Here is a 55,501-nt window from a genome sequence, read left to right as displayed (position 1 = left end):
CGAGGTGGCGAGCTCCCAGGCGGTGGCCACCTGCGGGACGAGCGCGCGCTGCGCCTCGCGGCCGAAGCCCGGATGCGCGAGGCCCTTGGCACGCATCAGGGCGCGTACGGCCAGCAGCCCCTGGGCGGCGACCGTCATGCCCTGTCCGTACAGCGGGTTGAAGGTGGCGACGGAATCGCCGACGGCGAAGAAGCCGTCGGGCAGGTCCGCCTTCTCGAAGTAGACCCTGCGGTTGGCGGTGCCCTGGGTGACGGCGACGTCGGTGAGGGGCTTCCTGCCCTCGAGGAGCTCGCCGACGACGGGATCGCGGATGCCCTTGGCGAACGGTATGAACTGCTCGGGGTCGCCGGTCGGCTGGCCGCCCCGGGTGCCGGACAGGGTGGCCTGCCACTGGCCGTTCTCGATGGGCACGATCGTCGCCGTCCGGCCGGGTACGCACACCCGCGGATCGGACTGCACGTTGACGATAGGGAAGCCCATCTCGTGAGCTCCCGCGGGGGCTTCGAAGATCCGCGTCGCGTACACCAGACCGGAGTCGACCTGGGCCTGTCCGATCCCGCCGACCCCGAGTTCCTGCAGCCAGGCCCGGGCCCGGGAGCCGCGCCCGCTCGCGTCCACCACGAGGTCGGCGGTCAGCAGCCGGCCCGCCCCGTCGGGGGTGTCGACGCGGACGCCGGTGACGCGGGCCGCCGTACCCTCCAGGGCCTGTACGCGGCTCTGCTGGAGCGTGGTGACCCCGGGCAGGCCGGTCACCCGGGCGCGGACCACCGCGTCGAGGAGGTCGCGGCTGCACGAGATGTTGAACTGCTTCTCCCCGCAGCGCGGGATCCAGCCCTGGGCGGTCTTGGTGACCAGGTCGCCGGGCAGGCTGCGGCGGATCGCGCCCGCCGCCGTCCAGTCGTCGGTGATGCCCGGGAGTATCTTCTCGATGGCGCGGGCCCCGCCCGACCACATGACGTGGACGTGCCGCGCCTGCGGGAGTCCGCGCCGCGGCGCCGGGCTGTCGGGCAGCGTGTCGGCGTCGATGATCGTGACCGTCGCGTGCTCGGCGAGCACGGCCGCAGCGAGCAGGCCGGCCATGCTGCCGCCCACGACGACGGCGTGGCGGGGCGGGGAAGAGTGGGTCATCGTGGGGCTCTCTGTCAGGGCCGTGCGGGGGCAGCGGCACGTGAGGTGCATCGACGGGGAAGGCGGTGGTCACCGGGGCGTCATCGGTACGCCGCCGGGACGTGCACTCAACGGCCCCATCCCAGGGAGGACTTGATGCGCTCGATCGCCTCGGGGAAGCGTTCCTCGCGGGGCCCCGGCAGGTACGCCTTCAGGACCTGGCCGAGGTACAGGCCGAAGGTCTCTGCCCGGATCTCCGCCGGATCCTCCCGGTCGGCGCGGGCGGCCGCCTGCCGGACCACGCTGCCCAGTCCGGCCTCCGAGTGCAGCAGCTCGGCGAGATCGCCCCGGTGCCCCGTGAGCCGGGCCGCCACGGCCATGCCCGGGCCGTGGCTGTCACACGTGCCTTCCTCCAGGTGCCATAACTCGTGGCAGGCGATGACGAGTTGGTGCTCCGGCCGGGTGCGCTCCTCGATGACGAGCAGGTCGCGCTCTTCCATCTCCAGCCACAGCCCGCTGGCCGTGTCGGGCGGGAACCCGGCGAACCGGAACTCCACCGGCCGGCCGCCGCGCCGGCGGCCGTACGCGGCGCACAGGCTCCCGATGATCTCGGCGGCATCGGCCGGCCGCGCCAGGCGCGCATCCGCCAGCAGATCTCCGCCGAGTTTCCGCATGGTCCGTGTGGTCCTCATGGCGCTCCCCCCTCGGCAGCCTTACGGTCGTCGGGCACCGCCGCGTGGAGCGGGCGTTCTCCGCCCCCGCCCGGGCGCCCCAGCCGGCCCTCGCGGGCCAGCAGGTCGTCGAGGTGGTCGGCCAGCGACTTCCAGCCCGCCGGAGAGAGCCGTCCGGCCCGCGTGACGATGCTCCGTACATCGTGCGCCCGCAGCACGGCGAGCATCGGGCTTCCGGCATTCTGTCCGGCGGTTTTCAGCTCGTGCTCGATCTCGGAGAGTGCGCTGGTGAGCGCCTCGGTGTCGTCGGCGAGTAAGAAGCCGCCGTCGACCCCGTAGAAGCGCTGGATCCCGGCGGCCGCCGCGAGGTTGGGCAGGCCCTCACCACGCGCGAGACGGGTCAGCGACTGCCCCGAAGCGTCGAAGGAGTGGGCGATGGCCGCGAGGGAGTGGGCCTGGCCGTCCGCGCGCAGCCGGCTGCGCCGCAGGTGCTCGAACCGCTGGTGCACCTGGGCCTTCAGCGGGAGGCGGGGAGGTGCGCCGTCGAGGGTGAGCCGGATGTCGTGCGGGGGCATGCCCGTCAGGTACGAGAGGTGCTCGAGGTCGTCCGCGGCGGCCGCGCCGGTGGTGGCGAGGGCGTGTTCCACCGCGCACTGGCTGTCGGCGAGGAGGAAGCCGGCGTAGACCCCGAAGAACCGCTGCACACCCGCCGCGTGGCCCAGCCGGGGCATCCCGGTGCCGGCGTTGAGGGGGCCCAGCGAGGCGCCGGGCGCCTGGAAGTCCTCCGCGATGGCGGCGAGGGACCACTCCCGGCCGTGCTTGTCGCGGCGGGTGGCCCGCAGCCGCAGGAAGCGCCGGTGCACCCGCCGGCACAGCGGCGCTTCGGGCGCGGTCCCGGCCACGATCCGGGGGACGAGCGCGGGTTCGACCCCGCAGAGGCGGCTCAGCCGCTCCGGGGACAGCACCTCGGCCGGGTCCCGGCCGCTGCCCTCCGCCAATGCCGTGACGCGCGCCCAGGCCGAGGCCAGGTCGGGTCGGGCGGCGGCTGACACCGTGAGGTTCTCCGTATGTCGAGAGGACGTTCGAGAGCTTCAGCTCCGTGCAGCGTAGCCCGCACCCCCCCGGCGAAACAGGCGATCCCCCACCTTTCTTGCGATGTGACTCAAAGAAGGTTGGCACGACCGCCGCCGGGACCGGCATGACCCCTGAGGTAATCGACCCCGGTGCGGGCCGCGGGGGACAGTGGAGCCATCGGGTTCCGAGTCCGCGCACTCGGTCTCGGAACCCGACCCCACCAGCGCATTCGCGTGCGCGGCAGCCCGCCCGCGCCCCGCCCCTGACCCTCGACGGAGGCTGATCCGCCATGTCCGCAACCCTGCTCGGCAGCGTCGCCCGCACCACCGTCCCGCAGACGGCGCTGCGCCGCTTCCTCGCCCTCGACTCCGTGGTCACCGCCGCGAACGGCCTCGCGTACGCCGCCTTCTCCGCCCCGCTCGGCCGGCTGCTCGGCGTCGGCGAGGCCGCCCTGCTCGAACTCGGCCTGTTCCTGACCCTCTACGGGGCCGGCGTCGGCTGGCTGGCCTCGCGCCGCCGTCCTCCGGCCTTGGCGGTGAGGGGCGTCATCGAGGCCAACTGCGCCTGGGCCGCCGTCAGTCTGGTCTCCCTCTTCCTCTGGGACGCCCCCACCACGGCCGGCCTGGTGTGGATCCCGGCGCAGGCCCTGACCGTCGCAGGCTTCGCCGTCCTCCAGCAGCTGGCACTGCGGAAGACGGCCTCAGGGCCCCAGTGAGCGCAGGTACTTCACCGTCGTCGCGTCGGCCGGCAGCAGGGTCTCGATGGCCAGCTCGGCGACGGTCACGTCCATCGGCGTGTTGAACGTCGCGATCGAGGACACGAAGGACAGCAGGTGCCCGTCGTGCTCGATCACCAGCGGCAGCGCGATGTGCGGGACGGCCTCCCCGGGAGCGGCGTCGCCTACCCGGTCGGCGACCGGGTAGGCGGACACCTCCTCGTACAGCGCGCGCAGCGGCGCGGAGCGGGCCAGCGCGATCTGCCGCTCCATCTGCGTCAGCAGATGCCCGCGCCACTCCGCGAGGTTGCGGATCCTGGGGGCCAGGCCCTCCGGGTGCAGGGTGATCCGCATGGCGTTCAGCGGCGGGATCAGCAGGTGCTCCGGCAGGCCGTCCAACAGCATCGCGATGCCGCGGTTGGCTGCGACGACCCGGTACGTGGCGTCCACGACCAGCGCCGGGTACGGCTCGTAACCGGTCAGCAGCCGCTCCATGCCCTCGCGCAGCCCCTCCATGGAGGGGTCGTCCAGTGGGGTCTGCGCGTAGTGCGGGGCGTAACCCGCCGCGAGGAGCAGGGCGTTGCGCTCGCGCACCGGAACGTCGAGGCGGTCCGCGAGGCGCAGGAGCATCTCCTCGCTCGGCCGGGACCGGCCGGTCTCGATGAAGCTGATGTGGCGGGAGGAGGAGTCGGCGCGGCCGGCCAGCTCCAGCTGGCTGATGCCGCGCCGCTCCCGCCAGGTACGCAGGAGGACTCCGACGGACGGGGTGGAGGTCATGCCCACGACGGTAGCCCAGAGGGGTCAGCCCAGGTCGAAGACGTTGCGCAGGCCGAGGCGGTAGCGCCACAGGTCGTGCCGCTTGAAGGACTCCACCTCCGGAGCCCGGTACATCGGCAGGACTGCACACCGCTCGGCCTTCGAACCGTCCCTGTCCAGCAGGGCGTTGACGGCTGCGCGGGCCGAGGCGTTGGCGCCCTCCATCGTCGCCAGGTCGATGTCGACGGCCACGTAGTCCCCGCTGAGGAAGAAGTTGGGCACCCGGGTCTGCGCGCTCGGCCGGTTGTGGAAGGTGCCGGTGGGGTGGATCAGCAACTGGTCCTGGTTGGTCGGGTTCGGGGTGCCGAGTCCGTCCACCCCCGGGTCCAGGAACCAGGAGTGCAGGGTGCGGTCCGTCAGCAGCGTCTTCCCGGTGTCGTTGAGGGAGGCCTTCAGCTGCGCCCACACCTCGCGGGCGACCTCCTCGCGGGTGCACTGCTTGGCCGTCTTCCCGTACAGGATCCCCGGCTTGTCCCAGTCCGAGATGTCCACCGACAGGCAGTCCACCGCCGCCCCGTCGCCGTAGTCGGCCGGGAAGTTGCGGGCCGGCCAGTGCTCGGCCTGCTGGATCGCCGTCAACGACCAGGGTGAGTCGATGCAGTTGAGGTGCCCGTGGACGAGGGGTGCGCGCTCGGTGAGGTAGAACTGGATGCCGGTCATCCAGTCGGTCTCCAGTCGGTCGCAGCGGCCCAGCATCGGGTCCGCGGCCCGCAGCCCCGCACTCCAGGTGCGCCGGGCGTGCTCGACCGGCAGCGCGCTGACGTAGTGGTCGGCGGTGACGGTCTGCCGGGCCCCCGCCGGGTCCAGGGCGGCGACCCCGCTCACCCGGCCGTTCCCGTACTGCACCTCCTGTACCGTCCAGCCGATCCTGAACTCCACGCCGAGGGAACGCAGGTGGGCTTCCCACGGGTCGATCCACGCCTCGTTGGTCGGCAGGTTGAGGATCCGGTCCGGCGGACCGTCCGCGCCGCGCCCGAGGGCGTTGAAGACGAAGGCCTCGCCCAGGGCGCCGACGGTACGGGTGGACGCCTCCTCGGCCTTGGTCGCGACGATGTTGCGGGTGATGCCCACGGCGAGGATGCGCTGGTACTCGTTCGACATCCGGGCGGCCCGTACGAACTCCCACCAGGGGGTGTGCTCCCAGACCTCGTTGCGGCGCTCGTCGCAGCTGGTGAGGAAGACCAGCACGCGGTCGACGAAGTACGCGGTCTCGTGCGGCGGCAGCCGGACGAGTGACTGCAGGACGCCGGTCAGGACGCGGCGGATCTCGTCGGGCGTCAGCTCGGCGGGGGAGTGGCCGGGCCAGGGGATCGGCGCGCGCAGGTCCTCCCGGCCGCCGGCCCGGGCGAACATCATCTCGGGCGGGGCGACGAGGTTGTCCCACACGCCGTGGGCGTTGCCCGGGAAGGGGATGCGCCGCATGGTGTCGGGCAGGTTGTGGTAAATGCCGGGGATGAAGCGGAAGCCGTGCTCCGCGGGCAGCGGCCGGCGCCCGCCGCGGGCGCTGCCGGGGACGTCCATGCTGCGGGCCTTGCCGCCGAGCGCGCGGCGCTCGTAGACCGTGACGGCGTAGCCGCGCTCGGCGAGTTCGTGGGCCGCGGTGAGCCCGGCGACCCCGCCGCCGAGGACGGCGACGCGGCGGCCGGTGGTCTTGGGTGCGGGAGACTGGGTCTGGGTCTGGGTCTGGGCCCGGGCGGGAGGGGCCAGGGCCCCGGATGCCCCCAGCGCCCCGGCGGTGGCCGCCCCCGCACCCGCGATGAACGTGCGCCTCGAACTGCCCGTGCGCGTCATGAGGAAGCCCCTTCGGATTCGTCGGCAGGCTGTGCATTACCGGCGGTAACAGCCACGTCCGGCGCAGGAGCATAAGGGCGACACCGTGGACCCGGAAGGCGCGGAAGTACCCACACGCACTATGGCGCGAAACGTTTCCTCCGGTGGGCGCTGTGGGAACCTTGACCCCACGTCAGAAGTCCGGCCCGAACGGTGAAGGAGCATGCCGATGGCAGACGAGCCGCTTTCGCAGAAGGAGATCGAGGACCGGTTGCGGGAACTCCCCGGCTGGGCCTTCGAGGACGACCGGATCATCCGCACCTACCGGCTGGGCACCCACTTCGCGGCGAGCGCCCTCGTCGCCCACATCGCCGCGGTCCAGGACGAGTTGAACCACCACTCCGACCTCACCCTCGGCTACAACACGGTCCGGGTGTCGGTGAACACGCACAGCGCGGGCGACTCCGTCACCGGCGCCGACTTCGCGCTCGCCGAGCGGGTCGAAGCCCTGGCCCCCGCCCACGGCGCGAGCTGATACCGACGGGCGGGGGTCACGGGCGCTTGCCCGTGCCGGGGAGGACCGGCTCCAGGCGCCACCACTGCGACGGCGAATCGGTGTCCTCGCACTGGCGGGCCCGGCCCTCCTCGTCCCCCTCCAGCGGCAGCCCGCTGATACAGGCGATCAGGGACACCACACCGGGATCGTCGAGGTGCTCCTCGACGATCCACTCCTGCGCGCCGAACGCGTTCGGCCGCCACACCTGGACCCGGGTGCCGCTCTCCGTCGACGCGTTCGCGACGTCGAGCCGCTTGGCGTTGTGCACGCTGACGACGTGGACGATCCCGCCGCCGCTGTGCACGGGCGAGATCCGCCACTGCCGGGCGGCCGGGGGCGCGGCCGGATCCTCGGGCCCCATGTGCACCCGCGTGCCGCCCTCCAGCTGGAGCAGCAGACCGCTGGCGACGTTACGGATCAGGTAGACCCCGTCGGGCAGGCTCATCCGCGGCTCAGACGTCGAAGACGGCCGGGTCCGGCCCGATCCGCCCGGCCGAGGAACCGCTGCCCAGCGCGTCGAGCGCGGCGAGGTCGGCGGCGTCCAGCTCGAAGCCGAAGACGTCCAGGTTCTCCCGGATCCGCGACGGGGTCACCGACTTCGGGATCGCGATGTTCCCGAGCTGCAGGTGCCAGCGCAGTACCACCTGGGCGGGGGAGCGCCCGTGCCGGGCGGCGGCCTCGGCGACGGCCGGGAGCGTCAGCAGCTCCTTGCCCTGGCCGAGCGGGGACCAGGCCTCGGTCGCGATGCCGAGCCTGGAGTGCAGGGCGCGCAGCCCGGGCTGCGGGAAGAGCGGGTGCAGCTCGATCTGGTTCACGGCCGGAACCAGCGCACTCTCGGCGCCGAGCCGCTCCAGGTCGGCGGGACGGAAGTTCGACACGCCGACTGCGCGGGAGCGGCCGCTCTCCGCGATCTCCTCGAAGGTCTTCCAGATCGTGAGGAAGTCGTCGCGCATCGGGCGCGGCCAGTGGATCAGGTACAGGTCGAGGTGGTCGAGGCCGAGCTTGGCGAGGGAGTCGTCGAGCGCGCGCAGCACGTCGTCGCGCTTCCAGGTCCGGGAACGCCCGTTCCACAGCTTGGTGGTGACGAAGAGCTCCTCGCGCGGGACCCCGGAGGCGGCGATCGCCTCGCCGGTGCCGGCCTCGTTGCCGTAGGCGGCCGCCGTGTCGATGCTCCGGTACCCCGCCTCCAGCGCTGCCCCGACCGCCTGCGCGGCCTCGGAGTCCGGGACCTGGAAGACTCCGTACCCGAGCTGGGGCATGAGCGTGCCGTTGTTGAGCCGGATGGCGGGGACGTCGTTCACGTCTGGCTGTTCCCTCGGATCGACGGGCTGGGTACGAGGGGCGACAACCCGCCGCCCCGGCGAGCGTATTCCCGCCGAGGCGGCGCACCGGGGCCGGACACACCGTCAGGACGTTCCCAGATAGGCCTCCCGGACGAGCGGATCGGCACGGACCTCGGCGGGGGTGCCCTCGGCGAGGACCGTGCCGAGGTCCAGGACGACCACCCGGGTGCACAGTTCCATCACGAAAGCCACGTTGTGCTCCACCAGCAGCACGGCGCACCCCTCCTGCCCGGCCAGCCGCCGCACGATCGCCGCGAGCTGCTCGCGCTCGGGCGCCGACAGCCCGGACGCGGGCTCGTCCAGCAGCAGCACGCGCGGCGGATCCGCCACCGCGCGGGCCAGCTCCACCATCCGGGCCTGACCGACCGGCAGCCCGCCCGCGTACGCCGCCCCCAGCGCGCCGATCCCGCAGGAGGCGAGCACCCGCTCGCCCTGCTCGCGCCGCTCCCGCTCCCGGCGGCGCCGGCCCGGGGAGCCGAGGAGGTCGGCGGCGATCCCGCCCCCGCCCCCGCGCCACTCCTGTGCGACGAGCACGTTGTCGGCCACGGTGAGCTGCCCGAACAGCTGCTGCCGCTGAAAGGTCCGGCGGATCCCGTGCCGGGCCCGCCAGACCGGGGAGCGCCGGGTGATGTCCGCCCCGTCGAGCAGCATCCGCCCCTGGTCGGGCCGCCGGATCCCGGACAGCACGTCGAACAGCGTGGTCTTCCCGGCCCCGTTCGGCCCGATCAGCCCGCACACCTCGCCGGCCCGGACGCCGAGGTCCACCCCGGTGAGCGCCTTCACCCCGCCGAACCGGACGCTGATGCCGGCGCCCTCCAGTACGCAAGGCCCCGTCATCGCGCCATCCCCAGATAGGCCGCGGTGAGCCGGTCGGCCTCCACCTCGGCGCGCGGACCGCACCAGGACACCCGGCCCTGGGAGAGGTACGCGACGGTGTCGGCGACACCGAGGATCCCGGCGGCCTTCTCCTCGACCAGCAGCAGTGCGGTCCCGGCGCCCCGCAACTCGGTCAGCAGCGCGTACACCTCCTCCACGACGCGGGGAGCGAGCCCCAGCGAGGGCTCGTCGGCGATCAGCACCTCGGGCGGGCGCTGCAGGAGCGGCGCGAGGGCCAGCATCTGCTGCTCCCCGCCGGACAGCGCCCCGGCGGGGACGCCCCGCCGTTCCCCGAGCCGGGGGAACCGGTCGTAGACGGCGGTCCGCGCGTCCGCTTCGCGGAGGTACAGGGCGAGGTTCTCCTCGATGGTCAGCGCAGGGAAGATGCCCCGCCCTTCGGGGGCGAGCAGCACCCCGGACCGGGCGCGCCCCACGACCCCCTCGCGGGTGACGTCCCGCCCGCGTACGAGGACCGCTCCGTTCACGGCGCCGACCAAACCGGCGGCGACACGGCACGCGGTGCTCTTCCCGGCCCCGTTCGGCCCGAGCACGGCGAGGATCTCGCCCTTCCGGACGGCGAGATCGACCCCGTGCAGTACGAGGCCCCCGTCGTATCCGGCGGTGACCCCGCGCAGCTCCAGGGCGGCCGCCGCTCGCTCGGGCCCCGCGGGGCCGTCCCCCACGCCGCCCCGGACCCCGTACGTGCGCTGCGCGCCCACGGCCCCGGACGCCGGGCGGGCCGCATCAGCCTCGCCGGCCTTTGAGGCGCGTGGTCTGGGGCGGAACCCCGGCAAACGGCGAGAGCGCGGGGTGGGGGCCGGCCCCGCCGGGCCGGGGCCCGGCCCGGCGGTCGCGGCGGTCCCGGCGGCCCCGACCGCCCCCGCACCCCCGCGGGAGGCACCGGCCCGCCGCTTCGCCAACCGCACCGGAACGGCGGCGCAGTACCCGTCCGGATCGTTGGCCAAGGCCAACCCCGCCAGGCCGAACAGGATCACCGGCAGGTGCGCGGACTCCGTCACGTAGTCGGACAGCAGCCGCGGGGCCACTGCGAACACCACCCCGGCCACCACCGCGTACTGTGGCCGCCGAACCCCCGCGGCCACCACCACCGCCAGCCACACCAGCCCGGTCATCGCCGTGAAGTCCGTCGCCGTGATCCGGGTGTTGTACGACGCCACCAGCACGCCCCCGAACCCGGCCAGCCCGGCCGACAGCGTGAACAGGAGCAGCTTCGTACGCAGTACGGACACCCCCGAGGCCATCGCCGCCGCCGGCGCCGAACGCACGGCCAGCACCGCCCGCCCCGACGGCGAGTTCCGCAGCGCGCTCAGCCCGGCCGCGCACACCGCGACGACCACCACCAGCGCCACCCCCAGCGCCCGGTCGTCCCCCAGATCCACCGGTCCGAACACCGGCCGCGGGACCGACCACCCGGAGTCCCCGTTCCGCAGCCACCGCAGCTGGAACAGCACCTGGTCCGCGAGGAACGCCAGCGCCAGTGTCGCCAGGGCCAACGTCCGCCCGCCCAGTCGCAGCGCCGGCAGTGCGACCAGCGCCCCGAGCACCGCCGCCACGCACGTCCCCACCGCCAGCGCCGCCACGAACGGCCAGCCCCGGCTCATCAGCAGCCCCGCCACCAGCGCGGCCCCCGTCACGAACGTGCCCTGCGCGAGCGACACCATCGCCCCGAGCCCGGTCACCACGGTGAAGGACATGAACACCAGCCCGAGGGCCAGCCCCTGCGCGAGCAGTCCGCTCCAGAACGGGGTGGTCACCGTGGAGAAGGCCACGCACAACAGCCCCGCGGCCGCTGCCCACACCCCCCAGCGCCGTCCCCACGAGGCCCCCGCCAGATGGTCCACGGGCGCCGCGTCCACGGCCGCGGTCCCCGCCGTACGGCTCCGCCGGGTCAGTACGAGCAGCCCGCCGAACAGGATCAGGAACGGCACCGCCGTCCGGAACCCGGTGATCCCCTCGGCGAACGACGCGTACCCGGCCACCAGGTTCTGCAGCACTCCCAGCCCCAGGCCGCCCGCGAACGCGAGCGGTACGGACGCGAACCGCCCGAGCACCGCCGCCGTCGCCGAGACGAACAGGAACAGGGTGAAGTCGTGTGCCGACAGCCCCAGCAGCGGCGTCGCCAGCACCCCCGCCAGCCCCGCCAGCGCGGAGGCGATCATCCACGCCACCGACGACAGCCGGTCGGCGCTGATCCCGCGCAGCTCGGTCAGCGAGCGGTTGTCGACGGCCGCCCGCAGCTGCAGCCCCAGCCGTGTGTGCCGCATCAGCACCCACAGGGCCACCGCCACGACCGCCGTCACCACCCAGGTGATCAGCTGGTCGGAGTCGATGCCGACACCCTCCGCGAGCTGCCAGGACGTCGCCGGGCTCGGCCCCACGCCCGGCAGCCCGAACTGGTTCTCCGCGGGTTTCACGGGCGCGCCCGCATCCCCCAGCAGCTCGACGGCCCACAGCCCGGCCGCCGGCAGTGCGACCAGCAGCCCGATCGTGGCCACGATCTGCGCGGTCTCGCCGACCTGCGCCAGCCGTCGGAACATCAGCCGGTCCAGCCCCCACCCGAGCCCGGGGGCCAGCACGCACACCACCAGCAGGGCCGCCGGGACCGCCGGCCACCCCAGCCCGGAGTGCACCTCGTAGAAGGTCAGCGCGCACAGGTAGGCCGTGGCCCCGTGCGCGAAGTTGAACAGCCCGGACGCCGAGTACGACAGCACCAGCCCGGTGGCGAGCAGTGCGTACAGGGCTCCGGAGACCAGACCGCTCAGGACAAAGACGAGCAGATCTCCCATGGGACCGCGCCTACTTGAAGGGGATCGGCGCGTGACACTTGAACGGTACGGAGACCTCGTACGCCCCGTTCTTCAGCTGGACCAGTGCACCGCAGCCGAAGCTGTCCTTCTGCCCCTTGGGCTCGGCCCGGTCGCCGACGAGGGTGCCGGTGTCGGAGAAGCTCTGCGCGGCGTTCTGGAAGTGCGTGACGGTGAGGTCCTTTCCCGCCTTCTGCGCGATGGACACGAACAGGTCCGCCGACATGTACCCGGTCAGCATGTGCATGTTCAGGGGCACTTCCCGGCCACCCGAGGCGGCCTTGATGTCCGCCTTGAACCGGGCCATGGCCGGGCTCGTCGACTCGAAGGGCTCGAACTGGAGCAGGACGTGCACCCCGTCGAGGGCCTGCTTGGTGGCGTCCTTGGCGAGCAGCCCGGGGTCGTAGTCGGTGGGGTCGGAGAGCACGCCCTGGTACCCGGCGCGCTTGAGGGCGGTGAACAGGCCGATGTTGTTGGGCGTCTGCATGACCGAGACGACGGCGTCGGGCGCCTTGCCGTCGTTGCCGGCGAGGATCTCCTTCACGTACGCCGACCAGTCGCTCGGCACCGCCGTCGCGGGCACCGAGGCCTTGGCGTAGGAGACCGTGAACCCCGCGCTCGTGAAGCCCTGCTGGAAGGTGCGGATGCCGAACTTTCCGGCGTCGCTGTCGGTGGCGATGACCGCGACCGACTTGCCCTTGGCCCCGCCGAGGATCTGGGCGATGCCCTCGGGCCAGGTCTGGTTCAGAGTGCCGCCGGGGGAGGGGACCAGGCAGCCGTTGAACCCGTAGATGTACTTGGGACCGCAGAAGGAGGGCAGGGTGCCCCAGCCGAAGGTGGGGACCTTCTCCTGCTCCAGGAAGTCGGCGCCGGAGAAGGTGACCGAGCTCATCGGGGAGATCGCGAAGACCTTGTCCTGCTGGACGAGCTTGCGGGCGGCGGCCATGTTCTTGGCGGGGTCCTGGCCGTCGTCCTGCGCGCCCAGGTACTCGATCGTGCGCCCGTTGATCCCGCCCTCGGCGTTGGCCCTCAGGTACCGGGCCCTGGCCCCGAGGTCGGTGTCCTTCTTGCTGTAGCCGCTGGCGCTGGTCATGGAGACGATGCCGCCGACCTTGATCGACCGGTCGGTCACGCCGCGGAAGTTGGCGGCCGCGCCCGCGTCGGGCTTGCCGGGGGAGCTGCTGTCGGAGGCGGAGTTGCAGGCGGAGACGAGCGCGAGCGCCGCCGCCGCGGCGGCCAGGGTGCGGATCGGTCGCAACATGTGTGGGATCCCCTCCGGTCGGAATCCCCGCATTCTGTGGGCGACCTGACGGATCGTCAATATTGCTGGCGAAGTGAAGTGACGCATCGTCAGTCAGCTGCCGCCGGGTCCGTCAGGGCTGGTAGAGGGCCGCCACCTCCATCGCGTACGCCTTCTCGATCGCCCGCCGCTTCAGCTTCAACGAGGGCGTCAGCAGACCCTGTTCCTCCGTGAACTGCTCCGCCAGCACCCGGAAGGTGCGGATCGCCTCGGCCTGCGAGACCAGCGTGTTCGCGGCCACCACCGCCCGCCTGACCTCCGCCGTCAGATCCGGGTCGTGGACCAGCTGCGCCGCGGGCATCTGCGGGCGGCCGCGCATCGACAGCCAGTGCGCGATCCCCTCCATGTCCAGCGTGAGCAGGGCGGCCACGTACGGCCGGTCGTTGCCCACCAGCACGCACTGCGCGACCAGCGGATGCGAACGCACCCGCTCCTCGAGCGCGGTCGGCGAGACGCTCTTGCCGTTGGAGGTCACCAGGATCTCCTTCTTGCGCCCGGTGATGGTGAGGTACCCGTCCTCGTCCAGCCGCCCCAGGTCGCCCGTGGCCAGCCAGCCGCCGCGGAGCACCTCCTCCGTCGAGCGCGGGTCATTGAGGTACCCGCTGAAGATGTGGCCGCCGTGCAGCCAGACCTCCCCGTCGTCGGCGATGTGCACCGTGCTGCCCGGGATCGGCCGGCCCACCGTGCCGTACTTGGTCGCGCCCGGGGGGTTCGCGGTCGCCGCCGCACAGGACTCGGTCAGCCCGTAGCCCTCGAACACCGTGATCCCGGCCCCGTCGAAGAACAGCCCGAGCCGTCGCGACATCGCCGACCCGCCCGACATGGCGTGCCGCACGCGGCCGCCCATCGCCTCGCGGACCTTCCCGTACACCAGCTTCTCGAAGAGCTGGTGCTCCATGCGCAGCGCCGCCGAGGGACCCGGCCCCGTGCCGAACGCCTTCTGCTCGCGCGCCTCCGCGTACCGTACGGCCGCCTCGACCGCCCGGTCGAAGGGGCCCGTACGCCCCTCCGCCTCCGCCTTGCGGCGGGCCGCCGCGAAGACCTTCTCGAAGACGTACGGCACCCCCAGCACGAACGTCGGCCGGAACGCGGCGAGGTCCGGCAGCAACTCGGCCGCCGCCAGCACCGGCTGGTGCCCGAGCTTCACCCGCGCCCGGACGGCCGCCACCTCCACCATCCGCCCGAAGACGTGGGCGAGCGGCAGGAACAGCAGCGTGGAGGGCTGCTCACCCGGCCCGGCCCGGAAGACCGACTCCCAGCGGGCCACCATCGTGTCGGCCTCGTACATGAAATTGCCGTGGGTGAGCACACAGCCCTTGGGGCGCCCCGTGGTCCCCGAGGTGTAGATCACCGTGGCGACGGCATCGGGCGTGACCGCGGCGCGGTGCCGGTGCACCAGGTCCTCGGCGACCCCGCGGCCGTCCGCGACGAGCGCCTCGACGGCCCCGGCGTCGAGCTGCCACAGCCGCCGCAGGTGCGGGAGCCGCTCGATGACGGACCCGACCGTCATGGCCTGGTCCTCGTCCTCGACGACGCAGGCGGTGCAGTCGGAGTCCTGCAGGATCCAGTGCACCTGCTCGACGGAGGAGGTCGGATAGACGGGGACCGGCTGGGCGCCGATCGCCCACAGGGCGAAGTCGAACAGGGTCCACTCGTACCGGGTCCGGGACATGACGGCGACCCGCTCCCCGAACCGGACCCCCTGGGCCAGCAACCCCTTCGCCAGCGCGAGCACCTCGGCGGCGAACTCCGCGGACGTCACGTCCCGCCAGACCCCGTCGCTCTTGCGCCCGAGTACCACCCGGCCGGGATCCTCAAGGGCGTGCCGGAAGACGGCGTCGGCGAGCCCGCCGACGGGCGCCGCAACAACGACTGGTGGGACGGTGATCTCGCGCATGCCCCGCTCCTCTCCGCGCAGCGCGGCGACGCTACCCCACGCCTCCCCACGGTTGATCACCGTGTGAAGACCTCCACAAGACCTCCCCAGGGAGGTGGGGACGGGCCGGCCGGAGGTGCGGAAGGGGCGTCCGGGGAGACACTCCCCGCGGCGACGGCCCGGAAACGCGCAGCGCCCCGCCGATCGTGCGCCGGACGGGAGAGGGCCGGACGGGAGGCGGCGGACAGGAGGCAGCGGGGCGGTCCTCAGCGGTTCTCGGCTGCCGGCCCGCCCGGGACGAAGGAGTCCAGCGTCGCGTCGAAGTGGCTCCGCGCTTCTGCGAGCCGGCCGACGGGCGCGGACACCCACACGTCGTACATGCGCCCGTTCTCGTCCCAGCAGACGTCGAAGGTGTGCCGGGCGCCTTCGGCAGCGGTGAACCCGTTCCAGGTGAACTCCCAGAGCGCGGCGGGCAGTCCGTTGTGGGTGGTCGGGACGACCGTGCCGTCGCGGTAGCCGGGGTTGGTGGCCGGGCCGCTCGCGTGGGAGAGCCGCATGACGGCGACCGGCCCCTCGGACACCGCCGGTTTCACCTTGACGCCGATCCGGAAGGCCCCGTCCGGCGACACGTAGAAGACCCGCTCGGCGTCGGTGGAGCGCTGGAAGCCCTCGGGCACGGCGAGGCCGAAGCCCGCAGGGTCGGACACCGACCGGTACCCGGCGGGCGCGGGCTTGGCGTCCGCAGGCACCGACGGGGGCGCGGTACGGGCGGGGGCCGCCGTCGGCGAGAGGGTCTGCGCGGGCTTGGCGCCGGCGGCGCCCGCGGAGGCCCGGCTCCATCCCGAGGCGGTGGCGGCGGGCGCCGCCTCCCGTGCGCCGTCCGCCGACCGTCCGCCGAGCTGCGAGGTGACGGCCACGGCGCCGGCGACCGCCACGGCGAACAGCGCGGCGATCAGCGCCGCCCGGAGAGCGGGCCGGGCCCGCCGGGCCGGGGCGGCCGGCTGCGGGACGTGCTCGGTCGGCGAGTAGCCGACCGCGCCGCCCCCGCCGGGTGCGCGCCCGGTCGGCGGCTCGGTCACCGGACCCGGTGCCGGTACCCGGTCGGCGACGACGGGGACCTTGCCCGTGCTCACGTACGCCGACAGCAGCCGCTCGGCCTCCGCCGCCCCCATCCGCCGCTCCGGGAGGCGTTCCAGCAGACCGCGGATGACCGGAACCAGCGGCCCCGCCTGCGCCGGCGGCCGGATCTCGTCGTACACGACGGCGTGCAGGACCCCGCCGAGCGAATCGCGGTGGAAGGGCGACCGACCGGTCAGCGCCGCGCACAACAGGACGCCGAGCGACCACAGGTCGGACTCGGGTCCCGCGGCGGCTCCCTGCATGCGCTCGGGCGAGGTGTACTCGGGCGAGCCGACGAACGCGCCGGTCTCGCTGATGGTGGTGGACCCGGCGAGCCGTGCGATGCCGAAGTCGGTGAGCACCACCCGCCCGGTCCCGGCCTCCATGAGGACGTTGGCAGGCTTGACGTCCCGGTGGAGCACCCCGCGCGCGTGCGCCGCGGTCAGGGCGCCGAGCAGGGCCAGGCCGGTCCGCGCGGTCTCGGCGGGGTCCAGCGGCCCTTCGGTGCCGAGCCGGTCGGCCAGCGAACCGCCGTCGACGAGCTCCATGACGATGTGGGGGCGCCCCTCGTGCTCCACGACGTCGTGCACGACGACGACGTGCGGATGCCTGACCTGCGCGACGGTCCGGGCCTCCCGCAGGGCGGCCCTGGCGTCCGCGCCCCCGTCGACGTGGAGCTCCTTGACGGCGACGGGACGCCCGAGGAGCTCGTCGGAGGCCCGCCAGACGGTCCCCATGCCGCCTCTGCCCAACCGCTTCTCCAGGCGGTACCGCCCGGCGATCACGATGCTGCTGTCCGGTCCGTCGTGCGACACGTTGCTTCCCCTCCGACCCCGTGGCGCCCCATGATGCCGCACCACCGGATCCGCCCCCGCCGCCCGAGCCGCACAACGTGGAGCCACCGCACCCCCAACGCAAAAAAACCCCACCGAAGTGGGGTTCTTGCTCTGTGTCCGAGGGGGGACTTGAACCCCCACGCCCGATAAAGGGCACTAGCACCTCAAGCTAGCGCGTCTGCCATTCCGCCACCCGGACCGGTGGTCGGCCCCGGTTTCCCGCGGCGACAAGGACAACAATAGCAAAGGATCGGGGTGCTTCCGACCAGGTATTCGGGCCCGGGCCGCTCGCTGACCTGCACGCATGTCGCCGAGGGGGTGGCGAGACTCCGCGTCTCGCGGGTCAGCGGGCCGCCGCGGTGCCCTCGGCCCTCAGCCAGTCGTCGTTGTGCTGCCACGCGTAGAGGGTGGTGCCGTCCATGTAGGCGTAGTACAGACCGCAGCGCGCGGTGGCCTTCCCCCGGGCGTCCTTCGGGAACCAGTCCTGCGCGAGCGGGACCTCCTGCGCGTGCGGCCGCGGCTCCGTCGTGCACGCGGTCGGGAGCCGGTCGTCCGGCAGGGCCGCCGTCAGCAGGCGGTCGCCGCCCGTCGTCTTCATCGCGTACTGCACCGACGTCGCGTCGTCCGGCAGCCAGCGCGGGACCGAGGCCCGTGCCGTCTTCGCCTCGGTGCCCGTCGCGTACGTGCCCGTCTCCTGGTGGCGGTTCCCGTACCAGTCGGCCGCGGCCGGGAGGGCGACCACGGTCGCGAGCCCCACGGCCGAGACGACTGCGGCGGTGGTCAGGACGACGGACCTGCGGATCATGCGGCGTTCGCTTCCCTCGGCGGCGGATGGCGTGCGTGCCTTCATCCTCCGGCCCGGCCCCGGGCCGGCGCGTCCCTCCACCGGGCGGGATCCGCGTACATCTCAGGTCGTACGGGCCCCGGCGCGCCCGGATGCCGATACAGGCTGGACACCACGGGTACCGAGGCGGTCGGATGAGCGCCGCACGTCTGCATCCAGGGGGGTCACGCATGGAAACACCGCACCGCGTCAGCACGTTGGAGCTCTTCTTCGATCTGGTCTTCGTCTTCACCATCACCCAGCTGACGGTGCTGCTGGCGGACGACATCAGCTTCCGGGGCGCCGGCCAGGTGCTGGTGATCTTCACCGTGCTGTTCTGGATGTACGGGGGCTACGCGCACCTGACCAACCAGGTGCCGCCCGACCGCACCGTGCGCAAGGTCCTGCTGATGCTGGCCATGGGGGCGTTCCTGGTGTGCGCGCTGGCGGTGCCGACCGCGTTCGGGGCCGGCGGGGTCGCGTTCGGCCTGGGGTACGTGTTCGTCGTCCTCGTGCACAGCGCCCTGTACACGCAGGCCCACGGCTCCGGCGTGCTCTGGTTCGCGTTGCCGAACCTGCTGTGTGCGCTGTCGGTGCTGACCGCCGGGTTCTTCGACGGGCCGCCCGCCTGGGGTCTGTGGGTGCTCGCCCTGCTGATCCAGTTCGCCGTGCCGCAGCTCGTGCAGAGGGTGGCGGCGAGCGGGGCGGAGCCCGCCGAGGCCGCGCCCGCCGTGACGACGGTCAGCGACCAGCTGGGCGGCATGAGCGCGGAGCACCTCGTGGAGCGGCACGGGCTGCTGCTGATCATCGTCTTCGGGGAGTCCGTGATCGCGATCGGCATCGGGACCGGCTCGCTGCCCCTGTCCGTGGGCATCGCCGGGGGTGCCTTCCTCGCGCTCGCCGTCGCGTCGGCGCTGTGGTGGATGTACTTCGTCCGTGACGAGGGCCGGGCCGAGGAGGTCTTCGCCGAGACGGCCCCGGAGAAGCGCTTCAAGCTGGCGATGCTCGCGTACTACTACGCCTTCCTGCCCATGCTGCTCGGGGTCGCCGCCTTCGCGGCCGGCGTCAAAAAGACCATCGGGCACCTGGGCGAGCACCTGCACACCGGCCCGGCGCTCGCCCTGGCCGGCGGGATCGCCCTCTACCTGGCCGGGGACCTGGCCTTCCGGGCCGTGCTCGGGATCGGCCCGGCCCGGTTCCGGGCGGCGGCGCTGGTGCTCGTCCTGGCCACCGTCCCGGTCGGCACGGCCACCGCCGGGCTCTGGCAGCTGCTCGCCCTGGTCGTCGTACTCCTGGCAGCGCTGGGAGCCGAGGTCCGCTGGACCCCGGGCTGCCCGGCGGCGGCCGGACGGCCTACGGGCAGCGGATGACCTGGCCCGCGTACGAGAGGTTGCCGCCGAAGCCGAAGAGGAGGACCGGGGCGCCCGTGGGGATCTCGCCGCGCTGGACCAGCTTCGAGAGGGCCATCGGGATGCTGGCGGCCGAGGTGTTGCCGGAGTCCACGACATCGCGGGCGACGACCGCGTTGACGGCGCCGATCTTCGCGGCGAGCGGCTCGATGATCCGCAGGTTCGCCTGGTGCAGGACGACGGCGGCCAGCTCCTCGGGGGCCACCCCGGCCTTCTCGCACACCTTGCGGGCCAGCGGCGGGAGCGAGCTGGTGGTCCAGCGGTAGACGGACTGGCCCTCCTGGGCGAACACCGGCGGCGAGCCCTCGATGCGCACCGCGTGGCCCATCTCCGGGACCGAACCCCACAGGACCGGGCCGATGCCGGGCTCCTCGCAGGCCTCGACCACGGCCGCGCCCGCGCCGTCGCCGGTCAGCACGCAGGTGGTGCGGTCGCTCCAGTCGGTGATCTCGGTCATCTTGTCGGCGCCGATGACCAGGGCCCGGGTGGCCGAACCGGCCCGGATCGCGTGGTCGGCGGTGGCCAGGGCGTGCGTGAACCCCGAACAGACCACGTTGAGGTCCATGACGGCCGGGCTGCCGCCCATGCCGAGCTTGGCGGCGACGCGGGCGGCCATGTTGGGCGAACGGTCGATCGCGGTGGAGGTGGCCACCAGGACGAGGTCGATCTCGTCGGGGGACAGACCGGCGCCGGCGAGGGCCTTGCCCGCGGCCTGGAAGGCCAGCTCGTCGACCGGTTCGTCGGGGCCCGCCATGTGCCGGGTCTTGATGCCGACCCGGGAGCGGATCCACTCGTCGTTGGTGTCGACCATCGCCGCGAGGTCCTCGTTGGTGATCACTTTCGCGGGCTGGTAGTGCCCTAGCGCCACCACGCGTGAACCGGTCATGGGCGGGGTCCCCCCTACGTCGGAAGTCAGGATCACCCAGCTTGACCTGCTACTGGTGGGTACATGTGCACGTGACCCAACAGGATTACCTGCCCTGAATTTGGAGATTCCGGAGGATCTTCCTGCCGGGAGCGCCGCAGAACGGCGATCCGGGAGAATGGGCTCGTCAGCTGCACGACGAGGTGCGCGACGAGGACAGAACGGGCGGGCTGATCACCATGGGACGGGTCACCGAGCGCCGTCGTGTCATCCGGGTGCGGAACGGGGTGACCGGGGTCCGCCCGGACACACTGGTCGCCGAGGAGCCGCTGGAGATACGGCTGAGCGGCAAGCCGCTGGCCATCACGATGCGCACCCCCGGCGACGATTTCGCGCTGGCGGTGGGCTTCCTGGTGAGCGAGGGAGTGCTCGGCTCCGCGTCGGACGTACGGGCCGTGACCTACTGCGAGGGGGCGGCGGAGGACGGCACGAACACCTACAACGTCGTCAACGTGCAGCTCGCACCCGGGGTCCCGGTGCCGGACATCACGCTCGAACGGAACGTCTACACCACCTCCTCCTGCGGTCTGTGCGGAAAGGCCAGCCTCGACGCGGTGCGCACGGCGACCCGCTTCCCGCTCCGGCGGAGCGCGGCCGAAGACACCGTACGGATTCCCGCGGAGCTCCTCGGCGAGCTGCCGGACCGGCTCCGCGCGGCGCAGAAGGTGTTCGACCGCACCGGCGGCCTCCACGCGGCCGGGCTGTTCTCCCCGCAGGGCGAGCTGCTGGACCTGCGGGAGGACGTCGGCCGGCACAACGCCGTCGACAAGATCGTCGGCCGGGCCTTCCAGGCCGGCCTGCTCCCGCTGGCGGGCGCGGTGCTGCTGGTGTCCGGCCGGGCCTCCTTCGAGCTCGCGCAGAAGGCGGTGATGGCGGGCATCCCGATCCTGGCCGCCGTCTCGGCGCCGTCCTCGCTGGCGGTGGACCTGGCGCTGGAGTCGGGTCTGACCCTGGTCGGCTTCCTGCGCGGGCAGAACATGAACATCTACGCGGGCGAGGAACGGATCACGCTGTAGCGGTTCCCCGGGCGCTCCCGCGGCCCTGTCCAGCGATCCGGGGGCCCTCCGGTCAGCGGCCCCGGCGGGTGCGGCGCTTCGCTTCCGGCCTGGGCCCGGGCTCGGGCGGGTCGATGCGGTGGAGGTCCAGGGTCGCAGGGAGCGGGGTGACGCCGGGGCCGCCGGATTCCGCCCAGGCGATGACCTCGTCGGTCGCGGTGTCGTCCAGGGCCCAGCCGAACCAGGTCGCCCGGGCGCCCCGGCGACGGGCCTCGGTGGTGGGCTGGACCACGATGACGTTGGCCTGCGCGCACGGCCCGAGGCAGTCGCTCGTACGGACGGCCAGCCGGCCCCCCGACGCCGCCGCGGCCTCGCGCAGCCGGGCCAGCTGGCCGGCGTGGTCCGAGCCGGGGTTCTTGCGGGGGTCCCCGCAGCAGCAGCCGCGGCAGACCACGAGGGTGCAGGGGCGTTCGGCGTGGGCGGCGAGCGGGCGTATCCAGGTCACCGCCGCACGTTACCGGCCCTGCGGCGCGTGGTGTTGGAGCGACGGCGAGACCTCCACCACATGCCCGGCGGGCAGTTCGGCGCCCTCCGCGGACTCCGGGTCCCGGGCGCGGCGGCGCGCCAGCACCGCGCACACCATCAGCTGCATTTGGTGGAACAGCATCAGCGGCAGCACCGCGAGGCTCGCCTGGGCCCCGAACAGCACGCTGGCCATGGGCAGTCCGGCCGCGAGGCTCTTCTTCGACCCGGCGAACTGGATGGCGATCCGGTCCGCCCGGCCGAACCCGAGCCGCTTCGCCCCGTACCAGCTGACCAGGAGCATGACGGCGAGCAGTACGGCCTCCACCGCCAGCAGGGCGCCCAGGCGGGGGACGCTGACCTGGTGCCAGATCCCGGCGCCCATGCCCGCGCTGAAGGCGGCATAGACGACGAGGAGGATCGAGCCGCGGTCGGCGAAGCCGAGCACCTTCTTGTTCCGGACCAGGAAACCGCCGGCCCAGGGGCGGAGCACCTGGCCCAGCAGGAACGGCAGCAGGAGCTGCAGGACGATCCTGAGGAGGGAGCCGAGGGAGAACCCTCCCGCGCTGTTGCCGAGCAGGCCGGCGGCGAGGAGCGGGGTGAGGAGGATGCCGGCGAGGCTGGAGAACGAGCCCGCGCAGATCGCCGCGGGAACGTTGCCGCGGGCGATCGAGGTGAAGGCGATCGAGGACTGGATGGTCGAGGGGACCAGGCACAGGAAGAGCAGTCCGCTGTGGAGCGGGGGCGTGAGGAGGGTGGGGACCAGCCCGCGGGCGGCCAGGCCCAGCAGCGGGAAGAGGACGAACGTGCAGGCCAGCACGGTCAGATGGAGCCGCCAGTGGCGCAGGCCGTCGAGGGCCTCGCGGGTGGACAGCCGGGCACCGTAGAGGAAGAAGAGCAGGGCCACGGCCCCGGTGGCGGCGCCCTCGGCGACGGAGCCGGCCGGCCCGCGGGCGGGCAGCAGCGCTGCGAGGCCGACGGTGCCCAGGAGGGCCAGGACGTACGGGTCCAGGGGCAGCCGGGAAGGCATCTGCGGGCGGCGCATGTACGGGGCTCTCTTGCTGTCGTGGTGGCGGCGGGGCCGGGGCGTGCCCCGGGGGTGCCTCCTCATCGTGGCGCTCCGGATGGTGATCGGGAAACCCGTACACCGCACTTACTGTCATTGCGGTTCGTGATGGCCGTGGCAGCATGGAGCCATGCCCGCCATGTACGACCCCGTCCAGTTGCGCACGTTCCTCACGGTGGCCCAGACGCTCAGCTTCACCCAGGCCGCCGGGCGGCTCGGCGTCCGGCAGTCCACGGTCAGCCAGCACGTACGGCGGCTGGAGGAGGCGACGGGGCGGCAGCTCTTCCTGCGGGACACGCACAGCGTGGAGCTGACGGAGGACGGCGAGGCGCTGCTGGGCTTCGCCCGGACCATCCTGGAGGCGCACGAACGGGCGGCCGCCTACTTCACCGGGACGCGGCTGCGGGGGCGGCTGCGGTTCGGGGCGTCGGAGGACTTCGTGCTGACCAGGCTGCCGGAGATCCTCGAGGGCTTCCGGCACGAGCATCCGGAGGTGGAGCTGGAGCTGTCGGTCGAGCTGTCCGGGACCCTGCACGAAAGGCTGGACGCGGGGCGGCTCGACCTCGTCCTGGCGAAGCGGCGCGGGCCGGGGGACGAGCGGGGCCGGCTGGTGTGGCGGGACCGGATGGTGTGGATCGGGGCGGAGGGGCTGCGGGTGGACCCGGAACGGCCCGTGCCGCTGATCGTCTTCCCGCCGCCGGGGATCACCCGGGCCCGGGCGCTGGAGGTGCTGGAGCGGGACGGGCGGGGGTGGCGGATCGCGTGCACGAGCGGCAGCCTGAGCGGGCTGGTCGCCGCGGCGCGGGCGGGGCTGGGCGTGATGGCGCACACGCGGGGGCTGATCCCGCCGGGGCTGGTGCGGGTGCCGGGGCTGCCGGAGCTGGGGGCGGTGGAGTTCGCGCTGCTGCGGGGCGAGCGGAGCTCGCAGGCGGCGGAGGCGCTGGCGGCCGCGATCCTCTCGGGCGCGGACCGCCTGACCCGCCCCGCCTGACCGGGGGCCGGCCCCGGACCCCCGCGCCTCGAACACCGCCGGGGCCGCGAACGAGGCGCCCCGGACCTCGGGTCAGGTGCCCAGGATCAGCAGGCCTTCCGACGGGGGGAGGGTGCCTGGGGTGAGGGGGGCGAAGGTGAGGGGGAGGGCCAGGCGGGGTGGGCCGGATTCCGGGAGGGGGTCGAAGAAGTACGCCGCCTCCGCCGCGGTGTCGCTGACCAGGTGGGGACCGGCCGGGGACGGCGTGGCGCGGGTCAGCGGGGTGCGGAAGAGGCTGCGGAGGTGGCGGAGGATCTCCGGAGTGACGTGCGACGGACGGGGGAGGGGTGCAGGGGCCGGCGGGGTGTCCTCGGCGTCCGGGGGCTGCGCGGCAGACGGCGCGTCCGGGGGGATCGCTCCCGACAGGAGCAGCGCCAGGAGCACCGGGACGGCCTTGTGGCGCAGGGCCTCCGTGGCCTCGGGCAGCCGGTGGGCGCGGTTCGCGGGCAGGGAGAGTGCGAGGCTGCCCGCCGCGTCCCCGGTGGCGATGGGGACGGCCGAGCAGACGACCCCCGGCGCGTACTCGCGCAGGTCGAAGACCGGCGCGCCCGGAGCCAGCGCGTCGAGCGCGCTGAACAGCACCCGGCTGTCGGTGATCGTCTGCGGGGTGAGCCGGGCCGGCCGGTACCGGGCGACATGGTCGCGGCGGCGGTCGTGGTCGAGCTGCGTCAGCAGGCACTTGCCGACGGCGCTGGCGTGCGCCGCCGCCTTGAAGTCCACCCACTCCTGCACCGGCGGAGCCCCCGGCCCGTCGGCCGTCTGGGTGATCCTGACCTCCCCCTCGGCATACCGGCTCAGGTACACCGCGGCGCCCGCGCTGTCCCGGGCCAGGGCCAGCGTGCGCTGGAGCTGACCTGCCAGCCCGCTGCCGCCGGGGGCGGCGAGCCGGTCGAGGGCGGGCCCGCGCGCGTACACGCCCGCGCCCGGGCGGTACGCGTACTCCTCCTCGCACAGCATCGCCAGCAGCGGCCGCAGCTCCGCCTCCGCCAGACCGGCCTCCCGCCCCAGCTGTCCCGCCCGTACCCCCAGCGGATGCTTCTCGAGGACCCGTACGACGGCCAGCGCGCGCCGCGCCTCCGCCAGGGCCTCGCCCGTCCCGGCCCGGACGCGGCCGTCGCGCGCGGCCGACGCCAGCGCAGGATGCCGCAGCGGGCCGGCCCCCAGCCGGGTCCGCGCCGGCGACTGCGCCACCACCGGCGCCGCCGGCCGGAACGCGTCCAGCGCCGCCGGCAGTCCCGGCCTCGGCAGCGGCACCGGGCCCAGATCGGGATCGTCGAGCTGGTCGACGTAACGCAGGACCGTCGCCTGCGCGCACAGCCGCACCTCGCGCAGATCCCGCCGGCCGCCCGGCCGGAAGCCGCGCCGGCCCAGCTCCCGCGCCCAGACCCGGGCGTCGTGGTGCTCCCCGCGCCGGGAGTGGTCGAGGAACAGGCAGTACGCGGCCGACGCAGTCCGCGCCCGCCCGGAACCGGCGGCGAACTGCCACCAGAAGCGGGCGCCTTCGCGCAGCCCGGCCAGGTGCAGCAGGCAGCCGAAGACGACGGCCCCGGCCAGATCGGTGTGCCCGCTCTCGACGAAGGCCTTGAGCTGCGCCTCGGCCTTCGGGGTGCACACGGCGGCCAGGCAGACGGCCTTCAGATCGCGCCGGGCCCGTTCGGAGTCGAGCGGGCAGTCCCGCGCGGGGTCGCTCCATCCGTACGCACGGCGCCGTGAGGGCGCCGCGGCGGCCTGCCCCCGGGCGGCGCGCAGCAGCCGCGCCTCGGCCGCGCCCAGGTCGTAGTGCGGGTACCGGTCGCGGACCCCGGCCCGGGTCAGGAACTCGGCCAGGGAGCGGCGGGTGGCGTCGCCGCCGCGCTCCTCCTTGCCCTCGCGCCGCCTCATGATGCGGCGGAGGTGTCGAGCAGACGGGCGAGCCGCCGGTGGGCCTGGCCGAGCTGCGAGCGGACGGTGGCCTCGTCGACGCCCATCACGGAGGCGGCCTCGCCCGGGGTGCACTGGAGCCCGTAGCGCAACAGCACGGCGTCGCGCTGGCGCTCGGCGAGCCGGGACACGGCGGAGTAGAAGCGGATGGTGTCGGTCAGCACCTCGTACTGGTCGGCGTGGGCCTCCTTGAGGGCGGCCTCGAAGGCGCTGATGTCCATCGGTTCGGGCCAGGTGCTGCGCCGCTGCTGCCGGTCGACCAGCCGTTGCTTGAGGATGGTCCAGGCGTAGGCGTCGAGCCGGTCCATGTGGAGCATGCGTAACCACTCGTTCATGATCGAGTCGAAGGTGGCGTCCACCGCGTCCTCGGCAGCCGTGTCGGAGCCCAGCTGCAGGTACGCGAAACGCATGTACGAGGGCCGCCGGTTGGCGTGGAAGGCCCAGTACGACAGGCGTGCCGTCGGGTCCCACTGGCTCATGGGCGTCGGCCGCCGCCGTCGGCTGGGCAGTCCCACGGCCCCACCGGACTCCTCTGGTCCGCCATCGCTCACCGTTCCACCTCACCTCAATCCCCTGTGCGCGGACAGCCTGGCAGTGCGGGCGCACCCGGGGGGCGCAGAAGAGAGACGTCGAAAGATTACGTTCGGTGATGATCGGCGTGTGACCGACTTCGACCGCGCGCGGGCCCACTCCGCGCATACGCATATGCCGGGGCCAAGCCGGGCCGCCATGCACCGGCGTACGCCCTGTGACCAGCCCGGACGACCGTCACGACGGGCCCTCCCGGCCGAACCCCGGACACCGGTCCGCGGTGATCCGGTCCGGCTGTAGCATGGGCCCACTGCGAGGGCCGTGACGGAGAGGTCACTTCCCTCGCTTTTGCGTTACGTCCACCCCGAAGAAATGCGGCCCGTGGCCTTTCGGCGGTTCGATACGATGAACCGCATCACAATCCGTCACGTCACGTTGTCACCGCATAGATGAAATGGAGCATCCGAGGATGTCTCGACACCTGATCACCAGCGCGCTTCCCTACATCAACGGGATCAAGCACCTGGGCAACATGGTCGGGTCGATGCTTCCGGCGGATGTGTACTCCCGGTACCTCCGCCAGCGCGGCCACGACGTCCTCTACATCTGCGCCACCGACGAGCACGGCACCCCCGCCGAGCTCGCCGCCAAGGAGGCCGGCGTCTCGGTCGCCGAGTTCTGCGCGCAGGCGCACGACGCGCAGAAGGCGGTCTACGACGGCTTCGAGCTGTCCTTCGACTACTTCGGCCGCAGCTCCTCGCAGCAGAACGCCGAGATCACCCAGCACTTCGCGCGGCAGCTGCAGGAGAACGGCTTCATCGAGGAGCGCGCGATCCGGCAGGTCTACTCGCCGGTCGACGGCCGCTTCCTGCCGGACCGCTACGTCGAGGGCACCTGCCCGCACTGCGGCTACGACAAGGCCCGCGGCGACCAGTGCGAGAACTGCACCCGCGTCCTGGACCCCACGGACCTGATCGAGCCCCGCTCGGCCATCTCCGGCTCCACCGAGCTCGAGGTCCGCGAGACCAAGCACCTCTTCCTCCTCCAGTCCAAGCTCCAGCACGAGGTCGAGGCCTGGGTCGCGCAGCACGAGGAGGAATGGCCCCAGCTGGCGTCCTCCATCGCCCGCAAGTGGCTGACCGAGGGCCTGCACGACCGCGCGATCACCCGCGACCTCGACTGGGGCGTCCCGGTCCCGGCCGACACGTGGCCCGAACTGGCCGCCGACGGCAAGGTCTTCTACGTCTGGTTCGACGCCCCGATCGAGTACATCGCCTCCACCAAGGAGTGGGCCGACGCCGACCCGGCGAACCGCGACTACAAGTCCTGGTGGTACGAGGCCGAGGACGTGCGCTACACGCAGTTCATGGCCAAGGACAACGTCCCGTTCCACACGGTGATGTTCCCCGCCACCGAGCTCGGCACCCGCGAGCCCTGGAAGAAGGTCGACTACGTCAAGGCCTTCAACTGGCTGACGTACTACGGCGGCAAGTTCTCCACCTCTCAGAAGCGCGGCGTCTTCACCGACCAGGCGCTGGAGATCCTCCCGGCCGACTTCTGGCGCTACTTCCTCATCGCCAACGCGCCCGAGTCCGACGACTCGTCGTTCACGTGGGAGCACTTCGCCGCCACCGTCAACAAGGACCTCGGCGGCACGCTCGGCAACTTCGTCAACCGCGTGCTGACCTTCTCCCGCAAGAAGTTCGGCGACGAGGTCCCGGCGGGCAGCCCGGCCGGCGAGGCCGAGGCCAAGCTGGGCCGGCAGATCGCCGAGCTCCTGGCCGAGTACGAGGGGCACATGGAGTCCCTCCAGTACCGCAAGGCCGCGGCCGCGCTGCGCGCCCTGTGGTCGGCAGGCAACGCCTACCTCGACGAGAAGGCCCCCTGGCTGGAGGTCAAGACCGACCTGGAGGGCGCTGCGCTCACGCTGCGCACGGCGATGAACCTGATCCACCTCTACTCGGTGGTCTCCGAGCCGTTCATCCCGGCCTCGGCGCGCGCCATGCGCTCCTCGTTCGCGCTGGCCGACGACACGGCCACGTGGGTCACCCCGGAGCAGGCCGAGTCGCTGGACGCGGTCCCGGCGGGCACGCCGTTCACCGTGCCGCCGGTGCTCTTCGCGCGGGTCACCGAGGAGGACCTGGAGTCCTACCGCGAGCGCTTCGGCGGTACCGAGGCCGGCTGACCTCCCCGTCCGAGCCGAGGGGCGCGACCTTCCGGGGCCGCGCCCCTTCGCCGTACCCGTGCCCCGAACGCGGGCGCGGGACGGTAGGGGAAACCCGACCCCGAAGTGTCCACCTGGGTGGGCAGACCCGGCCGGGTGCGCGCGGCTGGAATGGGCCCATGACCCCTTCCCGTAGTGCCCGAACCGCCCTTCAGGCGACCGGCTGGCTCGTGGCGGCCGCCTGGGCGCTGTCCTTCCCGCTCTTCTCCTCACTGGAGCCACACCGGCTGTGGGGCTGGTGCGCTGCGGCCGGCTACCTGTGCGCCGCGGCGCTCACCGTCCGGCGGCCGCGGGCCGCCGTCACGGCCGCCCTCGTGGGAGCCGTCGCGGTCCCGCTGCTCTGGCTGGTGCTGACCGGCCGGGGGCAGTCCGAGGTGATGGTCGTCGAACGCTCCGGACGACTGCTGCTGGAGACCGGGCGGATGTACGTGGACCAGCCCGCGGGAGTGGACGAGTACACGCCGTACCTGCCGGGCATGGCGGCCCTCGGCATCCCGCACACGCTGCTGGGACGGCCGGGCGACGCCCGGATCTGGTGCGCGGCGGTCCTGTTCGGCGGGATGTGGGCGGGGCGCCGTCTGCTCGGCGGAGCGCGGTCGCCCCTGCTGCCCCTGCTGGTGGCCTCGCCGGTGGTGGCGCTGCCGCTGGCGGTGAGCGGCGTGGACCTGCCGCTGGCCGGGCTGTGCTGCCTGGCGCTGGCGGCGGCCGCGGCGGGGCGGCCGGTCCTGGCGGGGGCGGCCCTCGCCGGGGCGTGCGCGCTGAAGTGGACGGCGCTGCCCGCGGTCGCCGTGGCGGTGGCCCTGCTCGCGGCCTGCCGGGGCGGCCGGGCGGCGGTGCGCTGCGCTGCGGTGGCGGTCCTCGGCACGGCCGCGCTGGTGCTGCCGAGCGCACTGCTCCAGCCGGCGGAGACGGTGCGGCAGGTGTTCGCCTTCCCGACCGGGCGCGCGGAGGTGCCCACCCCGGCGAGCAGCCCGCTGCCGGGACATCTGCTGGCCGGACTGGGCACCTGGGGCTGGTGGCTGACGGTGGCTCTGCTCGCGGTGGGCGGCCTGGCGGTTGCGCTCTCGCTGGTGGTGCGGCCGCCGCTCACGCTGATGGCGGCGGCCGACCGCCTCGCGATCGGCCTCACGCTGGCCTTCCTGCTGGCCCCGGCCGGGCGCTTCGGCTATCTGGCGCTGCCGGTGCTGCTGGTGGTCTGGGCGCGGTCGGTGACCGCCCCGGGGTTCTCCCGCATCGTGGCCGGCTCCGCGGGCGGCTACGCCAAGGGTCAGCCCTCCGCGCCGCGCAGGTGGGCCAGCACCGCCAGCACGCGGCGGTTGCCCTCCGTCGGGTCGAGGTCCAGCTTCATGAAGATGCTGCTCGCGTGTTTGACGACGGCCGCCTCGGTGACGAACAGCCGGGCCGCCAAAGCCTGGTTGTTGAGGCCCTCGGCCATCAGGGCCAGCACCTCGCGTTCGCGCGGGGTGAGCCGGGCGAGGGGCCGGTCCGCCGCCTGCCGCCCCAGCAGGACCCGGACCACGTCGGGGTCGATGACCGTCTGGCCCCCCGCGACCCGTTCGAGGGCGTCGAGGAACTCCGCCACCTCGCCGACGCGGTCCTTGAGCAGGTAGCCCAGCCCGGCCGGACCACCCGCCGCCGTGCCGGCGGTGAGCAGCTGGGTCGCGTACGCCGTGGCGACGTACTGCGAGAGCACGAGCACCGGCAACGAGCCGTCCCGGGAACGCAGTTCGAGGGCGGCGCGCAGGCCCTCGTCGCGGAAGCCGGGCGGCATCCGGACATCGGTGACGACGGCGTCGGGCCGTTCGGCCGCCACCGCCCGGATCAGCTCCTCGGCGTCCCCGACGGCGGCGAGGACGCGGTGGCCGCTGCGGGTGAGGAGTTCCGTCAGCCCGGCGCGCAACAGGACGGAGTCCTCCGCGAGAATCAGCCGGAGCACGGCACCTCCACCCGGAGTTCGGTCGGTCCGCCCACCGGACTGGACACCACCAGCCTGCCCTGCAACATCGCCACCCTGTCCGCGAGACCCGCCAGGCCCGCTCCCGCGCCGGGGTCCGCCCCGCCGCGGCCGTCGTCGGTGACGGAGAGAGTCAGCCGGCCACCGTCGACCTTACCGGCGATCCCGATGTGCGAGGCGCCGCTGTGCTTCGCCGCGTTGGTCAGGGCCTCGGTGACGGTGAAGTACGCCGTGATCTCCACCGGTTCGGGCAGCCGGGGCACGTCCAGGTCCACCGTCACCGGCACGGGGTGGCGCAGCGCGACCTCCGCGACGGCCGCCGCGAGCCCGTGGTCGGTGAGCACCTGCGGGTGGATCCCCCTTATGAGGTCGCGCAGTTGCTCCAGGGCCAGCCGCGCCTCGCCGCGGCCCCGGGCCACCAGTCCGGCCGCGTCGGCGGCCTGCGGCACCCTGCGCAGCTCCAGCTCGGCGAGACCGAGGGTCATGCTGAGGGCGACCAGCTGCTGCTGGGCGCCGTCGTGCAGGTCCCGCTCGATCCGACGCCGTTCGGCCTCGAAGGCGTCCACGAGGCGGACCCGGGAGCGGGTCAGCTCCAGCACCCGGGCGTCCTCCTCGCGCGCCCCGAGCAGCAGCCGCGCGGTCTTCACCTGGGCTCCCGCGAGGAGCCCTCCCGCGTACGCGGCCAGCACCAGCCCGGCCAGTCCGACGGCGGTACCGCCCAGGGCTTCCAGCGGGCCGGAGACCGGCCTGCCGGGGATCAGCATCACGGTTTCGGGGGCAAGGGCCCACACGACGACGGGGCTCGACACGAGGATCAGAGAGAAGGCGAACAGCGTGACGACCCCGAAGCCGGCCGCGGCGAACACCGGCCCGAGCAGGGCGGCGTACCCGAGCTCCCGCCACGTGGCCCGCTCGCGCAGCCGGGTCCTCAGCCAGGCGGCGGCGGCCGCCCCGGCGAGCGAGACGTGCGGATCGGGCACGGGCGCGGGCTCCACCCACCGCAGCCGCCACCGCTCGAACTGCCCGAGCGGCACTGCTCCGGCCACGGCGCCGAGCAGCAGGAGCAGCCCGATCCCGGCGACGGCCAGCAGCACCCCCAGCCCGAGGAGCAGCGCCAGCGCGAGGAGGACCCCGTACCCCAGGAGGATCCCGCTGCCGAGGTACGACCAGCACCGCCACGGCCACCAGGAGCCGAGGAAGCGGAACGGCCGCTTCAGCGCCACCCAGACGGCGACCGGCGGTTCGGCGGCGGTTTCGGACACGCGGGACATGCGGTCAGCGTAGGCGAGCCCGCGCCCGACCCATGAGGCGGCAGCCGGACTTCTTCGGCGGCGGAGGCTCCTCGGCGTGGGCGGCGCGGCGCTCGTCATGTTCGCGTTCTTCGCCTACGCCGGCCTCGGCCTCGGCTCATGGTCACCGGCCCGGTCCTCTCCATCGGCCAGGGCAAATCGGCCGGCAGGCCCGCCGAGCGCGCTCTCGACGGCGGGCCGTCACCCGGGCCTCGGTGATCTTGACGCCTCTGCGGCGTGTCGAAGTGCCGTTGTGATCGTTTCTTCAGCCGAGACCCTCACAACGGGAGGACGCGCGGTGACCGCTTGGCAGTACTTCGCCGGAGCAGGCCTGGTGGCGGCCCTCTGCCCGCTGCAGGGCCAGGTGGCGGTCGCCGATGTCGGCACCGGAATCGCCCAGGGCCACGGCACCGGTATCGGCCAGGCCGACGGCGACGGCGACGGCGACGGCGACGGCGACGGCGTCGGCGTCGGCACCGGTATCGGCCACGGCCACGGGACGCCGCGCGACGCCTGCGTTCCGGCCGGGCCGCCGAGCCCGCCCGCCGCCACGCACCCCGCTGTCACGCCCCCCGCCGCCACACCGGCCGCGGTCCGGCCTCCCGTACGGGCCGTCCTGCCCGGCGCCGCGCGGCCGACCGTGCACCACCGCGGGCAGGGCCCCCTGCCGGCGGGCGCCGCCCCCGCGCCGCCGGAGCCGCCCCCGTCGACGGCGAAGGCAAGGGCCGCGGTGCCGGAGCCCCCGCCGCCCGCGCCTGGTCCCGCGGAGGTGGCGGAGCCGGCGCCGGCCGGAGCAGCTGCCCCGCCCCGGGCCGCAGCCGTGGCCGCGCCCGTGCGCGCCTTCCACGTGCGTCCGTACCACTCGATCGCCCTGGAGCGGCGCGGCCCGGGCGGCATGTCCACCGTGATGCTCATGGTCGTCGTCACCACCCCGGCCGTGCTCGCCGCCGCCGCACTGCGGCCGCGTTCCAAGAGCCGCGGCTGACCGCGCCGCCCGGCACCCACCCACCGATCCACCAACGGGAGAACCCTCGTGTCCGAATGGCTGGTCCTGGCCGTCGCCATGGCGCTCGTCTGCGCCCTCGTCCTCGCCTGCACCGCGTTCCGGCACCGCCGGGTCGCGGAGGACGAGGACACCAGCGAAACCCCCGACGTCATCGAGTACATGACGATGATGGTGGGCGTGGTCTACGCGATCGTGCTCGGCCTGGCCATCGCCGGCGTCTGGGAGGCCCGCGGCGCCGCCGAGGACAGCGTGCGCCGCGAGGCCCAGTCGCTGTACGAGGTCACCCAGCGCGCCGACGTCTACCCGGCTCCCGTCCGCGACCGGATCCGCGGCGAGGTGGACGCGTACGTCTCCCACACCGTCGCCGTGGACTGGCCGCTGCTGACCTCGGGCGAAGGCGCCTCGCCGAAGGGCGCCGCGCTGCTCGGCAAGCTGCGCACCGACGTCACCCACCAGAGCCCGGCGAACGAGCTGCAGGCGCAGGCCTACCAGCCGCTGCTGGACCACATCGCGGCCGCCGACGACGCCCGCCACTCGCGCATGCAGGCCGACGAGTCGACGCTGCCGAGCGTCGTCTGGTTCGGGCTGCTGGTCGGCGGGGTGGTCACCGTGGGGCTGATCTTCACCCTGCAGATCCGCAGGTCCGGACGAGAGCTGCTGCTGGCCGGTCTGTTCAGCGCGCTGATCGTGTTCCTGCTGTTCATGGTGTGGAGCTTCGACGCGCCCTACGGCCGGGAGGGAATCGATTCGGCGGGCCCGTTCCAGGACCTGTTCCCGAAGGTGGCGCTGGCCGCGGCCGAGCGCTGACGCCGTCGGCCGGGAGCGAGCGGGCCGGCTCAGGCCGGTCCGCTCCCCGTCAGCGCGACCTGCCGGCGTACGGCCGCCACCACCGGCGAATGCCGCAGCGCGTGGGAGATCCGTACGAGGTCGCGCGCGCTGCCGAGGGTGTCGAGGACGCTCTCCTCGCTGGCCCCGATGACCGCGCCCTCCGGGTCCGCCGAGCGGGCCTGGACGGCGGCCGCGACCATCGCCGCGTCGGCGACGGCGCGCGCCGTCTCCTCGTCCGTCCCGTCCGCGAGGGCCCGCGCGTACGCCTCCTCGCGGCGGCTCAGGTCGAAGTACGGGCCGAGGTGCAGGAATCCGTCGTGGATGTCCGACTCCCGCTGGATCACGCGCAGTTCGGCCGGGGCCCACCAGGACATCTGCACGCAGGGCGTGCCGCTGGGGGCGCCGATCTGCACCTCGTGCCAGAGCGCGCCGAGCCGCCGGTACGTCGTCCAGGTCTGCCAGCTGTCGGAGAGCCGCTGGCACAGCAGGGGCAGTACGAAGCCGATCGCGCTGATCAGCGCGCCGATGGAGGCGAGCGGCGGGGCGATGAAGGTGCTCAGGCCGTCGAGGTCGTGGCCGGCCCAGCGGGCGACGACCGCGGAGATCTTGGTGGCGTCGTAGCTGAGGTTGAAGATGTAGCCCGAGACGATGATCATCAGGCCGATCCGCAGCCAGCCGTGCACCTGGAGGGACCAGCGCCAGCACATGGCCACCATCACGACGGCCGCCACGAGGTGTGCCGTCAGGTAGAGGGCGATCATCTGCTGGATGTACGGGGTGTTGGCGTAGTAGGTGTCGAAGTCGCGCAGCCGCTCGACCGGGGTCTCACCGAACAGGAAGAGCACCACCAGCACCACGACGACCGCGGCGTACCCGAGCATCCAGCGGCGCGAGATGCGCCGGGTCACTTCGGCCGGGCCGCCGCGCCAGTTCACGATCAGCACCAGGCAGGCGGCGCTGAACAGGGTGATCAGGCAGTAGACGAGCGGTGCGGAGAAGTTGGCGACGCCGGTCCAGCGGTTGACCGCCTCGATGGTGGGCGGAGCGGCGAAGGTGAACACCGATCCGGCCAGGATCAACAGGGCGCAGACCGACCTCAGGAGCGGGTCGCGCCAGTTGTGCCGTAGCGCCGGCAGCTTGAAGGCGAGTGAGACCGCCAGGGCGGCTGCCGGTATGTAGTAGTCCTGGCCGTTCAACGGTCGTTCCTGTGCCCCCGGTATCCGAGCGAGGCCTCGATGCGGCCCGCCAACTGGTCACGCTGTGCGGGCGCCCGATGGCTCGCGGAACCGGCGAGCCAGGTCCGGCAGCGGCTGCCCAGCAGTAAACCGAACGTCTCCGCCTCGGTCTCCTCCGAGACGTCGGCGCGCGTGCGCGCGGCGACGCGCCGGACCGTCTCCCCGAGGTCGGCCTCGTCGCTCAGCAGCCGGGCGGCGACGGCGGCTCCGTCGACGTGGTGGCTGCAGTGGCCGGCCTTCATGTGCCACAGCTCGTGGCCCAGGATGACCAGCTGGTGGTCCGGTGCGGTGCGCTCCTCGATGACCACCAGATCGCGGTCCGCCATGTCGAGCCACAGGCCGCTGGCCGTCCCCGGCGGGAACGAGGCCATCCGGAAGTCCACCCTGCGGCCGCGGTGCCTGCTCATGCCCTCGCAGAGGGCGGCGTAGAGGTCCACGGGTTCCACGGGCGCGGTCAGCCGGAGCCCGGCCACCAGTTCGCCGCACAACCGGCGCTGCTCTCTGCCTATGCTCACCGTTCTCCCCGTCGGCGCGGATCCGGATCAGGACTCAAGGATCAGACCCAGACTCTCGACTGGGTCATCATTCATTCGGTTTGACGCTTTCGAGAAGCATGTCCAGCCACTCGGTCACCTTGTCCCGGTGCTTGTCGCTGGGCAGTTGGGCGGCGCGCCAGGCGATGCCCCGGACGCCGTGGTTCTGGAGGAGTCTTGCCAGCGGATCGCCGGTCGAAGCCGCCGGGGCGGGTACGGTTTCGCGGGCACGGCCCGCGTAGTCCTGGAGCAGCTGCTGCTCGGTGCGCTGGAGCGCGTCGGTGAGGGCGTCGGCGTCGTGCGCGGTGAGGAACCCGGCGTGGACGCCGAAGAAGCGCTGGATCGCGTCGCAGTGCTCCATGGTGGGCCTGCGGTCACCGTTGATCAGGGCGCCGGCCTGCTGCCGGGACATGCCGGCGCCGTCCGCGATCTCCTGCTGCGTGTAGCGGCGTCCGTTGGGTTTCAGCCGGGTGCGCCGGAGCAGGTCGAGGCGCTGGAGGAAACGGGTCTGCAGACAGGGCTCGCCGGCGGGACGGCCGTCCAGCAGGGTCCTCACCACGTCGGCGGGAACGCCGGAGGCCTCCGAGAGGCGGCGCAGGTCGAAGACTTTGTTGAGGTCACGGCCCATCTTGCCCGCGAGTTCGGCGACGCGCGTGACGGTGGCTGCCAGGGGCGCGTTGGCCACCGCGACGGGAGCCGGGAAGCCGTCTGTCACCAGTGGTTCTCCTAGATCGCGGCGGGGTCGGTACGGGCACATGGTCGGCTTTTGGAATCTAGCCGAGGAGCCGCCGCAGGGCCAGAACTTGCCACAGCTGTGGCGGGAATGAGCTGTCAAGAGGCTGGAATTGCCACGATAGTTGACACTCGAATGAAGTCGGTAGCAGGATCGCCACAGGTAATTGAAGATCCAGACCGTGAAGAGGGGGAGCTCTCGGTGCCACATCTCGCAGCGGTGGGCCCGTCCGATGGCCTCGCCCGAGCCGGTGAGGAGCGCCTGGCGGGCGAGGAGTCCGCACGCGGCGCAGTGCGGTCGGAGCGACGCAAGGAGATTTTGCGCCAGCGGCGCGAGGAGCTCGGCCTGAGCCAGGAAGACCTCGCCGCCCGGCTCCGTATCAGCGTCCGCGCCTACGGCAACTGGGAGCGCGGCCTGGTCAAGGAGTGGACGGACCGCAAACTGCTCGCACTGGCCGAGGCCTTGGAGATGAGCGAGCGGCAGTGCTTCTGGCTCTTCCGCGTCATGGTCGACCGCGACCCGCCGCCGACGTGGCGGGCGGCCGAGGAGAGCCGGCTGCCCCAGGACCCCGCCCAGCGCGACTACCTGTGCGACTACGCGGCCCTCATGGAAGCCGTGCCCTACCCGAGCTTCCTGGTGGACCACCGCTGGGACGTGGCACTCACCAACTCGGCGTTCGACAGGCTCTTCCAGTCGGTGCGCCCCCACCCGACCGCCCTGCCGGACGACAACTTCCTGCGCTTCGTGCTGTTCCACCCGGACGCCGCGGCCGTGCTGGAGGACCACGAACCGGCCTGGTGCGTCCCGCTGCTGGCCCAGTTCGCGAACGCGCTCGCCGCCGCTCCGGAGGACGAGGGCCTGAGCAGCATCCGCCAGGAGGTGGCCCGCGACCCGTTCATGGAGGCGGCCTACCGCTACGGGGTGCCGCACTGGCTGAGCACCCACGGGGCCGATGCCGCCGAGCGCGACGGGGCCGTGCGGACCGTGCGCCACTGGGACCCGCGCTGGGGGCACGTACGCTGCCGGCTCGTGGCCGAATCCAGCCGGATGCTCGACGGGATGGGCCTCACCCGGATCACCATGATCCTTTCGGCGCCGCAGGGCGCCGCGGCGGGCCCGGTCCCCGGCGCCGCCGCCCCGCTCCACCAGGGGCCCCGGCTGCGCGCCGTCCCGTCGCTGGAGGACTGAGCGTCCGAGCCCCCGCCGCGCCGCCCGGCAGGGGACACTGGAGCCCTCCAACATGGGCGATCACGTGTCGCGGAGCGGATGCCACGGATCGTGGCACCGATCGTGGCACGGGTGAAGGGCGGTAGGGCGTGCGGCTGACCATCCTCGGCGGGGGCGGATTCCGGGTGCCGCTCGTCTACGGTGCACTGCTCGGCGACCATGCCGAGGGCCGGGTCACCCACGTGACGCTGTACGACGAGGACCCCGCCCGGCTCGGCGCCATGGCCCGGGTGCTCGCCGACCAGGCGGCCGCCACCGGAGCGCCCGACGCCCCGGCCGTCACCGCCACCGGGGACCTCGACGAGGCCCTGCGCGGGGCCGACTTCGTCTTCTCCGCCATCCGCGTCGGCGGCCTCGAGGGGCGCGCCGCGGACGAGCGGGTCGCCCTGGCCGAGGGCGTGCTGGGCCAGGAGACGGTCGGCGCGGGCGGGATCGCGTACGGCCTGCGGACGGTGCCGGTCGCCCGGGAGATCGCCCGCAGGATCGCCCGTACCGCCCCCGAGGCCTGGGTCATCAACTTCACCAACCCGGCGGGGCTGGTCACCGAGGCCATGACCGAGGAGCTCGGCGACCGGGTGATCGGGATCTGCGACTCCCCGGTGGGGCTCGGCCGGCGCGTCGCCCGGCTGCTCGGCGCCCCCCCCGAGGACGCCTGGATCGACTACGTCGGCCTCAACCACCTGGGCTGGCTCCGCGGACTGCGCATCGGCGGCCGTGACGAGCTGCCCCGGCTGCTGGCCGACGCCGAGGCGCTGGAGTCCTTCGAGGAGGGCCGGCTGTTCGGGGCCGAGTGGCTGCGCTCGCTCGGCGCGATCCCCAACGAGTACCTGCACTATTACTACTTCAACCGTGACACCGTACGGGCGTACACGGAGGCCGAGCAGACCCGCGGCGCGTTCCTGCGCGACCAGCAGCGCGGCTTCTACGCCGAGGCGGGCCGCGCGGACCGGCCGGCCGGGGCGGCGCTGGCCGCCTGGGACCGGACCAGGGCCGAGCGGGAGGCCACGTACATGGCCGAGAACCGCGAGGCGGCGGGCACGGGCGAGCGCGACGAGAGCGATCTGGAGTCCGGCGGGTACGAGAAGGTCGCGCTCGCGCTGATGCGCGCCATCGCCCGGGACGAGCGGGCCACGCTGATCCTCAACGTCCGCAACCGCTCGACCCTGTCCGTGCTCGACGCGCAGGCCGTCATCGAGGTGCCCTGCCTGGTCGACGCGAACGGCGCCCACCCGGTGGCCGTGGACCCGCTGCCGCTGCACGCGGTGGGCCTGGTGACCTCGGTCAAGGCGGTCGAGCGGGAAGTCCTCGCGGCCGCCGCGAGCGGCTCCCGGGCCGACGCCGTCAAGGCCTTCGCGCTGCACCCCCTGGTGGACTCGGTCGGGGTGGCGCGGCAGCTCCTGGACGGCTACGCGGCGGAGCACCCGGGGCTCTCCTACCTGCGTTGATCCCGCGCCGGGGGGCCCGCCGGAGATCCCCCGTACGGCCCGGTGCGCATGCGGCGGGGTGGGGGCGCTGTGAGAGTGCGAGATGTGACCACTGCCCCCGCCGAAGCCTCCGCCGCAGCCGTGGCGCCTCCTGAGCTCGACCGGCGCCGGCGCAACGTCGTCTTCGGCACGATCATGCTGGGCGTGCTGCTCGCGGCCCTCGACCAGACGATCGTCGGCACCGCTCTGCCCACGATCGTGGCGGATCTGGGCGGCGGGGACCACATGTCGTGGGTGGTGACCTCGTACCTGCTCGCGGAGACCGTCGCGACGGTGCTCGTGGGCAAGTTCGGCGACCTCTTCGGCCGGAAACTGATCTTCCAGATCTCGGCGATCGTCTTCATCACCGGCTCGTTCCTGTGCGGCCTGGCGAGCAACATGTCCCTGCTCATCCTGTGGCGGGGCGTCCAGGGCGTCGGCGCAGGCGGCCTCATGGTCACCTCCATGGCCCTGATCGCCGACGTGGTCCCCTTGCGTGAACGCGGCAAGTACCAGGGCGCGATCGGCGCCGTCTTCGGGGTCGCGACCGTCATCGGGCCCCTGCTCGGCGGCCTGTTCACCGACCACCTGTCCTGGCGGTGGGCGTTCTACGTGAACGTCCCGATCGCGATCCTGGTCGTGATCGCGGCGGCCCGGACCATCCCCTCGGTACGGGCCGCCGGGGGGACCCGCATCGACTACCTGGGCATCGCCCTGGTCGCGGTGGGCTCCAGCGCGCTGATCCTGGCCACCAGCTGGGGCGGGAACGAGTACGCCTGGGGCTCCGCGACGATCATCGGGCTCTTCGTGCTCGGCGTGCTGGCCCTGGCCCTGTTCTGCCTGGCCGAGACGCGGGCGGTGGAACCGATGCTGCCGATGCGGCTGTTCCGGAACCCGGTCTTCACGGTCTGCTCGGTGCTCAGCTTCGTGGTCGGCTTCGCGATGCTCGGCGCGATGACGTTCCTGCCGACGTACCTGCAGTTCGTGGACGGGGATTCGGCCACGGTCTCGGGCGTACGGACCCTGCCGCTGGTGATCGGCCTGCTGATCGCGTCCGTCTTCAGCGGCAACGTCACCAGCAAGACCGGGCGGTACCGGATCTTCCCCATCGTGGGCTGCCTGGTGATGGGGATCGGGCTCTACCTGCTGTCCCGGATGGGTCCGGAGACCGGGGCCTGGCTGGAATCCCTGTACATGTTCGTGCTCGGCACCGGGATCGGCCTGTGCATGCAGGTCCTCACGATCGCCGTCCAGAACACCGTGGACTACGCAGACCTCGGCACCGCCACCTCGGGCGTCACGTTCTTCCGTACGCTCGGCAGCTCGTTCGGCACCGCCGTCTTCGGCACGATCTACGCCAATACCCTGGGCCCGGAACTGGAGGAGGCCGTCGCCGAGGCCGCCCGTGCCACCGGGGGCGATCCGGCGCAGCTGGCGGAGGCGGCCCAGAGCCCCAAGGGTGTCCAGGGGCTCGACCCGGCGGCGGCCGGGCCGATCGTCGAGGCGTACGCGCAGACGCTGCACACGGTGTTCCTGTGGACCGTGCCGGTGGCCGGGGTCGGCTTCGTCGTCGCGCTCTTCCTCAAACAGGTCCGGCTGCGCGACACCGCCCGCGCGGCGTCCACGGACATGGGCGACGGCTTCGCCTCACCGGCCACGGCCTCCGGCGACTCGGCCAAACTGCTGGAGCTGGCGGTCGGCAAACTCGTCCGGAACATGGGCCCGGAGACGGCGCGGGCGATCGTGAACGCCTCGGACACCCGGCTGGACATGGCGGGCGCCTGGGCGGTGATGCAGGTGGAGCTCATGACCCGCACCGTCGGGCACGCCAGCCTCGGGCTCGTCGCCTCGCGCCGCTCGGTGCCGCCGGAGGTCCTGCTGCCCGTCTTCGACCGGATGATCGAGGAGGGCTACCTGACCCACGAGGGCACCTTCTTCATGCTCACGGCAGCGGGGGAGCGGGAGGCGGCGACCATCTCCAAGGCGTGGGGCGACTGGCTCGGCGACCAGCTGGAGAAGGACCGCGGCCGCCCGCGGAGCGAGGAACTCCGGGCGGCGGCCGACGCGATCGCGAAGCGGCTGCTGGCCGAGGACCTGCGCGAGGGCCATTTCGCGCAGAAGGCCCCGGCGGGGGTGTGATCCGCCGCCTCTTCAGGCAGCGGGGTGAACGCGCCGGTCAGAGCCCGGTGCGGCCGCTGGTGATGCGGCTCCACAGGGAACGGGTCGCGCCGAAACCGCTCTCGTGCACCCAGACGTGCGTGCAGGACGGGCACTGCAGGTGCAGCAGGCTGCCCGTGTTGGACAGCAGGTAGCGCCAGTGGTCGGAGCACGTGCGCTGCTGCTCGCACGGGTCGCACCCGCGACTGTCGTTGCAGCTCGGACAGGTCACCCACGCGCGGCGCCCGAGGTCCGCCTGCGGGTCAAGCGGCAGCATGGCCGCCGCCGCGCGAGGGCAGTACGCCGGCCGCGACCAGGTCGTCGTACACGCGCTGCTGCTCCTCGTCGAGGCCGGAGTACAGCAGGTCGTACGCCGCCTCCTCCCCGCGCAGTACCTCGATCGGGTCCCAGTCGGAGCCGAGGGCTTCCATGACCTGGGCCCGTCGGAGCACCTCCTGCGCGGTGAGGTCGACGGTGAAGTCGACCAGCGCCGGGGTGCCCGGGCCGGTGGGGGGTGTGGGGTGGTGTGGAGCCATACGTCTGAACTTAGGTATGCCTTCTTTCCCGTGGCAAGAGGGGGTGGGAGATGTCACAGCAGGTCGCCCGCCCCTGTGGGCGGGTCGGGTCCTACGCCGCCGGGCCCTGTGGCGTCGGGTAGTCGTACGACGGGACGGGCGGCAGGGCCTGCCCCAGCTCGGGGCGCCACGCGCGCAGGACCGCCGTCGAGGGCGCGTACAGGGCATCCGGGATCCCGTCCGGGGCGAACCACTGCCAGTGCAGGATCTTGTGCGGCTCCGTGACCCTGGGGGTGCCCCGGGCGGAGGTGGTGACCGCCCCGGCGGTCAGGCGGGTCACCCCGGCCATCGGGGAGAGCTGGACGGTCAGGATCCGGACGTCCTCGGGAGCCACCCGCAGATCCGTCTCCTCGGCCAGCTCCCGGGCGGCGGCCTGCTCGAAGCTCTCCCCGGGGTCGACCTTCCCGCCGGGCAGCTCCCAGTGGCCGTCGTGCGCCTGCCCGAGCAGCACCCGGCCCTCGGCGTCGGTCACGACCAGCCCGACGCCGACGACGGCATTGGGCTGCGGGACGGCCCGTGCGGGGCGTTCGGGCCGGTCGTTCGGCGTCGTCATCACTCTGCTCCGGTTTGCTGCTGCGGTGGGGTGGTGGGTCTGGCGCGTACGTGCATCCGCTCGCCCTGCGGTCCGAAGAGGCTCAGGAACTCGGCGGGCTGCGGACCCGCGTTGAAGAAGGCGTGCGGAGTGCGGGTGTCGAATTCGGCGGCCTCCCCGGCGCCGAGCACGAGGTCGTGCTCGCCGAGCAACAGCCGCACTTGCCCCGACAGCACGTACAGCCACTCGTAACCCTCGTGGACCTGCAGCTCCGGGTCGGCCAACGGCCCCGGCAGGGGCGGCAGGATCTGCTTGAACGCGTGCACGCCGCCGAAATTGCGGGTGAGCGGCACGTACGTGCAGCCGTGCCGGACGAAGGGGCGCGCACGGATCCGCGGATCGCCCGTCTCCGGGGCGCCGACCAGCTCGTCCAGGGCGACGCGGTGCGCCTTCGCCAGTGGAAGCAGCAGCTCCAGGGTCGGCCGGCGCTGCCCGGACTCCAGCCGGGAGAGGGTGGACAGCGAGATTCCGGTGGCATCGGCGAGCTGGGCGAGGGTGCTGCCGCGCTGCAGGCGCAGGGCGCGCAGCCGTGGCCCGACGGCGTTCAGCACGTCCGCGAGTTCCTCGTCGTCCTGCTGCCGCTGGTCGTCCCGCCCGCGGTGCGGCTGTTCCTCGGTGGCCATGACTCAATTTGCCGGTTCGGCAAGAGCATTTGTCAAGCGGGCGGGTCCGGCCCCACCCTCACCGGTATGGACAAAGCAACCGACAGAGACATGCAGGCGAGCTTCTTCGACGTGGTGGTCGTGGGCGGCGGGGCCGCCGGGCTCGCAGGGGCACTGACCCTGGCCCGCGCCCGCCGGTCGGTACTCGTGCTCGACTCCGGAAGCCCCCGCAACGCCCCGGCCGCCCACTTGCACGGATACCTGGGCCGGGACGGCGCGAGCCCGGCGGAGCTGCTGGCCGTGGGGAGGTCGGAGGTCGCCGGGTACGGGGGCCGGATCCGGTCCGGGGCGGCCGGAACCGCACTCGCAGCCGACCGGCTGCCGGGGGGCGGCTTCCTGGTCCGGTGCGCCGACGGGGCGGCGGTCCGGGCCGGCCGGCTGCTGATCGCCACCGGTCTGGTGGACGAGCTGCCGGAGATCGCCGGGCTCCGGGAGCGCTGGGGGCGGGACGTGCTGCACTGTCCGTACTGCCACGGCTGGGAGGTGCGCGACGAGCCGATCGCGGTGCTGGCCACCGGCCCCGTCGCGGTGCACCAGGCGCAGATGTGGCGGAACTGGAGCGACCGGGTCACCTTGCTGTCCCCCACCTGGCCGCTCACCGACGAGGACCGGGAGCTGCTGGCCGCCCTCGGCATCGCGGTGGCGGAGGGCGAGGTGACCGGCCTCGAGATCGCGGACGGCCGGCTGGCCGGGGTGGCCCTGGCCGACGGGGGCACCGTGGCGTGCACGGCCCTCGTGGTGGGGCCGCGGTTCACCGCCCGCGCCGGGGTGGCGGCGAGCCTGGGGCTGCCCGTCGCCATCGTGGAGCGGGCCGGGGTGGCGATCGGCACCTGTCTGGAAGCGGATCCGGCGACCGGGGCCACCGCGCTGCGGGGCGTCTGGGCGGCCGGGAACGTGGCCGGTCCGATGGAGCAGCTGGCCGGCGCGGCCGCGGCCGGCGTGCGTGCGGCCGTGGCGATCAACACCGACCTGATCGAGGGGGAAAGCCGGCGGGCCCTCGAGGCCCACCGCGCGGGCCGGAGCGTGGGCGGGGCGTAGCGCATCGGACAGGTGTGCGGGTTTCGGTCAGGGCCCGTCCGTGCAAGCTCTGAGCGGTCTGATCTTCGTACCGTTCATCGGCTCATAGGCTCGGGGGCGCGCAATGGCACATGTGCTGGTCATCGGTGGAGGTGTCGGAGGGCTGGCGACCGCGCTGCTCGCGGTGCGGCGCGGACACACCGCCGAGCTGTTCGAACGGGATGCGCGTGCCCCCGGCGCCGCACTCGACCGGGACTTCTTCGGCTGGCACCGGCCCGGCGTCCCGCAGGCCACCCAGCCGCACGCCCTGCTCGGCGCGGCCCGCACCGTGCTCCGGGACGAACTGCCCGACGTCCACGCGGAGATGCTGCGGCTCGGCGCCCGCGAACGGCACGAGCTGGACTGGTTCGAGGTCCGCCCTCCCGAGCGGCCCGGCGACGAGGACCTCGTGATGCTGCAGGCCCGGCGCATCGTGCTGGAGAGCGCGCTGGCCACGGCCCTGCGCGCCGAACCGGGGGCCGTCATGCACCACGGGGAGCCGGTGACCGGGCTGACGACGACCGGGCCGACGACGACCGGGTCGACTCCGACCGGGCCCGGAGCCGCGGCGGTCCGGGTGACGGGCGTGACCACGCAGGCCGGTGCGTACGCGGGGGACCTCGTCGTGGACGCGGGCGGCCGGCGCGGCGGCGTCGAGCGGCTGCTGGCCGCGGCGGGCTGCCGCCCGGCTCTCGTGGAGCGGCACCGTACGGGGCTGGCGTACTTCTGCCGCTGGTACCGGCTGCCCGGGGGGCTCGAGGAGGGGCCGCGCCGGCCCTGGGCGGTGACCGGCGGCACCTTCGCCGGGTGCGCGGTCTTCCCGGCCGACAACCGGGTGTTCGCCGTGACCCTGTTCGTCCACACCCGGGACACCACCCGCTCGGCGCTGCGCGATCCCGCCGTCTTCGAGGCCGCCGCCCGGGCCTTCCCGCCCGGTGCGGCCTGGCTGGACCTGGGTGCCGAACCGCTGTCCGGCGTACTGGCCACGGCGAGCCTGGACAACCGGTGGAGCGCCCTCGTCGACGAGCAGGGGCCGGTGGCCACCGGACTCGTACCCGTCGGGGACGCGATCACGCACACCAACCCGACGCTGGGGCAGGGCACCTCGCTCGCGCTGTGGGCGGCGCGCAGGGTGGCCCGTACGGCGCACCAGGACCCGGGGTCGGCGCGCTTCGCCGCCGAGTACCACGCGTGGGCCGTGCGCACCCTGAAGCCGTGGTTCGACTTCCAGGTGGTGGCCGACGCGGCCATCGGCGAGCGGTTCGCGACCCGGGCGGGGCGGACGGGGACGGCCCGCGAGGTGGCAGCGCTGTTCGAGTGCGCCCTGGAGGATCCCGAGGTGATGCGGGCCCGGGCCCGGGTCCGGCACTTGGCCGAGCGGCCGGAGCGGGCGTACGCGGACCCGGAGGTCCGGGCCCGGGTGGCGCGCTGGCTGGCGGCGCGGCCGGACTACGCACCGCACGCGGTGGGCCCGGACCGGGAGGAGTGGGAGAAGCTGACGGCGGGGTCCTGAGGGCGGGTCCCGCGCCGGGTTCGGGGAGGCCTACGTGCCGGCGGCCGGGCCGAGGACCTCGGCGAGGTCGTAGCCGACGACCTCCTCGAGCTGGGCGTACGTACAGCTCTCCGGTTCGCGGTCGGGCCGCCAGCGGCGGAACTGGGCGGTGTGCCGGAAGCGGTCGCCCTCCATGTGGTCGTACGCCACCTCGCAGACGCGTTCGGGCCGCAGCGGCACCCAGGAGAGGTCCTTCGTGCCGGTCCAGCGGCTCTGCGCGCCGGGCAGCCGGGCGCTCTCGTGGGCGGCCTCCTCGGCCCAGGCGGCCCACGGGTGCCCGGTGGTGTCGTCCATCCGCAGCGGCGCGAGCTCGTCCACGAGCTCGGCGCGGCGCTTCATGGGGAAGGCGGCGCAGACCCCCACGTGCTGGAGGGCGCCGCTGGTGTCGTACAGGCCCAGGAGCAGCGATCCGACGATCGGACCGCTCTTGTGGAAACGCAGACCCGCGATGACGACGTCGGCCGTACGCTCGTGCTTGATCTTGAACATGAGACGGGCATCGGGCCGGTAGGGCAGATCGAGCGGCTTGGCGATCACCCCGTCGAGCCCGGCGCCCTCGAACCGCTCGAACCACTCCTGCGCGAGCGCGGGGTCGGTGGTCGCGGGCGCGAGATGAACGGGGGGCCGAGCGGTGGACAGGGCGTCGGCGAGGGCGGTGCGGCGGTCGGTGAGCGGGGTGTCCAGGAGCGCCTCGTCACCGAGCGCGAGCAGGTCGAAGGCGACGAAGCTGGCGGGGGTCGTCCGCGCCAGCATGTCGACACGGGACTGCGCGGGATGGATCCGCTCGGTCAGCCGGTCGAAGTCGAGCCGGCCGCCCTGAACGATGACGATCTCGCCGTCCACCACGCAGCGGGGCGGCAGGTTGTCCTTGAGTGCGGTCACCAGCTCGGGAAAGTACCGGGCCAGGGTCTTGCCGGTGCGGCTTCCGATCTCCACCTCGTCGCCGTCGCGGTGCACGATGGCCCGGAAGCCGTCCCACTTGGCCTCGTACTGCATGCCCGGCGGGATCCTGGCCACCGACTTGGCGAGCATCGGCTTCACGGGCGGCATCACGGGCAGATCCATGTCTTAGATTCTGCGGTGGTACGCCCCGGTCCGCCCGGTATGCGCACCTGGCCGGGCCCGCCTACCGTGGCGCACATGGGTGCATCCGGTAATGCGATCGAGCTGGAGGCGGGCGGTCGGACGGTGCGGCTGTCCAGCCCGGACAAGGTCTACTTCCCCGAGCGGGGCCTGACGAAGCTGGACGTGGCGCAGTACTACCTGGCCGTGGGCGACGGGATCACGCGCGCCCTGCGCAACCGGCCCACCACCCTGGAGCGCTACCCCGAGGGGGTGCAGGGCGAGTCCTTCTTCCAGAAGCGCGCCCCGAAGAACCTGCCCGACTGGATCCCCACCGCCCACATCGAATTCCCCTCCGGGCGGACGGCCGACGAGATCTGCCCGACCGAGCCCGCCGCCGTGCTGTGGGCGGCCAACCTGGGCTGCCTGACCTTCCACCCCTGGCCGGTGCGCCGCGAGGACACCGACCGGCCCGACGAGCTGCGCATCGACCTGGACCCGCAGCCGGGCACCGACTACCACCACGCGGTGATCTGCGCCCACGAGCTGCGCGACGTACTGGAGGACCTGGGCCTGCGCGGCTGGCCCAAGACCTCGGGCGGGCGCGGCCTGCACGTCTTCATCCCGATCGAGCCGCGCTGGACCTTCACCGAGGTCCGGCGCTGCGCGATCGCGATCGGCCGGGAGCTGGAGCAGCGGATGCCCGGGAAGGTGACCACGGCGTGGTGGAAGGAGGAGCGCGGCGAGCGGATCTTCGTCGACTACAACCAGACCGCCCGCGACCGCACCATCGCGTCCGCCTACTCCGTACGCCCGCGCCCGCACGCCCCGGTCTCGGCCCCGCTGCGCTGGGACGAGATCGACTCCGCCGAGCCCCGCGACTTCGACATCACCACCATGCCCGCGCGCTACGCCGAACTCGGCGACCTGCACGCGGACATGGACGACCACGCCTTTGCCCTGGACGCCGCCCTGGAACTGGCCGAACGCCACGAACACGACCACGGCCTGGGCGACATGCCGTACCCGCCGGACTACCCGAAGATGCCGGGCGAACCGACGCGCGTCCAGCCGAGCCGCGCGAAGCACGAGGACTGAGCCCGCTGTCAGTGGCGGGTGCCATGCTCGTAGTGAGGACGGAAGGAGTACGGGTCATGCTCACGACGGACTACAAAGACGGCTCCCCGAACTGGGTCGACCTCGGCACGCCCCACCTCGACGGCGCCGCCGGGTTCTACACCGGGCTGTTCGGCTGGGACTTCCGGCCGGGCGGCGAGGAAGCCGGCGGATACGCGATGTTCCACCTCGGCGGCAAGACGGTGGCGGGCGCCATGGCCGTCGCGCCGGAGGAGGTCCGGTCCGCCTGGACGCTGTACTTCCAGAGCTCCGACGCCGACGCCACTGCGGCCGCCGTGGTCGAGGCGGGCGGCACGGTCGCGGTCGAACCCCGGAACGTCATGGGCCTCGGCCGGATGGCGATCTTCGCCGACCCGGCGGGGGTCACGTTCTCGATCTGGCAGCCGGGCAGGATCGAGGGCCTCGGCGCGGTCACCGACGTCGGCACCCTGTGCTGGACCGAGCTGTACACGGCCGACGTGCAGGCGGCCGCGGCCTTCTACGGCTCGGTCTTCGGCTGGGAAATCAGCGAGATGCCCTTCGAAGGCGGCTCGTACACGGTGGTCAAGGCGGCCGGCACGCCCGACGAGGCGGCCTTCGGCGGCCTGGTCCCGATCGGCTCGGACCCGGTGGAGGACGCCGAACGCCCCTACTGGACCCCGTACTTCGAGGTGGCCGACTGCGATGTGACGGCGGCCAGGGCCGAGGAGTCGGGCGGCAAGGTCCGGCTGTCGCCGGTGTTCATGGAGGGCGTCGGCCGCTTCGCGAAGCTGGCGGACCCCTACGGTGCGCGGTTCGCGGTCATTGCCAGCGCTCCTGCGGCAGGGGCCTGAGCCCTGCGGAGGGCCCGGAGTGAGCCGGTGTTGATCAGGCGTTGATCGGACGTCCATCGGCGGCCGTGAGTATCTCCGGCATGTCGATGAACACCGCTACCGCCACCACCGCCACCACCGCCACCACCGCGCCCGCCTGGTACGACCTCGCCCTCTGCGCCCAGACGGGCCCGGGCTTCTTCTTCCCGGAGCCCGGCTCGTCCCTGCGGGACGCGAAGCGGCTGTGCGGGGCGTGCGAGGGCCGCGTGGCATGCCTGGAGTACGCCCTGGCCAACGACGAGCGCTTCGGCGTCTGGGGCGGCCTCTCGGAGTCGGAGCGCCTCGCCCTGCGCCCGCGCAGCTGACCGGGCACGAGGGCCGCACAGGCCCGACGGCCGAGCAGCACGAAACCCTGGCGGAGTACGGCTCTGCCAGGGTTTCGGTGACGGGCTGAGGGTCCGGGCCGTCAGGCCTTGCGGGCCGCGATACGGGCCGCGCGGGCGGCCAGGCGCTCGTCGAACTTGCGGGCCTCGGAGTCCAGGCCGTTCATGAACAGCCCCAGCTCCTCCTGGGCCTTCTGGCCCTCGGGGCCGAGACCGTCGATGTCCATGATCTTCAGGAAGCGGATCACGGGGCTCAGCACGTCGTCGTGGTGGATCCGCAGGTTGTAGACCCCGCCGATCGCCATCTGGGCGGCCATGCGCTCGAAGCCGGGCATGCCGTGTCCGGGCATCCGGAAGTTGACCACGACGTCGCGCACGGCCTGCATCGTCGGGTCCGGGGCGATCTCGAAGGCGGCGCCCAGCAGGTTCCGGTAGAAGATCATGTGCAGGTTCTCGTCCTGCGCGATGCGGGCCAGCATCCGGTCGCAGACCGGGTCACCGGACTGGTGGCCGGTGTTGCGGTGCGAGATGCGGGTCGCGAGCTCCTGGAAGGCCACGTACGCCACGGAGTGCAGCATCGAGTGCCGGTTGTCGGACTCGAAGCCCTCCGACATGTGCTGCATGCGGAACGCTTCCAGCTTGTCCGGGTCCACGGCGCGCGAGGCCAGCAGGTAGTCGCGCATCACGATGCCGTGGCGGCCCTCCTCGGCCGTCCAGCGGTGCACCCAGGTGCCCCAGGCGCCGTTGCGCCCGAAGAGCGTGGCGATCTCGTGGTGGTAGCTGGGGAGGTTGTCCTCGGTCAGCAGGTTCACGACCAGCGCGATCTTGCCGATGTCGGTGACCTTGGACTGCTCCGGGTCCCAGGCCTCCCCGTCCTCGAAGAAGCCCGGGAAGTTCCGGCCGTCGCTCCACGGGACGTACTCGTGGGGCATCCAGTCCTTGGTGACCTTCAGATGGCGGTTGAGTTCCTGCTCGACCACCTCTTCCAGCGCGTACAGCAGCTTGGCGTCTGTCCACGCCTCCGAGCTGCCGAGGTGGGGAGAGGTGATCGTCACGGGTGCTCCTGGGGACAAAGCGAATTACCTACGGTTCCGTAGCCTACGAACCCGTAGGTTAAGCGGAGCGTGAGGAGCCGCCAAGCCCCAGGCGTTCATATGACCGGTTACATCCGGTTATCTACGCAGTTTGTAGGCGTGCTGGAGGGGCGTCGGGGAGCGAAAGTCACGCCGACAGGTGGTCCCCGGGACCGTCCTTGACGGCGGGGACCACCACGCCCGTCACTCGTGCCAGAGCGTCTCCCGCACCTCCTCGGCCGTGGTCGGCCGCATCTCGCCGTCGAGCAGCAGCCACCGCGTGATCCCGATCGACTCCAGGAACGGCACGTCGTGGCTCGCGACCAGCAGTGCGCCCTCGTACGACTCCAGCGCGCCCGCCAGCTGCCGCACGCTCGCCAGGTCCAGGTTGTTCGTCGGCTCGTCCAGCATCAGCAGCTGCGGAGCCGGCTCCGCCAGCAGCAGCGCCGCCAGCGCCGCCCGGAACCGCTCGCCGCCCGACAGCGTGCCCGCAGGCCGGTCCGCCCGGGCGCCCCGGAACAGGAAGTGCGCGAGCCGCGCCCGGATCAGATTGTTCGAGGCCTGCGGGGCGAACCGCGCCACGTTCTCCACCACCGAACGGCTCTCGTCGAGCACGTCCAGCCGCTGCGGCAGGAACCGCGTCGGCACATGGGTCAGCGCCTCGCCGGACGCCGGCGCGAGCAGGCCCGCGATCGTGCGCAGCAGGGTCGTCTTGCCCGAACCGTTGCGGCCCACCAGCGCGATCCGCTCCGGACCGCGCAGCTCCCACTCACCCGCAGCCCTGGCCCCGTGCACCAGGTGCACATCGCTCAGGGTCAGGACCCGGCGCCCCGGCGGGACCTGTGTGGCGGGCAGCCTGATCCGGATCTCGTCGTCGTCCCGGACCGCCTCCACCGCCTGGTCCAGCCGCTCCTTCGCCTGCGCCAGCTTTTCGGTGTGCATGATGCGGTGCTTGCCCGCCGACTCCTGGGCGGCGCGCTTGCGGGCGCCCATGACGATCTTCGGCTCGCGCTTCGAGTCGTACATCTTCTGGCCGTACCGCTTGCGCCGCGCCAACTTCATGTGCGCGTCGGACAGTTCCCGCTTCTGCCGCTGTACGTCGGCCTCCGCGACCCGGACCATCCGCTCGGCCGCGTCCTGCTCGGCGGCGAGCTGCTCCTCGTACGCAGTGAAGTTCCCTCCGTACCAGCGGACTTCGCCGTCGTGCAGGTCGGCGATCTGGTCGACCCGCTCCAGCAGCTCCCGGTCGTGGCTGACCAGGAGCAGCACCCCGGACCAGGACTCGACCGCCGCGTACAGGCGGCGCCGGGCGCGCAGGTCGAGGTTGTTCGTCGGCTCGTCCAGCAGCAGGACGTCGGGCCGGGCCAGGAGCAGGGCCGCGAGGCGCAGCAACACGCATTCGCCCCCGGAGAGTTCGCCGACCGTACGGTCCAGGCCGATCCGGGCGAGCCCGAGCTGGTCGAGCGTGGCCAGGGCCCGCTCCTCGACGTCCCAGTCGTCGCCCACCGTGGCGAAGTTCGCCTCGGAGGCCTCGCCCGCCTCGATGGCGTGCAGGGCGGTGCGGATGGCGCGGATGCCGAGCGCCTCGTCCACGCGCAGGGCGGTGTCGAGGGTGACGCTCTGAGGAAGGTGCCCGATGGTTCCGGCCACGGACAACTGGCCGTCGGACGGGGTCAGTTCACCAGCGACGAGCTTCAGCAGGGTGGACTTCCCGCAGCCGTTGAGCCCGATGAGGCCGGTACGGCCAGGACCGACGGCCAGGTCGAAGCCCTCGAAGACGGGGGTGCCGTCGGGCCAGTCGAAGGACAGGGCGGAACACGTGATGAAAGCAGGGGTATGGGACATGGAGGCCTCCAGGTTGCGTGAGTGGTGCGTGCAACGCGGGGAGACAGCCGACGGCCGGGTGGGTCGGTGTCTCGGACCTCAGAAGTCCAATGTCCTGCTCCGTTTCGACGGCGGTGGGGCGTCTACGAAGCTACGGGCGGCCTGAGCCGCCCGCAAACGAATTAAGCGCGGGGGAGCGGGCGGGCAGGAGGTGGGGCCCGCCCTCAGCGCGGGTCGCGCATCAGCTCGGCCAGGCTGTGGTCCATGTCGAGGTACAGGTGCTCCAGACCCGGCGGGACGACCGTCGCGGCCCGTTCCAGGAACAGGTGCAGTTCGGCCGTCAGCATCAGCACGATCGCCACGCCCTCGGGCGCGTGGAACTCGATCGTGGTCCGGTCGATGTCGTACGGCCGCACCCGCACGTCGCCGCACCCCGTCGGGCGGTCCAGCCCCGACTCGAGGAGCTCGCGCGCGAAGGTCCACGAGACCTCGATGCCCTCGAGGGTGGCGGGGGCGGGGAAGGCCATGCGCACGGCGAAGGGATCTGCGCGGTCGTAGCAGAGCGTGACGGGTACGGTCTCGACCTTCGGGGCGGTGGCGACCAGACGGGCCTGCACGGCCTGCTCGATAACAGTGATCAAGGCTCGCTCCCTTGCGGCGGATCTGCTGCCGGGCGTGGGTGGAACCCGGCAACCGGATAGACGCCGGAATCGGCAAATCCGTGCACGCGAACTGACGTGAGCTGTGTCACCGATTGGCTGGAACGCGTCCGTTTGATTGCACAGAGTAATGGCGTGAGGTGGTGGGAGCGGATGCGCGCCAAGGGGGCTCAGCCGCTGCCGCACGCTCCGGAATGGTCGCAGAACGGCTGGTTCCCGCTCACTCCACAGGCGCAAAGCACTGCCCTGGTCTCCCTGCGGACGGTCCCGTCGGGCGTCGTCACGTGCAGATCGCCGCGCATCACGAGCTGGCCGGCGGCCGACCGTACGACGGCGGTCGGCCGGTCCGGCTCCTCGGCCGGCCCCTCGTCCGCGAACCGGTACTGCAGCGCGCCCGAGGGGCAGCGGCGGATCACCTCGGCCACCCGCTCCGGCTCGGCCCCGTCGGGCTGCACCCACGGACGCTTCCCCGAGTCGAACACCTCGGGCAGCCCGCCCACGCACTCGGCGGCGTGCAGACACCGGCCGGTGTCGTACGTGACGGTGATGCGCTTGCCGTCGTAGGCCTTGGGTTCCTTGGATGGCATGGCCCCAGCCTAGGAACGCGGCGACCCGGATGCACCCTGGACGCCGGATCCGGGGTGCATTAGCTTCCGGCGCCATGAGACTTCTGGGAGTTGGCATGGCCGCGGCGGCTCTGACAGTGGGGCTGCTGGCCGCCCCCGCGTACGCGGAGGACGCGCACGACGTGCAGGGGTACGACGCGCAGGGGTTGCGGGGCGTGGGCTGGGCGCTGAAGGAGACCGGCAAGGACTCCCGCTTCCGCGGCCTGGCGGCGGTCAGTCGCTCCACGGCCTGGGTGGCAGGCTCCAAGGGCACGGTGCTGCGCACCGTGGACGGCGGCCGCAGCTGGCGCGACGTCTCACCCCCGGGCGCGGTCGCGGAAGGCCTGGAGCTGCGCGACATCGAGGCCTTCGACGCGCGGCGTGCGGTGGCCCTCTCCATCGGGGAGGGCGAGGCGTCACGGGTGCTGCGCACCGAGGACGGCGGCGCCACCTGGACCGAGACCTTCCGCAACCCCGACCCGCGCGCCTTCTACGACTGCCTCACCTTCTTCGACTCCCGGCACGGGCTGGCCATGAGCGACCCGGTGGACGACAGGTTCCGGATCCTGTCGACGGACGACGGCGGCCGGAACTGGTCGGTCCTGCCGAGTGCGGGCATGCCGGACGCCCTGGCGGGCGAGGCGGGCTTCGCGGCGAGCGGCCAGTGCCTGGTGAGCGCGGGGTCGCGCGACGTCTGGCTGGCCACCGGCGGCGGCGCGGCCGCCCGGATCCTGCACTCGGCGGACCGCGGCCGCACCTGGCGGGTCGCCGAATCGGGCATCCCGGCGGGCGACCCGGCCAAGGGGGTCTTCGCGCTGGCCTTCCGCGACCGTACGAGGGGCCTCGCGGTCGGCGGCGACTACCGCACCGGCGAAGCCTCCCCGCAGGCCGCGGCCGTCTCGGCGGACGCGGGCCGCACCTGGCGCCCGGCCCACACCCCACCGCCGTCATACCGCTCGGGCGCGGCCTGGCTCCCGCACCTGCACGACGCGGCCCTGGCGGTGGGCCCGACCGGCACGGACGTCACGACGGACGGCGGCAGGAGCTGGCGGCCGCTCGAGGCCGGCTCGTTCGACACCGTCGACTGTGCGGGTGACGGGGGCTGCTGGGCGGCGGGGGAGAAGGGGAGGGTGGGGAGGCTGGAAGTCCGGCTGGGAGCCGGAGCGGAATGATCCTGACGGGTTATCAGGGCTGTTGGGCCTTCTGCGGGTTGTCGTGCGTCGTGTTGTGCGGGATCGCCGCCGCGGGGGTGTTCCAGGGGTTGTCGCGGTGCGTGCTCGGGGTCGGCGAGTCGATCGGGATAGGGGCGGGGGCGGGGTCCACGCGTTCGTCGTCGCGTCGCTTCGCGATGGCCTTCGGCCACCCTTGACTGCCCGGCCCGCCCCGGAATGCCAACAGACTGCCGGGACGCCCCCGAAGGATGGCCAGGGGGGTCCGGATTCCGACCAGCCCAGATCAGAGATGCCGCCCGGCAGCCCCTGTCGTCCGGAGCCAGTCCCCAGGACCACGGAGGGGAGCAGGATGGGGCCAGGGGGAGGCCACGGTCCCCTGAAGGGCCCATAGGAAGCACTTTCCGGGCCCGGGCAGGGTCAACCTGCACCAGACAGCGACCAGATGACCATGCCGGCAGGAGTGGGCCCGCGCGCCCCAGATCGCTACGCGCTCCTCATCTCTCGGCGTCCGACGGCCGTCTGGGGTGGGGACTGCAACGTTGCGAGGGCGTGGTCGGTCTGCGCCGAACGGGTCGACGATGTGGTGGGACGACGTTGCGGCCTGGGCATTTCGGGCGAGCGCCATAGGGTGGCCGTCGTTTGCAGGGGACGGAAGAACGGACGTTCATGGCGTACGAACTGCGGGATCGCACGATCTTTCGTGCCACCTCGACTCCTGGCACCACCGCCACGCACGACACCGGCCTGCTCGTGCTTCGGCTCGTCGTCGGCCTCACCATCGCCGGCCACGGCACCCAGAAGCTCTTCGGCTGGTTCAAGGGCCCGGGCCTCACCGCGACCGGCAAGGGCTTCTCGATGAGCGGCTATCCCGCCGGGGATGCCATGGCCGTCATCGCCGGCCTCTCGGAAACCCTGGGTGGCCTCGGGCTCGCCCTCGGCCTGCTCACTCCGCTCGCCGGCGCGGCTCTGACCGGTACGTTCATCAACGTCCTCGCAGTCCGGGGCTTGAGCGCCTACTTCGCCCCGAAGGGTGTGGAACTCGAGTCGGTGCTCTTCGCCGGGGTCGTCGCCCTCACCCTCACCGGGCCGGGCCGCTTCTCCGTCGACCGCTTCCTCCCCGTCCTACGCGAGTCGCGGGCCCGGTACTCCTTCCTCGGACTGCTGCTGGGAGTCGTAGTGGGTTTCACCGTCCTCCTCATCCGCGACTGACCCCAAGGCGTCAGACGGAGTCCGCTGCCGGATTCCTCAACCTCCCACTCGGGGCACGCGCCATGACAAACAGCCCACGGTCGCCTCGTCAGGGAACAGGTGGCGATCGTGGGCGGCTTAGAGCGGCCCCAGACGATCGTCGGACGCTGAGAGATGAGGAGCGCGTAGCGATCTGGGGCGCCTGCGGGCCCACTCCTACCGACATGCGCATCTGGCCGCTGTTTGGTGCAGGTTGACCCTGCCTGGGTCCGGAAAGGGTGCCTATGGGCCCTTCAGGGGACCGTAGCCTTCCCCCAGCACCATCCTGCTCCACCTCCGTGGTCCTGGGGACTGGCTCCGGATGGACAGGGGCTCCTGCTCGGCATCTCTGATCTGGGCCAATCGGAACATGAACC

The 55,501-nt window shown here is 73.0% G+C and carries 50 protein-coding genes, 1 tRNA gene and 2 pseudogenes (1 of these 53 cut by a window edge); 19 read left to right on the top strand and 34 right to left on the bottom strand.

The window, feature by feature from the left end; all coding sequences use genetic code 11:
• From IF09_RS47865 to IF09_RS0106655, 3 genes are all read right to left on the bottom strand, one after another.
• On the bottom strand, nt 1-1,128 hold the 5' portion of the coding sequence (locus IF09_RS47865; RefSeq protein WP_078613095.1) for an NAD(P)/FAD-dependent oxidoreductase. Its footprint begins 360 nt before the window's first position; only the first 1,128 of its 1,488 coding nucleotides appear in the window; it begins with the start codon at nt 1,126-1,128; the stop codon falls past the left edge of the window.
• A gap of 107 nt (nt 1,129-1,235) precedes the next feature.
• The gene (locus IF09_RS0106660; protein ID WP_030292899.1) at nt 1,236-1,799 is read right to left on the bottom strand and encodes a hypothetical protein; all 564 of its coding nucleotides are present in this window, start codon (nt 1,797-1,799) and stop codon (nt 1,236-1,238) included.
• Nucleotides 1,796-2,830 carry a hypothetical protein gene (locus IF09_RS0106655; protein ID WP_030292896.1) on the bottom strand — a complete coding sequence of 345 codons (1,035 nt, stop codon included), beginning with the start codon at nt 2,828-2,830 and terminating at the stop codon, nt 1,796-1,798. Before IF09_RS0106655 ends, IF09_RS0106660 begins: the two co-directional genes overlap by 4 nt.
• Nucleotides 2,831-3,141: 311 nt before the next feature.
• Here IF09_RS0106655 and IF09_RS0106650 point away from each other — a divergent pair, with 311 nt between their 5' ends.
• Nucleotides 3,142-3,567 (top strand): hypothetical protein, encoded by a 426-nt coding sequence (locus tag IF09_RS0106650; RefSeq protein ID WP_030292895.1) that lies wholly within the window; start codon nt 3,142-3,144, stop codon nt 3,565-3,567.
• Here the strand turns inward: IF09_RS0106650 and IF09_RS0106645 are convergent.
• Both IF09_RS0106645 and IF09_RS0106640 read right to left on the bottom strand, forming a co-directional pair.
• Entirely contained in the window at nt 3,553-4,344 is a 792-nt protein-coding gene (locus IF09_RS0106645; RefSeq protein ID WP_030292893.1) for a helix-turn-helix domain-containing protein, read from the bottom strand. The genes IF09_RS0106650 and IF09_RS0106645 overlap by 15 nt on opposite strands.
• 24 nt (nt 4,345-4,368) lie before the next feature.
• A complete protein-coding gene (locus IF09_RS0106640; RefSeq protein WP_030292891.1) occupies nt 4,369-6,174 on the bottom strand; it encodes a hydroxysqualene dehydroxylase in 1,806 nt (601 codons plus the stop codon).
• Between the two features lie 208 nt (nt 6,175-6,382).
• Between IF09_RS0106640 and IF09_RS0106635 the strand changes: the two genes are divergently transcribed.
• On the top strand, nt 6,383-6,688 hold the full coding sequence (locus tag IF09_RS0106635) for a 4a-hydroxytetrahydrobiopterin dehydratase (protein WP_030292889.1): 306 nt from the start codon (nt 6,383-6,385) through the stop codon (nt 6,686-6,688).
• Nucleotides 6,689-6,704: 16 nt separating this feature from the next.
• On the opposite strand, the gene IF09_RS0106630 is transcribed toward IF09_RS0106635, so the two are convergent.
• The 9 genes from IF09_RS0106630 to IF09_RS0106590 all read right to left on the bottom strand — a co-directional run bounded on the left by IF09_RS0106630 (nt 6,705) and on the right by IF09_RS0106590 (nt 17,689).
• Nucleotides 6,705-7,154: an RICIN domain-containing protein gene (locus tag IF09_RS0106630; protein ID WP_030292888.1), complete on the bottom strand. Its 450-nt coding sequence runs from the start codon at nt 7,152-7,154 to the stop codon at nt 6,705-6,707.
• 7 nt (nt 7,155-7,161) lie between these two features.
• Nucleotides 7,162-8,010, bottom strand: a complete 849-nt coding sequence (locus tag IF09_RS0106625) for an aldo/keto reductase (RefSeq protein ID WP_030292886.1) — start codon at nt 8,008-8,010, stop codon at nt 7,162-7,164.
• 105 nt (nt 8,011-8,115) lie between these two features.
• Complete coding sequence (locus tag IF09_RS0106620) at nt 8,116-8,889, bottom strand: ABC transporter ATP-binding protein (protein WP_030292884.1); 774 nt, start codon at nt 8,887-8,889, stop codon at nt 8,116-8,118.
• Nucleotides 8,886-11,735 (bottom strand): ABC transporter permease subunit, encoded by a 2,850-nt coding sequence (locus IF09_RS0106615; protein WP_030292882.1) that lies wholly within the window; start codon nt 11,733-11,735, stop codon nt 8,886-8,888. Before IF09_RS0106615 ends, IF09_RS0106620 begins: the two co-directional genes overlap by 4 nt.
• A 10-nt stretch (nt 11,736-11,745) precedes the next feature.
• On the bottom strand, nt 11,746-13,014 hold the full coding sequence (locus IF09_RS0106610) for an ABC transporter substrate-binding protein (RefSeq protein ID WP_030292880.1): 1,269 nt from the start codon (nt 13,012-13,014) through the stop codon (nt 11,746-11,748).
• Nucleotides 13,015-13,126: 112 nt separating this feature from the next.
• The gene (locus IF09_RS0106605; RefSeq protein ID WP_030292878.1) at nt 13,127-14,950 is read right to left on the bottom strand and encodes an AMP-dependent synthetase/ligase; all 1,824 of its coding nucleotides are present in this window, start codon (nt 14,948-14,950) and stop codon (nt 13,127-13,129) included.
• Nucleotides 14,951-15,195: 245 nt separating this feature from the next.
• Nucleotides 15,196-16,785, bottom strand: coding sequence for a serine/threonine-protein kinase (locus IF09_RS0106600; protein ID WP_234320905.1), 1,590 nt, complete (start codon nt 16,783-16,785; stop codon nt 15,196-15,198).
• Between the two features lie 213 nt (nt 16,786-16,998).
• Nucleotides 16,999-17,083 (bottom strand) — tRNA-Leu (locus tag IF09_RS0106595).
• 144 nt (nt 17,084-17,227) lie between these two features.
• Nucleotides 17,228-17,689: a hypothetical protein gene (locus IF09_RS0106590; RefSeq protein ID WP_037634186.1), complete on the bottom strand. Its 462-nt coding sequence runs from the start codon at nt 17,687-17,689 to the stop codon at nt 17,228-17,230.
• Nucleotides 17,690-17,898: 209 nt separating this feature from the next.
• Here IF09_RS0106590 and IF09_RS0106585 point away from each other — a divergent pair, with 209 nt between their 5' ends.
• The gene (locus IF09_RS0106585) at nt 17,899-19,077 is read left to right on the top strand and encodes a low temperature requirement protein A (protein WP_051832150.1); all 1,179 of its coding nucleotides are present in this window, start codon (nt 17,899-17,901) and stop codon (nt 19,075-19,077) included.
• Here the strand turns inward: IF09_RS0106585 and IF09_RS0106580 are convergent.
• The gene (locus IF09_RS0106580; RefSeq protein WP_030292870.1) at nt 19,061-20,002 is read right to left on the bottom strand and encodes a beta-ketoacyl-ACP synthase III; all 942 of its coding nucleotides are present in this window, start codon (nt 20,000-20,002) and stop codon (nt 19,061-19,063) included. The two genes, IF09_RS0106585 and IF09_RS0106580, sit on opposite strands and share 17 nt — an antisense overlap.
• 218 nt (nt 20,003-20,220) lie before the next feature.
• Here IF09_RS0106580 and fdhD point away from each other — a divergent pair, with 218 nt between their 5' ends.
• Nucleotides 20,221-21,057 carry a formate dehydrogenase accessory sulfurtransferase FdhD gene (gene fdhD, locus IF09_RS0106575; protein WP_030292868.1) on the top strand — a complete coding sequence of 279 codons (837 nt, stop codon included), beginning with the start codon at nt 20,221-20,223 and terminating at the stop codon, nt 21,055-21,057.
• Between the two features lie 52 nt (nt 21,058-21,109).
• On the opposite strand, the gene IF09_RS0106570 is transcribed toward fdhD, so the two are convergent.
• Together IF09_RS0106570 and IF09_RS0106565 are read right to left on the bottom strand one after the other, a co-directional pair.
• Entirely contained in the window at nt 21,110-21,541 is a 432-nt protein-coding gene (locus IF09_RS0106570) for a hypothetical protein (protein WP_030292866.1), read from the bottom strand.
• Nucleotides 21,542-21,550: 9 nt separating this feature from the next.
• Nucleotides 21,551-22,603, bottom strand: coding sequence for a bile acid:sodium symporter family protein (locus IF09_RS0106565; protein WP_037634184.1), 1,053 nt, complete (start codon nt 22,601-22,603; stop codon nt 21,551-21,553).
• Between the two features lie 160 nt (nt 22,604-22,763).
• Between IF09_RS0106565 and IF09_RS0106560 the strand changes: the two genes are divergently transcribed.
• Nucleotides 22,764-23,615, top strand: coding sequence for a LysR substrate-binding domain-containing protein (locus IF09_RS0106560; protein WP_030292862.1), 852 nt, complete (start codon nt 22,764-22,766; stop codon nt 23,613-23,615).
• A 402-nt stretch (nt 23,616-24,017) separates the two neighbouring features.
• Here the strand turns inward: IF09_RS0106560 and IF09_RS48425 are convergent.
• Both IF09_RS48425 and IF09_RS0106550 read right to left on the bottom strand, forming a co-directional pair.
• Nucleotides 24,018-24,737: pseudogene (locus tag IF09_RS48425) on the bottom strand (IclR family transcriptional regulator domain-containing protein); the annotation flags it as partial.
• Nucleotides 24,738-25,531: 794 nt separating this feature from the next.
• Entirely contained in the window at nt 25,532-26,053 is a 522-nt protein-coding gene (locus tag IF09_RS0106550; protein WP_234320899.1) for an RNA polymerase sigma factor, read from the bottom strand.
• Between the two features lie 521 nt (nt 26,054-26,574).
• On the opposite strand from IF09_RS0106550, the gene metG reads away from it, so the two are divergent.
• A complete protein-coding gene (gene metG / locus IF09_RS0106545; RefSeq protein ID WP_030292856.1) occupies nt 26,575-28,290 on the top strand; it encodes a methionine--tRNA ligase in 1,716 nt (571 codons plus the stop codon).
• A 158-nt stretch (nt 28,291-28,448) separates the two neighbouring features.
• Nucleotides 28,449-29,420: pseudogene (locus tag IF09_RS48190) on the top strand (glycosyltransferase 87 family protein); the annotation flags it as partial.
• Nucleotides 29,421-29,596: 176 nt separating this feature from the next.
• Here IF09_RS48190 and IF09_RS0106535 read toward each other — a convergent pair.
• Nucleotides 29,597-30,265, bottom strand: coding sequence for a response regulator transcription factor (locus IF09_RS0106535; RefSeq protein WP_030292853.1), 669 nt, complete (start codon nt 30,263-30,265; stop codon nt 29,597-29,599).
• Nucleotides 30,253-31,554, bottom strand: coding sequence for a sensor histidine kinase (locus tag IF09_RS0106530; RefSeq protein WP_051832149.1), 1,302 nt, complete (start codon nt 31,552-31,554; stop codon nt 30,253-30,255). Before IF09_RS0106530 ends, IF09_RS0106535 begins: the two co-directional genes overlap by 13 nt.
• Nucleotides 31,555-31,870: 316 nt before the next feature.
• Between IF09_RS0106530 and IF09_RS41595 the strand changes: the two genes are divergently transcribed.
• Together IF09_RS41595 and IF09_RS0106520 are read left to right on the top strand one after the other, a co-directional pair.
• On the top strand, nt 31,871-32,557 hold the full coding sequence (locus IF09_RS41595; protein WP_051832147.1) for a hypothetical protein: 687 nt from the start codon (nt 31,871-31,873) through the stop codon (nt 32,555-32,557).
• Nucleotides 32,558-32,605: 48 nt separating this feature from the next.
• Nucleotides 32,606-33,385, top strand: a complete 780-nt coding sequence (locus tag IF09_RS0106520; protein WP_030292846.1) for a DUF4239 domain-containing protein — start codon at nt 32,606-32,608, stop codon at nt 33,383-33,385.
• A 29-nt stretch (nt 33,386-33,414) separates the two neighbouring features.
• On the opposite strand, the gene IF09_RS0106515 is transcribed toward IF09_RS0106520, so the two are convergent.
• The 3 genes from IF09_RS0106515 to IF09_RS0106505 form a co-directional block, all read right to left on the bottom strand.
• Nucleotides 33,415-34,602, bottom strand: coding sequence for an MAB_1171c family putative transporter (locus IF09_RS0106515; RefSeq protein WP_030292844.1), 1,188 nt, complete (start codon nt 34,600-34,602; stop codon nt 33,415-33,417).
• On the bottom strand, nt 34,599-35,156 hold the full coding sequence (locus tag IF09_RS0106510) for a hypothetical protein (RefSeq protein ID WP_030292842.1): 558 nt from the start codon (nt 35,154-35,156) through the stop codon (nt 34,599-34,601). Before IF09_RS0106510 ends, IF09_RS0106515 begins: the two co-directional genes overlap by 4 nt.
• A 67-nt stretch (nt 35,157-35,223) precedes the next feature.
• On the bottom strand, nt 35,224-35,889 hold the full coding sequence (locus IF09_RS0106505) for a helix-turn-helix domain-containing protein (RefSeq protein WP_030292841.1): 666 nt from the start codon (nt 35,887-35,889) through the stop codon (nt 35,224-35,226).
• A gap of 219 nt (nt 35,890-36,108) precedes the next feature.
• Here IF09_RS0106505 and IF09_RS0106500 point away from each other — a divergent pair, with 219 nt between their 5' ends.
• The 3 genes from IF09_RS0106500 (at nt 36,109) to IF09_RS0106490 (ending at nt 40,736) form a co-directional block, all read left to right on the top strand.
• Nucleotides 36,109-37,095, top strand: a complete 987-nt coding sequence (locus tag IF09_RS0106500; protein WP_234320898.1) for a helix-turn-helix domain-containing protein — start codon at nt 36,109-36,111, stop codon at nt 37,093-37,095.
• 128 nt (nt 37,096-37,223) lie between these two features.
• Nucleotides 37,224-38,579 carry a 6-phospho-beta-glucosidase gene (locus tag IF09_RS0106495; RefSeq protein ID WP_030292837.1) on the top strand — a complete coding sequence of 452 codons (1,356 nt, stop codon included), beginning with the start codon at nt 37,224-37,226 and terminating at the stop codon, nt 38,577-38,579.
• Between the two features lie 84 nt (nt 38,580-38,663).
• Nucleotides 38,664-40,736 carry an MDR family MFS transporter gene (locus tag IF09_RS0106490; RefSeq protein WP_030292836.1) on the top strand — a complete coding sequence of 691 codons (2,073 nt, stop codon included), beginning with the start codon at nt 38,664-38,666 and terminating at the stop codon, nt 40,734-40,736.
• A 37-nt stretch (nt 40,737-40,773) separates the two neighbouring features.
• On the opposite strand, the gene IF09_RS0106485 is transcribed toward IF09_RS0106490, so the two are convergent.
• From IF09_RS0106485 to IF09_RS0106470, 4 genes are all read right to left on the bottom strand, one after another.
• Complete coding sequence (locus tag IF09_RS0106485; RefSeq protein ID WP_030292834.1) at nt 40,774-41,031, bottom strand: hypothetical protein; 258 nt, start codon at nt 41,029-41,031, stop codon at nt 40,774-40,776.
• Complete coding sequence (locus tag IF09_RS0106480) at nt 41,018-41,290, bottom strand: DUF6400 family protein (protein WP_030292833.1); 273 nt, start codon at nt 41,288-41,290, stop codon at nt 41,018-41,020. Before IF09_RS0106480 ends, IF09_RS0106485 begins: the two co-directional genes overlap by 14 nt.
• A gap of 91 nt (nt 41,291-41,381) precedes the next feature.
• Complete coding sequence (locus tag IF09_RS0106475) at nt 41,382-41,882, bottom strand: nucleotide triphosphate diphosphatase NUDT15 (RefSeq protein WP_037634176.1); 501 nt, start codon at nt 41,880-41,882, stop codon at nt 41,382-41,384.
• A complete protein-coding gene (locus tag IF09_RS0106470) occupies nt 41,882-42,544 on the bottom strand; it encodes a helix-turn-helix domain-containing protein (RefSeq protein ID WP_051832146.1) in 663 nt (220 codons plus the stop codon). The genes IF09_RS0106475 and IF09_RS0106470 overlap by 1 nt, the downstream gene beginning before the upstream one ends.
• Before the next feature lie 66 nt (nt 42,545-42,610).
• Between IF09_RS0106470 and IF09_RS0106465 the strand changes: the two genes are divergently transcribed.
• Nucleotides 42,611-43,621, top strand: a complete 1,011-nt coding sequence (locus IF09_RS0106465) for an NAD(P)/FAD-dependent oxidoreductase (protein ID WP_063607317.1) — start codon at nt 42,611-42,613, stop codon at nt 43,619-43,621.
• 103 nt (nt 43,622-43,724) lie between these two features.
• Entirely contained in the window at nt 43,725-45,152 is a 1,428-nt protein-coding gene (locus tag IF09_RS0106460; protein WP_030292825.1) for an NAD(P)-binding protein, read from the top strand.
• 30 nt (nt 45,153-45,182) lie between these two features.
• Here IF09_RS0106460 and IF09_RS0106455 read toward each other — a convergent pair whose 3' ends face one another.
• Nucleotides 45,183-46,256, bottom strand: a complete 1,074-nt coding sequence (locus IF09_RS0106455) for an ATP-dependent DNA ligase (protein WP_030292823.1) — start codon at nt 46,254-46,256, stop codon at nt 45,183-45,185.
• A gap of 75 nt (nt 46,257-46,331) precedes the next feature.
• Between IF09_RS0106455 and ligD the strand changes: the two genes are divergently transcribed.
• From ligD to IF09_RS0106440, 3 genes are all read left to right on the top strand, one after another.
• Nucleotides 46,332-47,351 (top strand): non-homologous end-joining DNA ligase, encoded by a 1,020-nt coding sequence (gene ligD / locus IF09_RS0106450; RefSeq protein ID WP_030292821.1) that lies wholly within the window; start codon nt 46,332-46,334, stop codon nt 47,349-47,351.
• A gap of 56 nt (nt 47,352-47,407) precedes the next feature.
• Nucleotides 47,408-48,202 (top strand): VOC family protein, encoded by a 795-nt coding sequence (locus IF09_RS0106445; RefSeq protein ID WP_030292820.1) that lies wholly within the window; start codon nt 47,408-47,410, stop codon nt 48,200-48,202.
• Between the two features lie 86 nt (nt 48,203-48,288).
• Nucleotides 48,289-48,546: a WhiB family transcriptional regulator gene (locus IF09_RS0106440; RefSeq protein WP_106975002.1), complete on the top strand. Its 258-nt coding sequence runs from the start codon at nt 48,289-48,291 to the stop codon at nt 48,544-48,546.
• A gap of 101 nt (nt 48,547-48,647) precedes the next feature.
• Here IF09_RS0106440 and IF09_RS0106435 read toward each other — a convergent pair whose 3' ends face one another.
• The 4 genes from IF09_RS0106435 to IF09_RS0106420 all read right to left on the bottom strand — a co-directional run bounded on the left by IF09_RS0106435 (nt 48,648) and on the right by IF09_RS0106420 (nt 52,707).
• Nucleotides 48,648-49,619, bottom strand: a complete 972-nt coding sequence (locus IF09_RS0106435; protein ID WP_030292815.1) for an acyl-ACP desaturase — start codon at nt 49,617-49,619, stop codon at nt 48,648-48,650.
• Between the two features lie 222 nt (nt 49,620-49,841).
• Complete coding sequence (locus IF09_RS0106430) at nt 49,842-51,482, bottom strand: ABC-F family ATP-binding cassette domain-containing protein (RefSeq protein WP_030292813.1); 1,641 nt, start codon at nt 51,480-51,482, stop codon at nt 49,842-49,844.
• 203 nt (nt 51,483-51,685) lie between these two features.
• Nucleotides 51,686-52,102 carry an SsgA family sporulation/cell division regulator gene (locus IF09_RS0106425; RefSeq protein WP_030292811.1) on the bottom strand — a complete coding sequence of 139 codons (417 nt, stop codon included), beginning with the start codon at nt 52,100-52,102 and terminating at the stop codon, nt 51,686-51,688.
• Between the two features lie 188 nt (nt 52,103-52,290).
• Nucleotides 52,291-52,707, bottom strand: a complete 417-nt coding sequence (locus IF09_RS0106420) for a (4Fe-4S)-binding protein (protein ID WP_030292810.1) — start codon at nt 52,705-52,707, stop codon at nt 52,291-52,293.
• Between the two features lie 95 nt (nt 52,708-52,802).
• Here IF09_RS0106420 and IF09_RS0106415 point away from each other — a divergent pair, with 95 nt between their 5' ends.
• Entirely contained in the window at nt 52,803-53,897 is a 1,095-nt protein-coding gene (locus IF09_RS0106415) for a WD40/YVTN/BNR-like repeat-containing protein (RefSeq protein ID WP_030292808.1), read from the top strand.
• Nucleotides 53,898-53,910: 13 nt separating this feature from the next.
• On the opposite strand, the gene IF09_RS45485 is transcribed toward IF09_RS0106415, so the two are convergent.
• Nucleotides 53,911-54,048 carry a hypothetical protein gene (locus tag IF09_RS45485; RefSeq protein WP_158709917.1) on the bottom strand — a complete coding sequence of 46 codons (138 nt, stop codon included), beginning with the start codon at nt 54,046-54,048 and terminating at the stop codon, nt 53,911-53,913.
• Nucleotides 54,049-54,563: 515 nt separating this feature from the next.
• On the opposite strand from IF09_RS45485, the gene IF09_RS0106405 reads away from it, so the two are divergent.
• Complete coding sequence (locus IF09_RS0106405) at nt 54,564-55,106, top strand: DoxX family protein (RefSeq protein ID WP_051832144.1); 543 nt, start codon at nt 54,564-54,566, stop codon at nt 55,104-55,106.
• Nucleotides 55,107-55,501 lie beyond the last annotated feature (395 nt).

This window comes from Streptomyces katrae, from assembly GCF_000717655.1.
GTDB classification, from domain to species: domain Bacteria; phylum Actinomycetota; class Actinomycetes; order Streptomycetales; family Streptomycetaceae; genus Streptomyces; species Streptomyces katrae_B.
The sequence above is the reverse complement of the archived record's forward strand: the minus strand, read 5'-3'. Positions and strand labels throughout refer to the sequence as shown.

What these genes read in the sequence shown, in the direction of transcription:
- IF09_RS0106660 (WP_030292899.1), bottom strand. Translation starts at nt 1,799, where the DNA reads ATGAGGACCACACGGACCATGCGGAAACTCGGCGGAGATCTGCTGGCG.
- IF09_RS0106650 (WP_030292895.1), top strand. Translation starts at nt 3,142, where the DNA reads ATGTCCGCAACCCTGCTCGGCAGCGTCGCCCGCACCACCGTCCCGCAG.
- IF09_RS0106645 (WP_030292893.1), bottom strand. Translation starts at nt 4,344, where the DNA reads ATGACCTCCACCCCGTCCGTCGGAGTCCTCCTGCGTACCTGGCGGGAG.
- IF09_RS0106640 (WP_030292891.1), bottom strand. Translation starts at nt 6,174, where the DNA reads ATGACGCGCACGGGCAGTTCGAGGCGCACGTTCATCGCGGGTGCGGGG.
- IF09_RS0106635 (WP_030292889.1), top strand. Translation starts at nt 6,383, where the DNA reads ATGGCAGACGAGCCGCTTTCGCAGAAGGAGATCGAGGACCGGTTGCGG.
- IF09_RS0106630 (WP_030292888.1), bottom strand. Translation starts at nt 7,154, where the DNA reads ATGAGCCTGCCCGACGGGGTCTACCTGATCCGTAACGTCGCCAGCGGT.
- IF09_RS0106620 (WP_030292884.1), bottom strand. Translation starts at nt 8,889, where the DNA reads ATGACGGGGCCTTGCGTACTGGAGGGCGCCGGCATCAGCGTCCGGTTC.
- IF09_RS0106615 (WP_030292882.1), bottom strand. Translation starts at nt 11,735, where the DNA reads ATGGGAGATCTGCTCGTCTTTGTCCTGAGCGGTCTGGTCTCCGGAGCC.
- IF09_RS0106610 (WP_030292880.1), bottom strand. Translation starts at nt 13,014, where the DNA reads ATGTTGCGACCGATCCGCACCCTGGCCGCCGCGGCGGCGGCGCTCGCG.
- IF09_RS0106605 (WP_030292878.1), bottom strand. Translation starts at nt 14,950, where the DNA reads ATGCGCGAGATCACCGTCCCACCAGTCGTTGTTGCGGCGCCCGTCGGC.
- IF09_RS0106600 (WP_234320905.1), bottom strand. Translation starts at nt 16,785, where the DNA reads ATGGGGACCGTCTGGCGGGCCTCCGACGAGCTCCTCGGGCGTCCCGTC.
- IF09_RS0106590 (WP_037634186.1), bottom strand. Translation starts at nt 17,689, where the DNA reads ATGATCCGCAGGTCCGTCGTCCTGACCACCGCCGCAGTCGTCTCGGCC.
- IF09_RS0106585 (WP_051832150.1), top strand. Translation starts at nt 17,899, where the DNA reads ATGGAAACACCGCACCGCGTCAGCACGTTGGAGCTCTTCTTCGATCTG.
- IF09_RS0106580 (WP_030292870.1), bottom strand. Translation starts at nt 20,002, where the DNA reads ATGACCGGTTCACGCGTGGTGGCGCTAGGGCACTACCAGCCCGCGAAA.
- fdhD (WP_030292868.1), top strand. Translation starts at nt 20,221, where the DNA reads ATGGGACGGGTCACCGAGCGCCGTCGTGTCATCCGGGTGCGGAACGGG.
- IF09_RS0106565 (WP_037634184.1), bottom strand. Translation starts at nt 22,603, where the DNA reads ATGCGCCGCCCGCAGATGCCTTCCCGGCTGCCCCTGGACCCGTACGTC.
- IF09_RS0106560 (WP_030292862.1), top strand. Translation starts at nt 22,764, where the DNA reads ATGTACGACCCCGTCCAGTTGCGCACGTTCCTCACGGTGGCCCAGACG.
- IF09_RS0106550 (WP_234320899.1), bottom strand. Translation starts at nt 26,053, where the DNA reads ATGAGCCAGTGGGACCCGACGGCACGCCTGTCGTACTGGGCCTTCCAC.
- metG (WP_030292856.1), top strand. Translation starts at nt 26,575, where the DNA reads ATGTCTCGACACCTGATCACCAGCGCGCTTCCCTACATCAACGGGATC.
- IF09_RS0106530 (WP_051832149.1), bottom strand. Translation starts at nt 31,554, where the DNA reads ATGTCCCGCGTGTCCGAAACCGCCGCCGAACCGCCGGTCGCCGTCTGG.
- IF09_RS0106485 (WP_030292834.1), bottom strand. Translation starts at nt 41,031, where the DNA reads ATGCTGCCGCTTGACCCGCAGGCGGACCTCGGGCGCCGCGCGTGGGTG.
- IF09_RS0106480 (WP_030292833.1), bottom strand. Translation starts at nt 41,290, where the DNA reads ATGGCTCCACACCACCCCACACCCCCCACCGGCCCGGGCACCCCGGCG.
- IF09_RS0106475 (WP_037634176.1), bottom strand. Translation starts at nt 41,882, where the DNA reads ATGACGACGCCGAACGACCGGCCCGAACGCCCCGCACGGGCCGTCCCG.
- IF09_RS0106470 (WP_051832146.1), bottom strand. Translation starts at nt 42,544, where the DNA reads ATGGCCACCGAGGAACAGCCGCACCGCGGGCGGGACGACCAGCGGCAG.
- IF09_RS0106465 (WP_063607317.1), top strand. Translation starts at nt 42,611, where the DNA reads ATGGACAAAGCAACCGACAGAGACATGCAGGCGAGCTTCTTCGACGTG.
- IF09_RS0106460 (WP_030292825.1), top strand. Translation starts at nt 43,725, where the DNA reads ATGGCACATGTGCTGGTCATCGGTGGAGGTGTCGGAGGGCTGGCGACC.
- IF09_RS0106455 (WP_030292823.1), bottom strand. Translation starts at nt 46,256, where the DNA reads ATGGATCTGCCCGTGATGCCGCCCGTGAAGCCGATGCTCGCCAAGTCG.
- ligD (WP_030292821.1), top strand. Translation starts at nt 46,332, where the DNA reads ATGGGTGCATCCGGTAATGCGATCGAGCTGGAGGCGGGCGGTCGGACG.
- IF09_RS0106445 (WP_030292820.1), top strand. Translation starts at nt 47,408, where the DNA reads ATGCTCACGACGGACTACAAAGACGGCTCCCCGAACTGGGTCGACCTC.
- IF09_RS0106440 (WP_106975002.1), top strand. Translation starts at nt 48,289, where the DNA reads ATGAACACCGCTACCGCCACCACCGCCACCACCGCCACCACCGCGCCC.
- IF09_RS0106430 (WP_030292813.1), bottom strand. Translation starts at nt 51,482, where the DNA reads ATGTCCCATACCCCTGCTTTCATCACGTGTTCCGCCCTGTCCTTCGAC.
- IF09_RS0106420 (WP_030292810.1), bottom strand. Translation starts at nt 52,707, where the DNA reads ATGCCATCCAAGGAACCCAAGGCCTACGACGGCAAGCGCATCACCGTC.
- IF09_RS0106415 (WP_030292808.1), top strand. Translation starts at nt 52,803, where the DNA reads ATGGCCGCGGCGGCTCTGACAGTGGGGCTGCTGGCCGCCCCCGCGTAC.
- IF09_RS0106405 (WP_051832144.1), top strand. Translation starts at nt 54,564, where the DNA reads ATGGCGTACGAACTGCGGGATCGCACGATCTTTCGTGCCACCTCGACT.